Raw genomic sequence first — 56519 nt, 5'->3', positions numbered from 1 at the left:
GACGATGCAAGCGGACCTCGACGAGCAGACTGCGTGGCGTCAGCAACTTCGTGCTGCAGTCACTACGACCGACTCAGACGGAGAGGTGTCTTCCGAACAGTGACGCCGCTTGAACAGACGCAAACAACCGCGTAGTTCTCTGCCTGTACGGATCGATGTATGCCTTACAAGACAGTTGGTGTCCTCGCTTCCGAGTCAGAAAGCGCGTCTTCGGCGACGACTCAACTGCGATCGGTCGCCGTTATCCGTCTTCGTCAGGTAGATAGTGTTCCCTATGGACCACTTCTTCAGTCCCGTTTTGGACCGCAGTCACGACGATTTGATCGCCGTCCGGGTTCAGCTCCACGGCCCCCCAGTTGCCCGCCCATGACGTAGACAGTTCTCCCTCACTATCGTTGTAGAATTCGAGTTCGGTGTCGGCGATCGTCGACTCGATGCGGACCGTTTCCGCGTCGATTCCTGGTGAGTCGGTGAGGTCCACCCGCGCCCACTCCGCGTCGCTCGGCGTGCCGTCGCCGCCTTCCTGCTCATAATCCCAATCGATCTCTTTCACTACATCATTGTCCTCGTCTTCGATCGGTTCCTCGAACGCTTCGTTGGGATCGTCAGGTGTATCATCGACGACACCCCGGAAGAACAACCGCCACTCGTCGTCTTCCGTAACGAGAACCCATCTTTCAGGACCGTCCGTCTCTAACCCGTCTACCTCCACATCGACCAAAGCGATATCTTCGGAGCCGATCTCTTCTTCCAGATCCGTCTCCTGGAACCAGAATTGGGCTGCTTCCAGTTTACGGATATCGTCGACGGAGCCGTCCGCCGTCACCATTTCGGTGTCGTAATCCTCGATATCCTCGTACCGGTCTCCTTGAAACTCCCAGCCGTCCTCCTCCCATCCGTCCGGGTGGAGCGGACTCGAGGTGTGGACGGTCTCGGCCAACGCTTCAGTATCCTCAGCCGCCGCAGCCTCGAAGTAAGAGTCGATCACTTCGGAGACGGGAACTTCGTCATCGCTGTTCGACTCCGCGTTGGTATCGGATCCATCGTCGTCGTTGGTTCCGTTGCCGTCGTCCGAGTTCCTGCTGTCGTCGCTGAGACAGCCTGCAAGACCTGTCGTTCCGAGCACTCCCAGTACCGTGAGGTACCGTCTTCGTTCCATACCCACCTATCGTTGGGTAAGGGGTATTAATCGGGACTCCGAGTTTCTGGGTGAGAAACTAGTCGTGTGAACCGTGCCACTCAGTACGTTCTCCCGGCCTAAGCCCTGAAGCTCACAAGCCGAGTATTCATAATATCCTATATAGTATTACGTGCCGAGGAAGTCGGGAACGCTAACGGGAGAAATGCAAGACTGAGACGGGGTAGCTGTCGAAGTCGGTGTTGTATCTGTGTCGTTCTGCGTCGAATTGAACCCTGTTTGATGGGTGAACTCACACGGATTGTGATAGAACTCCTCCAAGCTCATAGCCCGGGTTCAAATCCTGGTCCGCGCGTTACTGTCGCAAGCAAACCCGCGAGCGACAGCATTCGAGGCGGTGGCGGGCCGAACTGACCGTCGTCGGTTGCGGTGTGGCTCGAGCGGCCGCGGATCGAACGATACGAAAGTGACGATGCGGCGGAAGTAACCAGTTGTTCCGACGGTGCAGTCGCTTATTCGAACACAAATACGAACGGTAGACGAAAGTATCCGTATCCTGACCGTGTCTAAACATTCGTCTACGTGGTTCGGTGTTTAGAAAACAGATGCAGAACACTTATCCGTGTATCGGGCTTTCGTTCAATCGCAATGGCAAACGGAACGGTTGATTTCTTCAACGACACGGGCGGTTACGGTTTCATCGAGACTGACGACGCGGACGAGGACGTTTTCTTCCACATGGAGGACGTTGGCGGTCCGGACCTCGAAGAAGGCACAGACATCGAGTTCGACATCGAACAGGCCCCCAAGGGCCCGCGAGCGACGAACGTCGTTCGTAACTAACACGGGTTCGCACCGTCGTCTCACGGCGACGTAGCGTGACTTCGTTTCTTCGACATCCCTTCCCTCGAGAGCCATCCGTCGGTACCGGACGGTGACTCCGGGTTCGGATCGAGAGCGACGGTGCCGCCGAGAACGGCCGGAGGCTGTAACCCGCGCCCTCACAACGGTTATATACATCTCCGTGTCGTCGGGGGTTTACCGCACCGGTGATCCCTGCGTGGACGACGTGACCGTACGACGTGAGTTCGATTGGTCGGAGACACCGCCGAGCATCGCTATCGTAGTTACGATCGCGGAGATCGAGAACGTCGATCCGATCGATCTCCCGACGACCGTCGGGACGACGCTGTACTCGTACGTCGACCCCGGTGCGCTGGACGCGCTCGTCGACGGCGAGCGGGTCGCCGTGTCGTTTTCCATGGCGGGGTATCGTGTCCGGATCGACGGCACCGAGCTGACAGTGGCCGCCGAGTAGTCGTCGCTCGCTCGCGGTTACGGATTCGGATCCTCGACGGCGGTCAGTCCGGACGAGATCAACCGCCGGAGCAACACGACGATCCCGTTCTCGAGGCCGCTGGCGAAGATCGCCTGCTCGGTCGGGTCCTCGCTGTCGGGATAGTACGACCCGATCAGCAGCGTCTCCCGATCGACGAGCAAGATGCGACTGATCGCGACCTCGTGGTCGGTCATCGAACCGATGAGGAAGTCGAGGTTCGTCTCGAACACGCGGGCGGCCGGCAGTTCCGTCCCCAGTCGCGAGGTGATCTCCTCGGTCCGGCCGCCGAGGATGACCGAGACGTCCCGGTCGATCGCGGCGTGTAACGTTTCGTAGACCTCGTCCGAGAGGAAGGTTTCGTCGGCGACGACCAGCGCGATCTCGCTGTCGGCCTCCGCGAGCAGGTCGAACGTTCGCGATTCGATCGCGTCGCGTCCGGTCAGCGACCACACCTCCTGCATCCGGTCGTCGTCGGGTTCGCTCTCCCGGTGTTCGACGGTCTCGAGGTACGACTCGAGGGTGTCGATCCGGTTGTCGTACTTCTGTCGGAGAGTCCGCGTGGCTTCGTCGATACCGACCGCCCGGAACTGCTGGGGGCTCGAGTGTTGTACCTCGACCAGCCCCTGTGATTCGAGTACCCGAATGGCGTCGTAGACCCGCGTTCGGGGGACCTCCGAGATCTCGTGTATTTCTTTGGCCGTACCGCTGGGTAGCCGCGTCAATGCCAGAAAACACCGCGCTTCGTACTCCTGAAGCCCGAGATTCTGGAGTAGACTGACCGCCTCGTTCGTAAGATTGTCCTGTGTCATGGCCCAACCACGTGTCCGGCGTTCCGAACAGGTACAATAGGAACTGACGGCGGGAAAAGGATTCGTGTCTGGCTTGCAATCACTGATACGAGCCGCCGAAAACGGTGGTTTCAGACGGAATCTCCTATTCACCCAGATTATCACACAAGCTACTTGAGTCTACGACCGGTAGAGTTCGACGGCGCGCCCCGTTACGGCCCAACCACGGCGGGGCGTGTCCTTTCGTTCGTTCGAGCGACCCGTTCGAACACACTATTGACAGAATATATACTCGTCTCTCCTCGGATAGGTACGGCCCGCCAGGGGTGTCAATGTCGTGAGGCCGGGAAAACGGAAACCGCTTTCGTCGCTCTCAGGGCCATCCGTCGGGGAGTTCGTCCCGATGGTCGTCCAGTAACTCGAGCAGCGGGCGTATCTCGTCGAATTGCGGCCCCTTAACGACGGTCCCAGCGTCGCGGTGCCACTCGATGTAGCCGTAGTCGACCAGTTTCGGGAGATGGACGTGGTATTTCCGCGTCAGTTCCTCGTCGATCTCGGCGACCTTCCAGGGAATGCCGTCGACCGTCGAGACGTCTTGCGGGTTGTGATCCAGGAGACTGAGCAACAACCGTCGTCGGTGACCGTCTGCCAGCGCATCGAACGCGTCGTCGACCATGGGGAGTTCCTCTGTTAGCCGTTAGCATTCCCACTCACTTGATGTAGTGTGGTTTTCACGTGGGCGTTCTTTTTGAGTAAGCGAGTGAACGGTTCGTTCGAGGAGACTGGCCGGTGCCGGTCGATCGGAACGGGTCCAAAACCCGTCGCACCTGTCGGAATCGGAGAGACTCGTCCCCAGGAATTCATCCGATTCCGTGGATTGTTGTGTGATCCCTGCGAAGCGAAACTGTGGAATACGACCTGCTCGGTTGGCCGGCCGACGGCCCGAAACTCCGACTCGACCACGAGCGGTTCAGCTACGCCGGCAAGTTCGTCATGACGAACACGGGCAAGGCCGTCGCCCGCACCGACGACGGCCGACTCGTCGCCGCCGTCGCGTTCAACGAGGACCGGACCGACGCCGACACGCTGTGGCTGCGCTACGTCACCGTCGACCGGGACCGGCGTGGCGAGGGGATCGGCCCCGCGCTCTGTCGGTATGTCCGCGATCGTACCCTCGAGCGGGGCTACGAGCGGCTCCGGATCGCCGTCAACAACCCCTTCGCCTACGAGGCGCTCTACCGGACCGGCTTCGCCTACACCGGGGAGACGACCGGGATCGCCGAACTGATCCTCGAGTACCCGACGCCGGGCGACCCCGAGACCGCCGCGTGGACCGACCGCGAGCGGTACCAGGCCGGCCTCGAGGAATACCGCAATCGGGACCTCGCCGACGCGGAGGAACGGTTCCTCGAGTCGCGAACGGGGAGTGACCCACCGGCACTCGAGTCGCGTGACACGTGATCCGGACGCGGACTCGCCAGCCAGTATATTCTATATCGGACAAGATCGAACTCGAAAAACGAGTCGACTGACTGTCAGTCGGAGACCGGTCGTCCACGATAGGTGACCGAAATCGACTTACGAGTGCCGTGAAAAGCAGGTATCGTGCCGAGTGCTACAGAAGAATCCGGCGACGACTTCCGAAAGAAAACGTTCACGGCTCGATCACTGGTTGCTGGTATTGCTCGGTTTGTACAGAATATTCCACGACTCGTACGGGCCAAGCGTGCCGACCGAGTCAGTGACCGGTTCGCGGAGAAGATCATGCTCGCGGTCACGGCGGTCAACGACTGCCAGTACTGTACCCGGTATCACACCGATCTCGCACGGGAAACCGGCGTCGACCGGGAGACGATCACCCTGATCCTCGAGCGCGACGTCGACGCGGCCGTCGACGACACCGAACTGCCCGCGCTCCTGTTCGCCCAGCAGTACGCGGAAACGGACGAGAAGCCGGGTCGGGAGGCACTGGAAGCGTTAGAAGCGGCCTACGGCCGCGAGACGGCGGGCGACATCGTCGCGTTCGCTCGTGCGATCTACTTCGGGAACCTGCTGGGTAACACGTACGACGGAGTCCGCTTCGCGCTCGCCCGGCGCGCGCAAGCGGGACGACGAGGACTGCGGGACGCGCGGTCGCGTGTCGGCCGTGCCGTCGAACGGCTACGCGAGCGGTGTCCGGTCTGAAGTCGTCGACCGATTCCAGTACAAGTATTGTCTGTGGTGTCCGTTTCTTTTCTCGCGTCCGAAACGGTGTGTCTTCCAACGGTTGCCGGCGTTCAGTCGGCGACCGATGGCGACGCGTCCGTTCCATCGCGAAGCACGGCGATACCGCTGTAGACGACGGCTCCGCTGACGAGCAGCGCCGCACCGAGGATGATCGCCAGGCTCACCGTATCGAGGACCGGCATCTCGAGGACGCCACCGATCTCGCGGACGGCGACCGCGATCGAGCCGAGCAACAGCATGATCCCGAAGTAGACCTTGATGTCGTCCTCGTCGACGAGGTTCGTCGCGGCCGCGCCGATGCGCGCGCCGAGTGCGCTCCCGGCCAGCAGCGGCACGACGATGCTCAGGTCGACGGCGCCCGACTGGGCGTAGAGGAAGCTCCCGATCCCGCCCGAGAAGACGATCTCGAACAGGTCGGTGCCGACCGCGACCGGGACGGGGACGCCGATCAGGTAGAACAGCGCGGGCATGCGGATGAAGCCGCCGCCGACGCCCAGGAAGCCCGACAGCACCCCCGTCGCGAACGCCACCAGCAGGACCATCCACAGCGAGACCGTGAACCCGCCCCGAATGGAGATCATCGGCGGGACGCTGTAGGACTGGATCTTCTGTGCGATCTCGGGAATCTCCTCGTCCTCGAGGTCGGCGTCCTCGTCGACGTCGTGTTCGAGGCCGTCACCGCCACCTTTCATCGCCTCGTAGGTGACGAAGACGCCGATCCCGCCGAGCAGGAAGACGTACGCGACGCTGACCACCGAGCCGGCCAGGCCGAGTTCCTGCAGGTACTCGAGGCCGACTTTCCCGACCTCGATACCGGCGGTAGTGCCGGCGATCATCAGGATGCCGAGTTTGTAGTCGACCTGGCCGAGGTCGCGGTGTTTGAGCGTCGCGATGACGGAGGTCCCGAAGACGAACGCGAGTCCGGACCCGACCGCGACGTTGGCGTCGTAGCCCATCACCAGCAGTGCGGGCGTGACCAGGAACGACCCGCCCATCCCGAAGAATCCGAACAGGATTCCGATGAGCAGGCCGAACCCGACGAACGTCCCGACGAGGAGAACGCTCATTCCGAACAGTTCCATCGCTACTCACCCCGCAATAGATCGACGACGTACTCGCCGAGGGCCTGCTCGAGTCCGCCGTACCCGACGTAGAGGACGATCGCCTCGAGCAACACGATACCGACGAGGACGACGGCTTGCGCGTTTCCGGAGAGGGAATCGAGTCCGAACATGATGGCACGAAGCCTCGATCAGTCGTCGGCGACGGCGCTGTCCGACGTGGCGGCACAGCGGTTCGGGCCGAGTTCGAGTTCTGTCTCTTCGTCCTCGTCCGCCGGTTCGTACTCGCCGGCGTTGGTCGCGATGACCTGCTCGTAGTTCGGCGGTTTCGACGGCAGGTTCTCGAACATGTGTTCGACGAAGTCGTCCTCGTCCAGCCGGAGGATTTCGTTGTTCTCCCAGAGGTAGCCGACGGTCGAGAACATCGGCTGGCCGGGCGTCACGTCGATGTACTCGCCGTCGTCGGTGACCGAGAAGTGTCCCGGCAGGATCTTCACGTCGTTGGACTCGGTCATGATGACCCTGTGGAGTGTCTCGTACTGGACGCGGGCCCCGTCGCGGGCGTCCTTGTCCGCAAACTGGAGTTCGGTTCGGCCGATGGACTCGACGAACAGCGTGTCGCCGGTAAGCAGCGCTTCGCCGTCGACCAGGTAGGACGTCATTCCCGTGGTGTGGCCCGGCGTGTGGACGGCCTTGATCTCCACGTCGCCGAGTTCGACGGTGTCGTTCGGCTCGATGGGATCGAACTCGAACTGCGGGTCCCGCGTCTCGGCGGGCGCGCCGAGGTGGTAGGGGACGCCGAGCCTGTCGGCGAGCCGTCGACCGCGCGAGATGTGATCCGCGTGGATGTGCGTATCCAGCACGTTCGTCACTTTCAATCCGCGCTCGCGTGCGGCGTCGAGGAACACGTCGGTGGCGCGGGTGACGTCTACGAGCGCCGCTTCGCCGGCCCGCTTGGAGCCGACGACGTACCCCAGACAGCCCTTCGATCGCCGTTGGAGCTGCAACACGACGAGATCGTCGTTTTGCGTGGCGATCGGCACGACGTCGTAGACCATACTCCAGGCCTCCATACCGCCCTCGACGGTCTTGACCTCGTCGACGACCCCCTCGCTCTCGAGGTACGTCGCGAAACTGCTCGCGGAGTTGCCCGTCGCGCAGATCGTGACGACGGTATCGTCCGCCTCGAGGTCGTCCGCGTCGAACTCGCCGATCAGCTCGTCGTCGTCGCCGGAGTACTCGACGTTCTCGGCGCCGGCGATGTGCCAGTCCTCGAAACTATCGGGCGATCTGGTATCGATGAGGACGAACTGCTCGTCGGCATCGATCATGTCCCGCAACGTTTCAGCCGTGATTGTCTCGACCATCGTCACTGTATCGTACCGAGAGGCCACGTAAAACGCCTCGAGCAGGGAGAATAATTTCGCACAAATCTCGGGCAAGAGCGTCAACTGCGGAGGTAGCCAACATTATTTCTGCTATCCGGTATTCGGGGTGTAGAAATTTAGTTTACCGTTTCGAAAATAGTGGTTCAGAGAACCGTACCAATAGTGTCTTTATATACAAACGCCTAGAGGGTATTGTCCAAAACATGCACACCCCCGACGTAGAGGAGGCCCTGAAGGACCTCCCGCCGAGTTCGAAGTTCATCTACAAGACGCTGTCTCGGGAAGGATCGATGACGCTAAAGCAGATCACGGAAGAGACGCTTCTCTGTTCGCGGACGGCACGATACGGCCTCTCCCAGTTAGAGGAGGAACGCCTGATCGAGACCGCGCCCGCGCTCCACGATGGCCGCCAGACCTGTTACAGTATCAGTACCCGATCGATCGGCGTCGATCGAACCGGGTATCCGAATCAGGTACTCGTCAAGCCGGACAGCGCGTATAAACAGCTCGAGACGTTCGAAGCGGACGATCCGGACCTCCGACTCGTCGAGATCTCGACCGAATACGACGAGGGACACGTTCCCGGCGCCGTCGAACTGGACCCGCGCGCCGACTTTTTCGATGCGGGGACGCGAACGATTCCGAGTGCCGACCGACTCGAGACGATCCTGGGCGAGCGTGGTATCGGGCCGGACAGCACGATCGTCCTCTACAGCGATGGGTTCAACGAGTTCGCGGCGTTCGTCTACTGGACGCTCAAGTATTACCGCCATCGGGACGTGCGACTGCTCAACGGTGGGAAACACTACTGGACCGAGAACGGCTTTCCGCTGACGGAGACGGCCCCGGACGTGACGCCGGTCGAGTACGAGACCCAGCCTCCGAACGATCACATCCGTGCGTACCGACAGGACGTCCAGAACGCGCTCTCGGAGGACGTCGCCATCATCGATGTCCGGTCGCCCGAGGAGTACTGCGGCGATGTGGACGCGCCGGCACGCGCGAACGGCCACATTCCCCGGACGGTAAACATCGAATGGGAGAGCGTCGTTCGGGAGTGTGGGCGATTCGAGCATCGACGGGCGCTCGAGCGTCCGTTCGCCGAGGCCGATATCGACGAGGAAGACGAGATCCTCGTCTACTGTAACGTCGGCGAACGCTCGGCGCTGGTCTGGTTTGCCCTCTCGGAACTGCTCGGGTATCCGGACGTCGCGAACTACGACGGCTCCTGGACCGAATGGGGGAACCTCGTCGACGTTCCCATCGAAACGTGCGAGTCGAGAGACCCGTAAGCCACGGGTCGTCATCGATCGAGGGTCGTCTTCGAATCGGCCGACCGGTTCGCCGGTGAGTCGAGAGCGTCGGGTTGGACGACCTCACTGGAAACACCACTGCTTGTAGCGATCTATTGCCGACGTTTCGTCGCGTGGCGGCGAGGCCGAGACTCCGTGCGGTCGATGCGTTCTTCGCGACTGGTCGCTCGAGTCCATCGATCGTGGAGCGGCTTCGATCCGGTAGTCGGGAGTCGATCGGCCGGCAACGGACGGGGGTGCCGGGCAATAGCAGAAATTATTTGCGGAAGATCGCCGGATCGCGAGACTCGCCGACAATGTCTCGGCTACCTCAGCTCTCAGGTAGGTGACCGGCAAATATCGACTGTCTATGGACCACATAGTCGTGCTCGGTGCTGGCGTCGGCGGCACGATGACCGCCAACATGCTCCGCCGTCGACTCGACCGATCCGACGCGGAGATCAGCATCGTGGACAAGAGTACGGACCACGCGTATCAACCCTCGTTTTACCTGCTGCCGTTCGGCTACATGGAGCCGGACGATCAGTTCCGCGATATCCGCGAACTCGTCCGGGACGGCGTCGAGTTCGTTCAGGCCGAGGTAACAGGTGTCGACCCGGACACAAAGACCGTGGTACTCGGGGACGACGAACTGTCCTACGACTACCTCGTCGTCGCGCTGGGCCACCGGCTCGCGCCCGAGACGACGCCCGGCATGCTCGAGGGCTGGGAGGAGACCGACTCGGTCTACCCGTTCTATCACTTCGATGCTGCGATGGGGCTGCGGGACGCGCTCGAGGATTTCGACGGCGGCACGTTCGTCGTCTCGGTCCCCGATACGTCGATCAAGTGCGGCGGCGCACCGCTGAAGATGACGATGCTCGCGGAAGATTACTTCCGACGACAGGGTATCCGCGACGACGTCGACGTCGTCATGACGAAGGGCAGCGACGCCGTCTTCGGTGTCTCGCCCTACCGCGAGAAACTCGAGGAGATCTGGGCCGACCGCGACATCGAGGCCAACCTGAACTTCACGGTCGACGAGATCGATCCCGAAGCACAGGTCATCCGCTCCGAAGGCGGTGACACACAGGAGTACGACCTCTACGCGCCCGTCCCGCCACAGTACGGACAGGAAGCGCTCACCGAAAACTCGCCGCTGACTGACGCTGATACGGAAAACGACGGCGAGTACGTCGCCGTCGACGAACACACCCTCCAGCATACCGAGTACGAGGACGTCTTCGCACTCGGCGACGGTTGTAACACGCCCAACGCCAAGACGGCTGCCGCGGCTCGCAAGCAGTCTCACGTCGTCCTCGAGAACCTCACCGCCCACATGGAGGGGCGACGACAGACCGCGGCGTACGAGGGGTACGCCGCCTGTCCGCTACTGACGAAGAAGGGCAAGGCGATGGTCGCCGAGTTCGACTACGAGGAGAGCATCTCCGCGCCCGTCGAGAGTCGGTTGAACTGGATCATGGACGTCAACGTTCTGCCCAGTTTCTACTGGGATTCCTGGCTGCGCGGCTACGACCCACTCCCGTAACGATGGCGAGCAACGACTATCCCCTCGACGCCGACGGCTCGATCACCGACGAGACGGAACTGGCGCGAGCGATCGAGGAAAACGAAGCCGAACTGGCGGAGCTGCTCCGCTTGCTCGCGACCACGGAGGAACTGGCCGAGGATCTGGCCCCGGAACTCCGGGAGTCCGTCCGGGAAAACCGCGACGCCGTCCGTGAGTTGCGCCTGGCCTTCGAGCGCGAGGAGACGCTCGTCCTCCTGCAGAAGGTCGGCGAGGAATCGGACACGCTCGTCGAACTGCTGGACGTTCTGGCGGCGTCGAAAGACCTCACCGACGACCTCGTGCCGGAACTGCGCGTCGCGATCCGCGAGAACCGCGAGATCATCGAACGGAGTCGACTCGCCCTCGAGCGCGAAGAGACGCTCGTTCTCCTCGAAACGCTGGGCGACAACGCCGACACGCTCGCGGAGTTACTCGACCTGGTCGACGCGACCCACGAGCTGGCGACCGATCTCACGCCTGAACTGCGTGACGTGGCCCGGGACAATCGGAACGTCATTCGGGACCTCCGGATGGCCGCGACGGGCTTTGCGGACGCCCACGCCGAAAACGACGTCGACATGTACGAACTCGGTCGGAACGCGGGCAACATGATCGCACTCGTACAGACGATGGGCGACCCGACGTTCACCGAGGCTCTCGACGCCACGATCGACGGATTCTCGCAGGACGATCCGGAACCGGTCGGCCTGATCGGTCTCTTCATGGCACTGTTCGACGCCGACGTCCGGCGTGCGCTCGGACGCGTCCTCGCGGCTGCCCGCGCACTCGGAAGCGCCTCGCTCGAGGAGTCCGACTGACGAATCGATCGGTCGACGGATCGATTTCCCGTGGACGCCGCGGGAGCTCGACCGACCGAACTACCGGAAATAATGTTCTGTAGTCCGAAACTCGATCTTCTGAAGTAGAAAAATTCGTTGGTTGTCTTCCCGTTTAATAGGTAGATACCCAACGGAGAGATGTACGATGACGCAACCAACAGCCGCCGCGGACGAACCGACGATCGAGACACCCGGAATCGGCGATTCGTTCCCCGACCTGACGGTCGAGACGAGCATGGGCGAGCGATCGCTCCCCGACGACTACGAGGGATCGTGGCTCGTCCTGTTCAGCCACCCCGGGGACTTCACGCCCGTGTGTACCTCGGAGTTCGTGGCGTTCGAGCAGCGTCGCGAGGAGTTCGAGGACCTGCAAGCCGAACTCCTCGGCCTCTCCGTCGACCGCGTACACTCCCACATCAAGTGGACCGAGTGGATTCGCGACAACTTAGACGTCGATATCCAGTTCCCGATCGTCGCCGACGATCAGGGACGCGTCGCCGAGAAGCTCGGGATGCTCCATCCGGGCGCGGGGACGGCGACCGTCCGGAGCGTCTTCATCGTCGACCCGGATGGAATCGTCCGGCTGATCCTGACCTATCCCATGGAGATCGGACGCAACATCGACGAGATCCTCCGGTCGCTGCGTGCGCTCCAGAAGAGCGACGCTCACGGCGTCGCCGCCCCCGCCGACTGGCCGGACAACGACGTGTTCGGTGACCGGGTCCTCCTGTCACCGCCTGCGACCGAAGCGGACGCCAGCGCTCGCAAAGCAGCGGCCGACGACGACGACGAACTCGACTACTACGACTGGTGGTTCGTCACGCGCGAGCAGTAACGGATCGACGGCTCCACTGACCGGCACTCCTCCGGCGGCTCCCCCGGAGGGGAACTGCCACCGAAACAGAGACCATCCAACTGTACTATGATCGACCCAGTCATCGCCAGCAGACTTCAGTTTGCGGTGACGACGATAGTCCACATCATCTTTCCAGTCATGAGTATGGGGCTCGCCCCCTTTCTCATCTACTTCACGTGGAAAGAGATACGGACCGGCGAACAGGTATACGAACAGCTCCGAACGTTCTGGACGAAGATATTCGCTATCTCGTTCGTCGTCGGAACCGTCACGGGAATCGTCCTCGAGTTCGAGTTCGGGACGAACTTCGCGGCGTTCTCGACGACCGCCGGCGAACTGTTCGGTGGCCCGCTCGCTATCGAGGGAATGATGGCGTTCATGCTCGAGGCGACGTTCCTCGGCATCTTCGTCTTCGGTCGCGACCGCGTCGGCGACGTCCTGTACATGATTTCTGCCGTGGCCGTCGGCCTCGGAACCTGGCTGTCGGCGGTCTGGATCCTGATCGCCAACTCGTGGATGCAAACGCCGCGTGGCTACGAGCTGGCGACGGAGAACGGACAGCCGATCGTCACGCTCGTGGATCCGATCGCGGCCTACGCCAATCCGCGCTTCCCGTGGATGTTCGTCCACATGCAGAACGCGGCGGTTCTGTCGGTCGCGCTGTTTCTGACCGGGACGGCCGCCTATTTCGTCTGGACGAACCGCGACACCGAGTTCTGGCGCAAGACGATGAAAATCGGACTCGCGGTCCTGCTCGTCACCGCGCCGTTCCAGGCGATCCACGGCGACGCGTACGGACGACACGTCGCGGACACGCAGCCCCAGAAGTTCGCCGCGATGGAAGCACAGTACGAGACCGACTCGACGGTCGCGCTGAAGTTGCTGGCGGTTCCGACGAGCCTCGAGGACATCACCGATCCCCACGCCGATGACCTCTTCGTGGTCGAAATCCCGTTCGTCGCATCGCTGCTTGCGAGCGGCGGTGATCCCGGTGCGACGATTACCGGCCTGAACGACATGGACGCCGAGCGTCCGCCGGTCGCCATCGTCTTCTGGGCGTTCCGGGCGATGGTCGGTCTCGGAACGTGGTTCATCGTGCTTGCCTTCTGGGGCGGCTATCGGTGGCTTCAGGGGACCCTGTTCGAGGACGATCGGCTGGCGATTGCGTTCGTGGGATCGTCGGTCCTCGGTATATTCACCGTCGAACTGGGCTGGATCGTGACCGAGGTCGGCCGCCAGCCGTGGGTCATCCAGGACGTGATGAAGACGCACGCGGGCGTCTCGCCCGGGCTGAGCGGACCGGAAGCCCTCACCACCCTGGCTGGCTTCGTCGGGGTGTATACGGCGTTGTTGGTCCTCTACTGGTACGTCGTGGTGCGGCTCATCCGGGAGGACGCGCCGACGGCACCGCCGTCATCGAACCGCGAGCCGACTGTCCCCGAGGAGGTCGTCCCGAGCGATGACTAACGGTTCGCTCGCGACTGTCCCGCTGGCTCTCGCCGAGGGGCCACTGCTTGGCTTGCCGCTCGATCGACTCTGGTTCGGACTGGTGTTTGCCGTCTTCGGAACCTTCCTGTTTCTCGACGGGTTCGACTTCGGCGTCGGCGCGCTGTTTGCCACGCGGAGGACGGACGCCGAGCGAGAGCAGTTGCTGGCAGCGATCGGTCCGTTCTGGGACGGTAACGAAGTGTGGCTGGTCGTCTTCGGAGGCATGCTGTTCGCCGTCTTTCCGGAGGCGTACGCAGTGCTTTTCAGTCGCCACTACCTGTTGATGTTCGCGATTCTCGGCGCGCTCATCGTGCGTGGTCTCGCCCCGGAGATGTACGAACAACGCCACGACGAGACGTGGCAGCGGTGGTGGGGCCGGGCCTTCGTCGCCGGGAGCGTCGCCTCGCCGTTTTTCCTCGGCGTCTTCGCCGGTAACTGGCTGTTCGGCGTCGAGAGCGCGGCGTCGGCCGCGAGCCTGCTCGTCGGACTGGCCGTCGTCGCGCTCACCGTCGCGGACGGTGCGGCCTACCTCGGGCTGAAAACGCGGGGTGACGTCCGACTCGAGACGCGACCGCTCGGCCACCTCGCGCAGATCGCCTACCTCCTGCTGGCGGTCGCCGCGTTGCTCGTCGGCAGTCGATCGTCGCCGTACGTCGCGATCGGTTCGGCTCCGACGCTCGGACTGCTCGGGCTGACGGTGCTACTGGCCGTCGTTCACGTGATCGCGGGCCGGGCCGGTCGCCACTATCTGGCTTTCGTGGCCGTCGCGGGGCAGGTGTACGCGCTCGTCGCGCTCGTCGCGACGCTGCTGTTTCCCCTGATCGATCCGGCGTCCGGGCTCAGGATCGAGGCTGCGGTCGTCTCGACGCTGGCGCTGAATCTGACGACGATCGGTGCGACCGTCCTCTTGCCGCTGGTCGTGACGTACTTCGTCGTCCTCTATTCCGCGTTCAGTGGTCCCGTCGATGAGGGAGACAACTACGCGTAGGTCCGTCACCTACGCTCGATGCCACTTGCGATAGAAGCCGACGCTAAACAGCAACAGGAACAGCCCGACCCCCAGATTCCGGAAGAACGAGCCGAGATCGCCGGTCATCGACAGTTGCAACAGACCGACGCCGACGAGAAACGTCACCACGACGAGCGACAACACGAGCATCCACGTCGCCTCGTCGACGGTGCCAGTACTATTCATACGGTTTGCTGTCCCGATGCCCCGGTGGAACCGCAGGACGGTCGCGGTCCGACCGGCGGTGACGTACAGTAGCCCGTCTCATAGCTGCTTACACCTGATCGGGGAACGACAGGCACTAGCAGTCGGCCGAGAGACGCCGCTTCGAGTCGCCTCGAGGGGGAGGCCTGCGTATCACGCATGGGAGGGAAGTAACACGTGCTGGTCAGTGGGCGGTCGCCTCGGGCGAGAGCCCGATTCCTGCCAGTAACAGTCCGGCGACGACGAGGAGTCCGAGCCCCAGTGCGGTGACGATGTCACCGACTCTGAACATCCAGACGGCCGTGGCGAGGCTTGCGAGGACCAGCGCAACGCCGGTCACGAACATGGAACTGTTGAACGGCTCGCGGTCGTGTCGCTTGATCATTGGTGACTCACAGTCGAAGAAACGCGCCCGACGAGATAAAGCGGTGCGCTGCTGGACAGTATTATCCGATTCGGCCGGCAAACCGCAAATTGCGGAAATAATTGCGAACCCGGGGCGTCGGTCGCGGAAGCCAACGATTCAAATCCCAGCCCCGACAATTTCCGGTAATGGGTAACGCTGCACTCCGGGACATCGCGGTCATCGAGGAGATTCCCTTCGCCGAAATCGAGGGCGTCGTCGCCGTCGACGCACACAACTGGCTCTATCGCTATCTGACGACGACGGTCAAGTGGACCAACAGCGACATCTACACGACCGCCGACGGGACCGAGGTCGCGAACCTCGTCGGCATTGTCCAGGGACTGCCGAAGTTCTTCGAACACGACATCACGCCGGTGATGGTCTTCGACGGCGGCCCCTCCGAACTCAAAGACGACGAGATCGAGTCCCGGCGCGAACAGCGCCGCAGCTACGAGGACCAACTCGAGACCGCCCGCGAGGAGGGCGACGCGATCGCCATCGCACAACTCGAGTCCCGAACCCAGCGGCTGACGCCGACGATTCAGGAGACCAGCCGAGAACTCCTCCGACTGCTCGACGTGCCGATCGTCGAAGCGCCGGCCGAGGGCGAGGCCCAGGCCGCCCACATGGTCACACGCGGCGACGCCGACTACGTCGGCTCCGAGGACTACGACGCCCTGCTCTTCGGCGCGCCGCTGACGCTGCGCCAACTGACCAGCAAGGGCGACCCCGAGCTGATGGACCTCGAGGCGACCCTCGAGCGCCACGACCTGACCCGCGAACAGCTGATCGACGCGGCGATCCTCATCGGGACCGACTTCAACGAGGGGGTGTCGGGGATCGGCCCGAAGACGGCGCTGTCGGCGATCGCCGAACACGGCGACCTCTGGAGCGTCCTCGAGGCGCGGGGCGACCACGTCGAGCACGCCGATCGCGTCAGACAGCTATTCCGCGATCCCAACGTGACCGACGACTACGAGTTCGAGACGACGCTCGAGCCGGACCTCGAGGCGGCCCGCGAGTACGTCACCGACGAGTGGGGCGTCGACGAAGACGAGGTCGCACGCGGCTTCGAGCGAATCGAGGACAGCGTCACCCAGACCGGGCTGGACCGCTGGACGTGAGTTCCTAACCTGCTCTTGTCGAATTGTTGCCGAGGGTGCGCCAAACAAAACGTCGTCTCAGAACAGGTGTTTGTCCTCGTCCAGGAGTTTCGCGGGGCCGCCGACGTCCCAGACGGTGGTCGAGACGCCGCAGTCGGCGACGGCCTCCTCGACTTCGTCGGCGTGTTCCTCGGTGGTGTTGACGTAGACGCTGGCCCCCGTGTCCGTCGAGAAGTAGACGGGGATGTCCTCTTCCTCGCGGAGTTCGCGGACCGTGTTGAAGACCGCGAGCGTGGCCGGCTGCCAGTAGACCCATCCCGAGGGACCGGTCATGGTCGTCGCGGCCAGCGACAGCGAGTCGTGTTCGGCGCGTTCGAACACGCCCTCGAAGTCGTCGTTGCGCAGGGAGTCGCGCATCTTCGCGATCTGTTCGTGGATGTGAGCGTTGCGGGCCTGGAACATGTGACTGTCGGCGGCCTCGCGGTGGGCGTCCTCGGTCTCCTTGTGGTAGGGGACGAGGCCGACGACGATCTTGAGGTCCTCGTGGAGGTTCGAGGGGACCCGCTCGGAGCGACAGTCCTCGTCGTTCATCCCGGTGCGGAGATGCGAGAAGGCACCGGTGACCGCCCGCGCGGCCGAAGCCGACCCGACGCGGGCGATCGTCGAAATCTCCCCTCTGGAGGCGTCGAGTTCGGCCGCCTCGGCCAGGGCCATCGCCGCGGCCGCGAAGCCCGAGGAGGACGATCCCAGCCCGACGTTGGTCGGGAAACTGTTCTCGCTCTCGAGGCGGACCGGGTAGACGGTGTGGGCGGCGTCGGATTTCGAGCGGGCCTTCTCGACGACGGCCTCGACCCGTTCGTAGGCCCGGCCCTCGAGTTCCTCGCCGTCGACGACGAAGGTGTCCTCGTCGTAGTCCATCGAGAACTCGACGGTCGTGCGAGTGTGGCTCGGGGCCGTACAGACGCTGATGCTGTCGTGGTAGGGAAGTCGCTCGATCTCGTCGCGCATCCCGTGATACTTGACCAGTCCCTGAATGGGGTGGGCCATGGCCGTGGCTTTCATACCCGGATAGGTGGCTGAAGGCCGCTTAAAGCTCACGGCATCCGCCGGCCCCGAATCCGAACGCTGAAAGGAGCCGGCGCTAACCCCGTCCTATGGGAACGCCACGGGACTCGACGAAGGCGCAGACAGAGGCAGTGGTCGACCGCCTCGAGGACGAATACCCCGACTCGACGATCTCGCTGCGGTACTCGAACCGCCTCGAGTTGCTGATCGCGGTGATCCTCTCGGCTCAGTGTACGGACGAGCGGGTCAACGAGGAGACGAAACACCTCTTCGAGAAGTACGACGGCCCCGAGGAGTACGCGACCGTCGATCAGGACGAACTCGCCGAGGACCTGAACTCGATCACCTACTACAACAGCAAGGCCGGGTACATCCGCGACTCCTGTGCGACGATCCTCGAGGAACACGACGGCGAGGTGCCCGACACGATGGACGAGCTGACCGAACTGTCGGGCGTGGGTCGGAAGACGGCGAACGTCGTCCTTCAGCACGGCCACGACATCGTCGAGGGGATCGTCGTCGACACGCACGTCCAGCGGCTCTCGCGGCGGCTGGGCCTGACCGAGGAGGAGTACCCCGAACGGATCGAGGAGGATCTGATGGGGATCGTCCCCGAGGACGATTGGCAGCAGTTCACGCACCTCTGTATCGACCACGGGCGGGCGGTCTGTACGGCACAAAACCCCGACTGCGGCGACTGCGTACTGGCGGACATCTGTCCCTCTGAGAAAGGCGACGGTGAGATCGATCTCGCCTCCGGCGAGCCCTGGTAACCGTCCCATAGCGGGCCGCCGTGGCGCACCGACGGACGCCGACCCTCGCAAGCCCAACGTCTTTTCGGGGACCCCGGGTATCCCCGGACGGGATCACTATGTCCGACACATCCGACGAGCGCGACGACACCGAGACGGACGAACACGGACGCGACGTCCAACTCGAACACGAGGCGACCGATCCCGAGGAGGCCCGCGACGAGGAGGGGCTCACCGAGGAGGAGCAGGAGGCCCGCGAGCGCGAGGCCGAACGAGAGCGCGAGCGGGACATCGAGGAGGGTTCGGTCGACCGAGAGGACGACGCCCTCGAGAACCAGAACCCGAACGACCACCGCGACGAGGAGCCGTACAACGGGTAGCGGTCTCGCGCCGGTCGGTCGCTCTCTGACCGACGCCGTTTTTCGCGCTCGCTCTCAGTCGGCCTCGAGACGCGTCGCCGGGACCGAAAGCGTCGGCAACCCTCCGGCGACGGCGACGGTGACCTGCCGATCGAGGGTGACGGCGCCGACGGCGTCCCCGTCGGCGACGAGCGTCACGTCGCTTTCCTCGCGTTCGACCGTGACGCCCAGCCCGTCGTTCGGCAGGACCCACCGTCGGGTCTGGGTCACGAACGGGCCGATGGGCGCGACCGCGACGGCGTCGACGGCCGCCGACAGCTGCGGCGCGTCCACGGCGCTCGCGTAGCCGTGGGTGCCGGCCGGCGTGGCCGCGACGACCCCGTCGGCCCGAAACGTCGCGACGGACGACCCGCGGCTGTGAACGCCGTACTCCGAGATGCGGGCCGGCTCGTCGGTGATCAGGGTGACGTCGAACAGCGCGCGCTCGCGATCGATCGGCTCGCTCGCCGCGTCGGAACGCGACTCGAGTGAGACCTCGAGAACCGGTCGCTCGCGTCGGGTCGCCGTCCCCCGAAGTGCCTGCCGGACCGCGTCGGGCAGCCGATCGCGGTCGACCGACTCGATCCCGCTGACCGGACCGACCGGGAGGACCGGCGTGTCGACGCCGGCACGGGCGAGCGTCGACAGGCCCGCTTCGCCGGGAGTCACGAGCAGCGACGGGTTGGCCGCGAGAACCTCCTCGAGTCCGCCGTCGACGACCGTCCCACCGGCGTCGGCGACCGCCCCCTCGAGGCGGCCGGCCTCGACGTCCTCGGTTCCGTCGGCCTCCGGGTCGACGACGCCGACGACGGGGGAGTCGCTCGCGCTCCACGCGGCATCCATGGGCGACAGTTCACACGGCCCGGTCAAAAGCGTACGGTTGTCGGTCCGGGCGGTCCGATCCGACTGCGGGGGCAGCTACCCGTCGTAGGGCCAGTCGCCGGTGACCTTCATCCCCTCGGCCAGCCCCTGTGACTCGAGATCGGCGGCGAGGGCGTCCGCGTCCCGGGGCTCGACCGACAGGTCCTCGCGGGCGAGTTCGACGACGTAGGCGGTCAGCAGGATCGCCTGTTCGCGCAGGGTTCGGGGCTCGAGTTTCTCGATGGTGTCGGCGAAGGTGTGCCCCCAGCCCCGACCGGGGCCGTCTGACTTCGCCTTCACGTGGCAGCCGGGGATGCCCTGCTTGACGAACGGCCAGTGGTCGCTGTGGGGACCGAGCGTCGGGACCGTCTCGATCGGGTGGTCGTACCGGTCCGCGACCTCGTTGGCGGCCGCCTGGAGCCCGTCGAACCCGTGGGTGACGATCGACAGCGTCCGATCGCGGACGACGCCGTCGTTGTTGACGACCGCTTTGATGTCGTTGCGATCGGCCGCCGCGGCGAGCCGTCCGGAGCCGATCAGTCCGACCTCTTCCGCGCCGAACGCGACGAACTCGACGCGGGTCTCGAGGTCGTCTTCCCGGGCCGCGAGGGCGTTCGCGAGTTCGACCACCATCGCCGTCCCGGCCCCGTTGTCCATCGCTCCTTCCGCGATGTCGTGGGCGTCGACGTGGCTGGTCACGAGGACGCGCTCGTCGGTGTCCGGCCCGAGTTCGGCGCGGACGTTCCGACTCTCGGCGGCGTGGATATCGGCGTCGACCGACAGCGCGATCTCGTCGCCGTCGAACCGGCGGGCCAGACGCGCGCCGACCTCGCTCGAGACGCCGACGGCCGGAATCGGCCCGATCGGCTGGTCCGTCCAGCCGACGCTGCCGGTCGGCGGCAGACAGCCCTCGACGTGGTTGCGGTAGACGAACCCGACCGCGCCGTTCTCGATCGCGTGGAAGTACTTCTCCCGGCGGTGGAGATATCGGTCGTAGTAGTCCGGCACGTCGCTGCGGACCATGACGATCGTTCCCTCGAGGTCGGCCGCCTCGAAGTCGGCGGGCAGCCCGTAGCCGAGATCGACCAGCGGCGCGTCGACCCGGTCCGCGGGGCTGCGCGGCAGGGCGATACAGTCCTGGCTCGTCTCGCCCGCTTCGATCGCACTGCTTTCCCGCTCCCAGCCCTGAATCTCGAACGGTTCGAGGCGGGCGTTTCGCGCGCCGGCGTCGGCCAGCGCGCCCCGGGTCAGTTCGGCGGCCTCGCGTTCGCCCTCGCTGCCTGCCATGCGATTCCCCACGTCGACGAGGGCCTCGAGGTGGTCCCAGCCGACATCGCTCTCGAAGACGTTGCCGATCCACTCGGACATGCCCGACACGTCACGGTACGGCCGGGTAACGGTTCCGCTCGCGGAGCCGGGCCGCGGTTGGAACCGTTCCGTCGTTGATGACAGTTCAGTCACACGGAACTACGAATCTTTTTTAGGCCGCTCCCTCTCGGACCGCGTATGCGGGAAACGCTTGCCGACTGGCGACCGGCGATCGACGAGGCCATCGCCGAGTTGGTCCCACGGGAGATCGACGCCGACCACCTCGAATCGTACTTCGGACCGCCGACCTACGAGTACGATCCCGAGGGTATCCAGCGAGCGCTCTCGACGCCGCTGTGGGACCTGCTCGACCGCGGCGGCAAACGCTGGCGGGCGGTCCTCTTTCTCGTCTTCATGGAGGGGTTCGGTGAGGATCCCGCCGAGTATCTTCCCTACGCCTGTATTCCGGAGATCCTGCACAACGGGACGATCATCGTCGACGACGTCGAGGACGGGGCGACGATCCGCCGGGGGGAGCCGGCGCTCCACCGCGTCTACGGCCGCGACATCGCGCTCAACGCCGGCAACGCGATGTACTTCCTGCCGCTGAAGATCATCACGAACGACCCGGCCGATCTCCCCGCGGACCGGCAACTTGCCGCCTACGAGATGCTCATGGAAGAACTCAACCGCACGCATCTCGGGCAGGGCATGGACATCTGCTGGCACAACGAGCGCGAGGTCCGGATCGGCACCGAGGAGTACCTCGAGATGTGCGCGTGCAAAACCGGCTGTCTCGGGCGGATCGTCGCGCGACTGGCCGCGATCCTCGCCGACCAGCCCCCCGAGGTCGAGGCGGCGATCGCGCGGTACGCGGAACTGACCGCGGTCGCCTTCCAGATCGGCGACGACATCTTGGACGTCGAACACTCGCTGGGCCGGGCCGGCGACTTCGGCAAGGAGTTCGGCAACGACATCCGCGAGGGCAAGAAGACGCTCATGGTCATTCACGCGATCGAAGCGAGCGACCCCGAGCGCGCCGACCGACTGCAGGCGATCCTCGCGGCCGACGACAGCACCGACGACGACGTCAGTGAAGCCCTCGAGATCCTCGCCGACGCCGGCAGCATCGAGTACGCCCGCGAGCGCGCCCTCGATCTGGCGGCTCAGGCCCGCGCCGAGATCGACGGTCTCGGCTTCGACGACGAGACGGCCCGAAAGCTCGAGGAGTTCACCGAGTTCGTCATCGAACGCGACGAGTAGGCGGACTGCTGTACCGATTTATCCGCCCAATCGCCACGTCCTGCGGTTGCGACGGAAACGACAACGGCACTCCGACGAGCGCCGGACGAAACGGGCGACTGCTTCGGACGAGACGCTGAGATACCGTCCCCGGCCCGTCGCTGCACTCCCCTCGTGGGTCCCGACGGTGGCCGTCGAGAGGCGCTGCCGGCGCTCGAGGGTGTGATAAACCGGTGGACAGAAACTGCGAGTACCCCTACCCGCTGTCCACCGTCCTGCTCGACGGGTTGGCGTTGGGGGAAATATGCTTTGTGGTCCCGCTTGCCCCTCGAGCGGGACCGTACTGAGCGAGCCGCTCGTCGGTCCGTAAATCGAACCCAGTAGAAAGCGGTACCGACCTCCCGACGCTGTCTCAGACGGGCTCCCGTCTATCACTGTCGGTGGGACCACGACCGCCCTCGGTTCACCGAAAATCGGACAGCAACCCGTATCAGGCGAAGGTCTTCGAGACGTCTTCGGTCTCGTCGGACTCGGCTTGCACCTTCTCCCAGGCGTTGCGGAAGTCCTCCATCCGGATCTCGGTGCGATCGTCGCGGATGGCGAACATGCCGGCCTCGGTACAGACGGCCTTGATGTCGGCACCGGAGGCGTCCTCGGCGTCGGCCGCTAGCTCGGCGAACTCGACGTCGTCGGAGACGTTCATCCCGCGGGTGTGGATCTCGAAGATGATCTCGCGGCCCTCGGTGTTCGGTTTCGGGACCTCGATCAGGCGGTCGAACCGGCCGGGCCGGAGGATGGCGCGGTCGAGCATGTCGAAGCGGTTGGTCGCGGCGATGATCCGGATCTCGCCCCGCTCCTCGAAGCCGTCCATCTCCGAGAGTAGTTGCATCATCGTCCGCTGGACCTCGGCGTCGCCGGAGGTCTTCGACTCCGTTCGCTTGGCGGCGATGGCGTCGATCTCGTCGATGAAGATAACTGCGGGCTCGTGTTCGCGGGCGACGTCGAAGAGATCACGGACCAGCTTCGCGCCTTCGCCGATGAACTTGTGGACCAGCTCCGAGCCGGCCATCTTGATGAAGGTGGCGTCGGTCTGGTTGGCGACGGCCTTCGCGAGCATCGTCTTGCCCGTTCCCGGCGGCCCGTAGAGGAGAACGCCGCTGGGTGGGTCGATGCCCACGTCGTCGAACATCTCGGGCTTCTCGAGGGGCATCTCGACGGTCTCCCGGACCTCCTGCATCTGCTCCTCGAGGCCGCCGATGTCCTCGTAGCTGACCTCCGGGCTCTCGGTGACTTCCATCACGCGGGCGCGGACGTCGGTCTCGTTCGAGAGCGGCTTGACGATAGACAGCGAGTTGTTGACCGCGACCCGGGCGTCGGGTTCGAGGTCGTCGCGCATCTCGTCGGTGACCTCGGTCAGGGCCTCCTGGTTGTTCCCGTGCTGTTTGATGATGACGCCCTCGTCCGTGACTTCCTGGACGGTAGCGACGAACAGCGGGGACTGCTTGAGCTTCTTGTTCTCGTGTGTGAGCCGCTCGAGTTTCTGCTGGTACTTGTTGTTCTCGGCGTTGGCATCGAGGAGCTTGTCCCGCATCTCCTCGTTTTGTGTCTCGAGGATCTCCAGCCGTTCCTCGAGCGCCTGGATTTTCTCCTGTTGGGACGCCTCGTCCTCGTCGTATGGGAGGTCGACGTCGTCCACGGTGTCGCTCATCACCCGTCTTTTGGGTGCTGGTTCTTAAGAGACTTCGGGTAGGTGTACTCAACTCGTGCCATAACTGATAGGCATTAAATGCGATAGAAAATATTATTATCCCGTATCCGAAATGGAGGGGTAAGATGAGTGCTTCAGAGCCGCTTCGACAGGAGACCAGCGAGCGCGGAACGTGGGACGACGTCCGGGATCTGCCCCCGAGCGCGAAACTCGTCGCGAAGGTCCTCGAGTACAACGACACGATGACCCAGCAACAGCTCGCCGACGAGACGCTGTTGCCCTCGCGGACGGTTCGGTACGCCCTGAACCGGCTCGACGAGGCGAACGTCATCGACTCGCGATTCTCGTTTTCCGACGCTCGCAAGCGCCTGTACAGCCTCGACATTCAGTCGTAACGGTCCGACCCTTCCTCGAGCGATTCTACTCGGCTCCGTTTTTCGGATCGGTCGCGATCCTCGTGCAGTGAGCAGTGGGGCGTTCGTCGTCCCGCGTGACCTGTCGACCTCACTTTCACTTCGGTTACAGAACCCATTTAGGGTCGGCTCGCCAACGACTGGCCAATGACGCGGGTTATCCATACGGGCGATACCCACATCGGGTACCAGCAGTACAACTCGCCCGAGCGACGACGGGACTTCCTCGAGGCCTTCCGCTCGGTCGTCGAGGACGCCGTCGCCGACGACGTCGACGCGGTGATCCACGCCGGCGACCTCTTTCACGACCGCCGGCCGAGCCTCGTCGATCTGCAGGGCACCGTCGATATCCTCCGGACGCTCTCGGACGCCGGGATTCCCTTTCTGGCCGTCGTCGGCAACCACGAGTCGAAACGCGACGCCCAGTGGCTCGATCTCTTCGCCGACCTCGGCCTCGCGACGCGGCTCGGTGCCGAGCCGGTCGTCGTCGACGACGTCGCCGTCTACGGGCTGGACTTCGTCCCCCGGTCCCGGCGCGAGGACCTCGAGTACCAGTTCGACCCCGTCCCCGCGGGGGCCGACCACGCCGCCCTCGTGAGCCACGGCCTCTTCGAACCCTTCGCGCACGCGGACTGGGACACCGAGACCGTCCTCGACGAGTCGACGGTCGACTTCGACGCCGTCCTGCTGGGTGACAACCACACGCCCGACACCGCCGAGGTCCGTGACACCTGGGTCACCTACTGCGGGTCGACCGAGCGGGCGAGCGCCAGCGAGCGCGCGGACCGGGGCTACAACCTCGTGGACTTCGACGACGCGGTCGCGATCAGCCGCCGCGGCCTGCCCGACACCCGCGAGTTCGTCTTCGTCGACGTAGACCTCGCCGAGGGCGAGGGCGTCGACCGCGTCCAGGAGCGGGTCCGTCAGCACGATCTCGCGGACGCGGTCGTCATCGTTACCGTCGAGGGCGAGGGCCGGCCGATCACGCCCGCCGCGATCGAGGAGCTCGCGATCGACCGCGGGGCCCTGGTCGCCCGGGTCAACGACCGCCGGGAACTACCCGACGAGGACGAGGACGTTTCGGTGAGTTTCGCCGACCCCGACGCCGCCGTCCGCGAACGGGTGCGCGAACTGGGGCTGAGCGACGCCGCCCGCGAGATCGACGAGACCGTTCGGACCGACGACCTCGCCGACGCGAACGTCCGCGAGCGCGTCGAACGCCGGGTCCGGGACCTGCTCGAGGAGGATGCGTCGGCGCTCGAGCCCGCGCCCGACCGGGAACCCGCGGACGACGACGTGACGACGGTCGCCGACGAACTCGGGGCCGAGGGGGGCGACTCGAGCGAGGCCGAACCGGACGGTGACGGCGGGACGACCACCGACGAATCCGAGGGCGACGCCGAGGACGCAGTCGACGCTGACGCCGACGCCGCCTCGCTGGGTGATTTCGCGTGAAGGCCGATCGCGTCCGCCTGCTGAACTTCAAGTGCTACGGCGACGCCGACCTGACACTCGAGCGCGGCGTCACCGTCGTCCACGGCGTCAACGGCAGCGGGAAATCGACGTTGCTCGAGGCCGTCTTCTTCGCGCTCTACGGCTCGAAGGCCCTGGACGATCGCACCTTAGACGACGTGATCACGACCGGCGAGGAGGAGGCCGAAGTCGAACTCTGGTTCACCCACGACGGTCGCGAATACCGCGTCGAACGCCGACTCAAACTGCGCGGCGACCGCGCGACCACGACGAAGTGCGTCCTCGAGACGCCGACGGAGACGATCGAGGGGGCCCGCGACGTGCGCCGCGAGGTCACGGAACTCCTGCGGATGGACGCCGAGGCGTTCGTCAACTGCGCGTACGTCCGCCAGGGCGAGGTCAACAAGCTCATCCACGCCTCGCCGAGCGATCGCCAGGACATGATCGACGACCTCCTCCAACTGGGCGCGCTCGAGGACTACCGCGAACGGGCCAGCGAGGCCCGACTCGGCGTCAAGACGGTGCTTGACGGTCAGCGGGAGGTCCTCGAGGACCTCGAAACGCAGGTCGCGGAGAAGGAATCACGGGACCTCCACGACCGGTTGAACGACCTCGAATCGCGCCGGGCCGAACTCACCGAGGAGATCGACAACTACGAGACCCAGCGCGAGCAGGCCGCGGAAACCCTAGAGACCGCCAGGGAGGTCCTCGAGCGCCACGAGGAGACCCGCGAGGAGATCGCGGCCCTCGAGAGCGAACTCGAGGAGCTACGGGCGAAGATCGAAGAGACCGAGCGCGACCGCGAGGACGCCAGCGACGAGATCGGCGAGCGTCGGGAGCGCCGCGATGCGCTGGCCGACGAGCGCGCGGCCCTGCTCGCGGACGTCGACCTCGAGGCGGCCGACCCGGACGAGGCCGATGTCCGGGACCGCATCGCGGACCTCGAGGCACGAGACGAGGTCCTCGGGGACGAACTGCAGGAGGTGACGGTGGCGATCGAGACCGGGACCGAAGAAGTCGAACGCCTCCGCGAGGCGGCCGACGACCTCGAGGCCGAGGCCGAGTCGGCCCGGGATGAGGCGGCCGAACTCGCCGAGCGGATCGAGGCCGACGAGGAGGCGATCGCGGACCGCGAGGCGAAACTCGACGCTCTCGCCGACGATCTAGAGGCCGCCCGCGACCGGTTCGACGACGCCCCGATCGCGTTCGGCGAGGCCGAGGCCCACCTCGCCGACCTCGAGGCCGACCGCGAGGAACTGACCGCGGCAATCAACGACGTCACCGCCGATATCCGGGCCGCGGAAAACGCAATCGAGGAGAGCGAACGGCTGCTCGAAGAGGGCAAGTGCCCCGAGTGCGGCCAGCCCGTCGAGGACTCGCCCCACGTCGACGTCCTCGAGGACAAACGGACGGAACTCGCCGACCTCGAGGACAGGCGCGAGGAACTCACGGCCGAACGCGACGCCCTCGACGAGCGACTCGAGCGCGCGGAAACGCTGTGCGAGGCCGAACGGGAGGTCGAGCGACTCGAGGACAACCGCGAGAACGTCTCGCAGTTGCTCGCGGAGAAACGCGAGGCGCTTGCGGACCGACGCGACCAGCGCGACGCGCTGTGTGAGGAGGCCGACGACCTCGCGGCCGAGGCCGAGGAAAAGCGGGCCGCCGCCGAGGAGCGCGAGGCCGAGGTCGCCGACGCGCGGAGCGCACTCGGCGAGCTAAACGCCGAACGCGGCGAGATCACGGCGGAGATCGAGACGCTCGAGCGCGCCGCCGAAATCGCGGACGAGCGGGCCGCCCTCGCCGACGAGATCGAACGGCTGCGCGAGCGTCGGCAGGACTGGGCCGAGATGAACGAGGAGCGCCGTGAGACCCTCTCGGAAAAGCGCGAGCGAAAGCGCGAACTGGAGTCCGAGTTCGACGAGGACCGCGTCGAAACGGCCCGGGAAGACGAGGAGAATGCCGCGGCCTACATCGAACGGGTCGACGAGAAACTCACGGACCTCGAGGCCGACCGCGACGCGGTTCAGGGACAGATCGGCGGCGTCGAAGAAAAACTCGAGGAACTCGACCGGCTGCGCGGGCGCCTCGAGACCGTCGAGGAACGGTGCGAGCACCTCGAATCGCTGTACGACGAGGCCGAGACGCTCCAGACCACCTACGGCGAGTTACGCGCGGAGTTGCGCCAGCGCAACGTCGAGACCTTAGAGCGGTTGCTCAACGAGACCTTCGAGCTGGTCTACCAGAACGACTCCTACGCCGCGATCGATCTGGACGGCGACTACCGACTGACCGTCTATCAGAAGGACGGCGAGGCCTTAGAGCCCGAACAGCTCTCGGGCGGCGAACGGGCGCTGTTCAACCTCAGCCTGCGGTGTGCGATCTACCGGCTACTCGCTGAGGGCGTCGAGGGGGCGGCACCGATGCCGCCACTGATCCTCGACGAGCCGACGGTCTTTCTCGACTCGGGCCACGTGACGCAACTGGTCTCGCTGATCGAGTCGATGCGCAACGACTTCGGCGTCGAACAGATCGTCGTCGTCAGCCACGACGAGGAACTGGTCGGCGCGGCCGACTCGCTGGTCCGCGTCGAGAAAGACGCCACGTCGAACCGCTCGCGACTCCAGCGCGGCGAGCCGCCCGAGTCGGAACTGCTCGCATCGGACTGACGACGCCTCGGGACGTCGCTCAGTCCGCGTCGGTCGTCGAGTCGACGGTCGGTCTGATCGCCTCGAGTGCCGTCTCGCAGTCTTCGGTCACTCGATACCCGCGCTCTCCTGCGATCTCGGCCTCCTCGAGCAGGCCGGCAGCCGAGAGGACCGTCAGGCGGCCGTGCAGATCGCTCTCACAGAAGTCGTAGGCGTCGAGCAGGGTCCGGACCCCGAGCGGCCCCCGCTCGGCGAGTTCGACGAGGAGGCCGAGCGTCTCCGCGTCGTGAACGCTCGTCAGGAGGGTCAGAACGGGGTCCGGGACGCTCCGAGCCGCCGTCTCGAGGGCCGTTTGGTCGACGGCCTCGAGGCGGTCGTTTCGGATGTAACACTCGTTGCCGGTTTCTGGATCGCGGACCAGACTCGCGTCCTCGGAGCGTTTGCGAAGCAGGTACCGCTTTCCGGTGTCGTCCTCGACTGTGTTCATGAAGGCTCGTCTCGGTTCGGTGACTGCTCTTGGGCCACCGATCCTGAAGTAGTTTCGGCCCCGTCGTCGGATTCCGGTCGCGGTTCGGCGTCGGGATCGTCCGCTTGGAACCGTCTGTACCGTCGCACGGCGAACCCGAACAACACGACGCCGGCGACTACCAGCGCGGGCACGCGGGTCGAGTACCCTTCGAACAGGAGAATCAACAGACCCAGTGAGACGGCCAAGACGGCGGCGTTGAGAACCAATACGAGTGCCCAGAAGGTCTGGAGGAGGTCGGCCGGCACGTCCGCGTCGTTCACCTCGACTTCCGGCGATTCGATCGCGCTCGAGAGGTCGTCGAGATCGCCCGGACCGTCGTCTCCCGACACCTGTGGGATGGTCAACCCGTCGCTGTCGGGGTCGTAGTACTCCTCTTCGGGGTCCCACTCGTCGGGCTCGTTCTCGGTCCGGTCAAAGACCACAGGCGGATCGTCGGGCACTGGAAGGAAAAACGTTCTCTTCGCGGCCGGTTCATACGGTCCGTCGTAAGTCAGTTCCGGTGCAACCGCAAGGGGGTCGCGGTTACGCCGGGGAACTCGTTACAACAGACCGTATCAGGCCAGTTCCTCGAGGGTGAGCGTCCGGGAGGTTTCCACCCAGGCGAGCGGGTTCTCGGCGTCATAGAAGACGACGCCGTCCTCGGTCTCGTAGGACTCGATGGTCGCGGTCCCCGCCGGCTGGCTACTCGGTTCGCGCCGGTCCGTCGCGTCGTCGTTTAGGTAGGTGGACACATCGATCACCTGAACATATGCTAAGTGTTACCACGTTATATGTCTTGTTGCCTCCGCAAGTGTTCTCCCGAACGTCGTCTCGCTGTCCGGGCAGGACTGCGCCCTGCGTGTGACTACTTACTGCGGCCGACCGCTTCCGAACGACCCGCCCGCGAGCCCCTCGCGGGCGGGGATTGCAGGGGTTTTTATCCGGCGACTGCCAACCGGGGTACCATGACTGAGGCGGGCCAGACCGGACTCGCGGAGTTCGGCGGTGACTCCGAGGCAGCCGACGACCGGCCGGAGGAAGAGGCCGTCGCCGTCGCCGGCAACGGCGGACGCGACGCCGCGGAGGTGATCGACGTCGTCGAGGAAACCCTCCCCGAACCCGAGGGCGAACTCGAACTCGCCGTGATGCAGGTCGACTACACCATCGTCGGCTACGGCGACGAGGAACGACCCATCATGCACGTGTTCGGGCGCACGCCCGACGGCGAGCTCGAACACGTCCAGATCGTCGGGTTCAAACCCTACTTCTACGCGCCGACGGAGAGCCTCGAGCGACCGCCGGAAGAGGAGTACGACCGACTGACCGGCAGCCGCGAGGACGACCACGACGGCGAGCCCTACGAGAGCATCCGGGGGGAGAGACTCACCAAAATTTTCGGCCAGACCCCCCGCGACGTCGGGCAGGTCCGCGACGACTTCGAACACTACGAAGCCGACATCCTGTTCCCGAACCGCTTTCTGATCGACAAGGACCTCCGCAGCGGAATGCGGGTGCCCGAGCGACGGGCCGAGGACGACTCGCTGGTCGTCCCCCACGACGAGGTCGAACCGGTCGACGTCGACGCCGACCCCCGCGTCAACACCTTCGACATCGAGGTCGACGATCGGTCGGGCTTTCCCGAGGACGGCGAGGAGCCGATCGTCTGTCTCACCAGCCACGACTCCTATCGCGACGAGTACGTCATGTGGCTCTACGAGGCCCCGATCGGCGACGGCGAGATTCCGACCGAGATCGACGACTACGATCCGATCGAGGGAGAGATCGACCACGAAGTACGGAGCTTCGAGGAAGAGGAGGCCATGCTCGAGGCCTTTATCGAGTACGTCGACGAGACCGATCCCGACGTCCTCACGGGGTGGAACTTCGAGGACTTTGACGCTCCCTATTTGCTCGATCGCCTCGAGGAACTCGACGGTCCCCACCACGAGTACGACCTCTCGATCGACCGCCTCTCGCGGGTCGACGAGGTCTGGCGCAGCAACTGGGGCGGCCCGGACATCAAGGGTCGCGTCGTCTTCGACCTGCTCTATGGCTACCAGCGGATGGTCTTCTCCGAACTGGACTCGTACCGGCTCGACGCCGTCGGGGAGGAAGAACTCGGCGTCGGCAAGGAACGGTACGCCGGCGACATCGGCGACCTCTGGGAGGGCGACCCCACGCAGCTACTCGAGTACAACCTCCGGGACGTCGAACTCTGTGTGGAACTCGACCGCCAGCAGGAGATCATCCCCTTCTGGGACGAGGTGCGCTCGTTCGTCGGCTGCAAACTCGAGGACGCTCCGACGCCGGGCGACGCGGTCGACATGTACGTCCTCCACGAGGCCCACGGCCGTTTCGCCCTGCCCTCGAAGGGCCAGCAGGAGGCCGGCGAGGAGTACGAGGGCGGCGCGGTGTTCGAGCCGATCACGGGCGTCAAGGAAAACGTCACCGTGCTGGACCTGAAGTCGCTGTACCCGATGTGTATGACGACGATCAACGCCTCCCCCGAGACGAAAGTCGACCCCGACGAGTACGACGGGGAGACCTACGAGGCGCCGACGGGGACCCACTTCCGGAAGGAACCCGACGGCGTCAACCGCGAGATGATCACGGAACTGCTCGCCGAGCGCGAGGAGAAAAAGGAACTACGAGACCAGCACGAACCCGGCTCGCCGGAATACGAGCAGTACGACCGCCAGCAGGGCGCGGTGAAGGTCATCATGAACTCGCTTTACGGAGTGTCGGGATGGGAACAGTTTCGCCTCTACGACAAAGAAGCGGCATCCGCGATCACGGCTACTGGCCGCGAAGTCATCGAGTTCACGGACACGGCCGCAAACGAACTCGATTATCAAGTTACGTATGGGGATACCGACTCAGTCATGCTCGAGCTGGGTCCCGACGTTCCGAAAGCGGACGCGCTCGAGGACTCCTTCCGCATCGAGGAGTACATCAACGGTCGCTACGACGACTTCGCGAAAGACGACCTGAACGCCGAGGAACACCGGTTCCAGATCGAGTTCGAGAAGCTCTACCGGCGGTTCTTCCAGGCGGGCAAGAAGAAACGCTACGCGGGCCACATCACCTGGAAGGAGGGCAAAGACGTCGACGACGTCGACATCGTCGGCTTCGAGTACCAGCGGTCCGATATCGCGCCGATCACCAAGGAGGTCCAGCACCGCGTCATCGAGATGATCGTCCGCGAGGGCGACATCGAGGGCGCCAAGGAGTACGTCAACGGCGTCATCGAGGACGTGCTGGCGGGCGAGATCTCCCTCGAGGAGATCGCCATCCCCGGCGGGATCGGGAAGCGACTCGACAACTACGACACCGACACGGCCCAGGTGCGGGGCGCGAAGTACGCCAACCTCCTGCTCGGCACCAACTTCCAGCGGGGCAGCAAGCCCAAGCGACTCTACCTCGAGCGGGTCGATCCCTCGTTCTTCGAGCGACTCGAGGAGAAAGAAGGGTTCGACGCCCGCACCGACCCGCTCTACGGCGCGTTCAAGCGCGACCCCGACGTGATCTGTTTCGAGTACGAGGACCAGATCCCCGACGAGTTCGAGGTCGACTACGAGAAGATGCTCGAGAAGACCCTGCAGGGGCCGATCGAGCGCATCCTCGAGGCGCTCGACGTCTCCTGGGACGAAGTCAAAAGCGGGCAGGAGCAGAAAGGCCTGGACTCCTTTATGTAGCGCGCGGATCGTCTCGAGCCCGTTCGTCGCTTCCGTTCGCTACTGTTCCGACGAGTTACACCGCCGTCTTCGGGGTCGAAACGGCCCCTCGAGCCGGTCTCGTGGCCCACCGATCCCACCGGCGATCGGGGGTCGTCCGGCGGTATTTCTCCACCTACCCAAAGGCTGGTTTTGGAATGGGGAACATATTTTGCTAATGACGGACCGTATCCAATTGGATACGAAACCGTTATCAGTCATACGACCCACCGTTCGAGTGACAGAGTACTATGGCACGTCTCGAACTATCCAACCTGCACGCGGAAGTAGCGGAGGGCGACGAGCAGATTCTCGAGGGGGTCGACCTCGAGGTCCAGTCGGGCGAGATCCACGCCCTGATGGGCCCGAACGGCTCCGGGAAGTCGACGACCGCGAAGGTCATCGCCGGACACCCCGCCTACGAGGTCACCGAGGGCGAGGTTCTCCTCCACCTCGAGGACGACGAGTTCGGCGAGGACATCGAGATCGACGAGGACCAGCGCACCTGGAACCTGCTCGACCTCGAGCCCAACGAGCGTGCCGCGCTCGGTATCTTCCTCGGCTTCCAGTATCCGGCCGAGATCGAGGGCGTCACGATGACGAACTTCCTCCGAACGGCGCTGAACGCCAAGATCGAGGAGCGCGAGGAACTCTTCGAGGACGAGGAAGACGAAGCCGAGGAGGAAGACGACGGCTTCGAATCGTCGCCGATGGAAGGTCCCGCGGACGAGGGCGAGGTCGGCGTCGCCGAGTTTCAGGGGATCCTCCAGGAGAAGATGGAGCAGTTGGATATGGACGAGAAGTTCGCCCAGCGCTATCTCAACGCCGGCTTCTCCGGCGGCGAGAAGAAGCAAAACGAAGTGCTACAGGCCGCCATCCTCGAGCCCTCGGTCGCCGTCCTCGACGAGATCGACTCCGGGCTCGACATCGACCGCCTGCAGGACGTCTCCAGCGGGATCAACGCCCTGCGGGACGAGCAGGGCACCGGCATCCTGCAGATCACCCACTACCAGCGCATCCTCGACTACGTCGAGCCGGATCACGTCCACGTGATGCTCGACGGCCAGATCGCCAAGAGCGGCGGTCCCGAACTCGCCGAGAAACTCGAGGACAAGGGGTACGACTGGGTCCGAGAGGACGTCTACGGCACTGCGTAACCGGATTCGACTAGAACAACCGTAATAACGCTACAGCCGTAAACACAACTACAAACCAATGAGTTCCGATCAAGACCACCTACAAGAGACAGACACCGAGGCCCGGTTCGAGTTCAAGAAAGAGGAGAACGCCGCGGTCAAATCCGACAAGGGCCTGACCGAGGAGATCATCCGGATGATCTCCGAGGACAAAGACGAGCCCGACTGGATGCTCGAGCGCCGCCTGCGCGCCCTCGAGCAGTACCAGAACATGCCGATGCCCTCGGGCTGGCCCGGCATGCCCGACCTCTCCGAACTGGACGTCGAAGAGATCATTCCCTACATCCGCCCTGACGTCGACAAGCGCGAAGGCGTCGACGACTGGACGGAACTGCCCGACGAGATCAAAGACACCTTCGACAAGCTGGGCATTCCGGAAGCCGAGAAGAACGCCCTCTCGGGCGTCGGTGCCCAGTACGAGTCCGAGGTCGTCTACCAGAACATGCAAGAACAGTGGGAGGAAAAGGGTGTGATCTTCTGTAACATGGACAAGGCCGTCCAGGAACACCCCGAACTCGTCAAGGAACACTTCATGACGACCTGCGTGCCGCCGAGCGACAACAAGTTCGCGGCGCTTCACGGGGCCGTCTGGTCCGGCGGGTCGTTCGTCTACGTTCCCGAGGGCGTCACCGTCGAGATGCCCGTCCAGGCCTACTTCCGGATGAACTCGGAAGGGATGGGCCAGTTCGAGCACACCCTCATCATCGCCGAGGAGGGCTCGGAGGTCCACTACATCGAGGGCTGTTCCGCGCCGAAGTACGGCACCCACAACCTCCACAGCGGGGGAGTGGAAGTCTTCGTCGGCGAGGACGCCCACGTCCAGTACTCGACGGTCCAGAACTGGTCGAAGAACACGTTCAACCTCAACACCAAGCGCGCCATCTGCGAGGCAAACGGCACGATGGAGTGGGTCTCGGGCAGCATGGGATCGAAAGCGACCATGCTCTACCCGTGTACGATCCTCAAGGGTCGCGGCTCGACGGACACCCACATCACCATCGCCTTCGCGGGCGAGGGTCAGGACATCGACACCGGCGCGAAGGTCTACCACAACGCGCCCGACACGAGTTCGACCATCGAGTCCAAGTCGATCTCCAAGGACGGCGGCCGCACCAACTACCGCGGTCTCGTCCACATCGCCGACGGCGCCGAGAACTCCTCGACCGCCGTCGAGTGTGACGCCCTGATGTTCGACAACGAGTCCACCTCGGACACCATGCCCTACATGGAGATCGAGGAGTCGAAGGTCGACGTCGCCCACGAGGCGACCGTCGGCAAGATCGGTGACGAGGACATCTTCTACCTCCAGTCCCGCGGACTGGACGACGACGACGCCAAGAAGATGATCGTCGCCGGCTTCATCGAGCCGATCACGGAGGAACTGCCGATCGAGTACGCGGTCGAACTCAACCGCCTCATCGAACTCGAGATGGAGGGAAGCCTCGGATAATATGAGCGCAGGAACACAGGTACACGCCAATCTGACGGAAGAACAGGTACGCGAGATCAGCGACGGACTCGACGAGCCCGACTGGCTCCTCGAGACTCGACTCGAGGCTCTCGCGGCCCTCGAAGACCTCGAGATGCCCGACGTCATCCGGACGCCGGGACGGGACTGGACGAACCTCCACGAACTGGACTTCGAGTCCCTGGTGGACCCGCTGAACGCGGCCGAGAACAAAGACCAGGTCGGTCCCGAGGACGCCGAGGTCCTGCCCTGGAGCGAGGCCGTCGCCGACCACGAGGACCTCCTACAGGAGCACTTCGGCAGTATCGTCGATCCCCAGGAGAACTACCTGACGGCGCTCTCGACGGCGCTTTTCAGCACCGGAACCGTCATCTACGTCCCCGAGGGCGTCGACGCCGAGGACGTCACCGTCCGGACCGAGCAGAACTCCCGCTCGCTGTTCAACTACACGCTCGTCATCACCGAGGAGTCCTCGTCGGTCACGATCCTCGAGCGCCAGTCGACCGGCGAAGAGGCTGCAGAGCAGTACTACAGCGGGGTCGTCGAAGTCGCCGCCGGCGAGAACAGCTACGTCCAGTACGGCAGCCTCCAGAACCTCTCGGAGGACGCCTACAACTTCACCGTCAAGCGCGGCGTCGCCGACACCTACGCTACCATCGACTGGATCGAGGGCAACCTCGGGACCCAGTTGACGAAGACGGAGGTCTCGACGACGCTCAGCGGCGACAGCTCCGAGACCCAGATCGTCGGTGCCTTCTACGGCCACAACGACCAGCACTTCGACCTCGACGCGAAGGTCTGGCACCGCGCCGAACACACGACGGCCGACCTCGTGACCCGGGGCATCACCGACGACGTCGCCCGCTCGGTCTACGAGGGCGTCCAGGACGTCGGCGCGGACGCGTGGGACACCAGCTCCTACCAGCGTGAAAACACGCTGATGCTGTCCGACGAGAGCGAGGCCGACGCCTCCCCGAAGCTGATCATCAACAACCACGACACCGAGGCCAGCCACTCGGCGACGGTCGGCCAGATCGACGCGGAGGACCTGTTCTACATGACCTCCCGCGGTGTCGACCCCCGATCGGCCCGGAACATGCTCGTCGAGGGCTTCTTCGTGCCCGTCTTGGAGGAAATCGACGTCGACGAACTCCGCGATGACCTCGAAGAACTGATCGGCACTCGTCTTCGCGAGCGAGAGTAGCGAGGTTCTCGGTAGAGAACCTCGAACGAACGGTGCGCCACGCGCTCCGTGAGTAAGCGAGCGAGTGAACGGCTCGTGGGATCTCTGATCCCACGGTGGCTCCGCCAGCGGAACTGATCGTCCTCGCCGCCGATCGACCGTCGCTTTTTCGCGGTTTCGACGCCCGCGCTCCGAGACGACTAAGTAACCGCGGCTCCCTTGTCGTGATATGAGTCTGGGACAGCGTGTCTCGAGCGACCACCAGCTGACCCGATTGTTACAGATCGGGGTCGTGCTGGAGGAACTCGTCGAGTCACGCGCCGCCCACCACATCGAGTCGCTCCCGCCCGACGAGCGGGCGACGGTCGACGAGGCGGTGGAAGAGTTGCTCGCGGAGGCCGCCACGGAGTCGGCCGAACACCGCGAGCGGCTCGAGGCGCTGATCGACGATCTCGAGGCCGAGACGGTCGGATACGAGGAGATAAACGCCTTGGTCGACGCCCAGTACGGACCGCCGGAGGACACGGACGGCGTCCTCTACGACCAGCTCGCGAACGAGGAGACGGCTTACAAGTTCTACGACGACCTGATCGAGGCGATCGAGGCCTCCGAGTCGGAGTTCGCCGTCGACCGCGAGCGGCTCCTCGAGACGCTGTACAGCATTCGCGAGGAGGAGAGGGAGGGTGTCGAGGAAGTGACCGCGATCATGGAGCAACGAGCATGATCGGGGCGATCGTCACCGCAACCGCGGCGTCAGGAGCCGCCGCGGAGACGGAGTCGTCGCCCGCGACGCGTATCGATGCCCGGCCGCAGTCGTGCCGGCGAGGAACCGACGTGTCACGCACCGACGGAGGGACGGCATGAACACTGCAGATCAATACCTCAAGGCGATCTATCTGGCCCAGCGACTCGAGGACGGCCCCGCATCGACCGGCACGCTCGCGGACCTGCTCGAGGTGAGCCCGGCCAGCGTCAACGAGATGATCGGCAAGCTCGAGGACCGCGAACTGGTCGACCACGAGAAGTACAAGGGCGCGAGTCTGACCGACGAGGGGCTCGAACGCGCCCACGACGCCCTCCAGACCTACTGTATCATCGAGCGATTCCTCGCGAACGTCCTCGAGGTCGAGGAGTTCAGGGACGAGGCTCGTGCTCTCGAGAGCGTCATCGACGACACCGTCGCCGAGCGGCTCGATACGATCATCGATCGGCCCGACCAGTGTCCCGACTGTTTCGACGCCGAGGCGGACTGCTGTGAGTTGCTCGAACTCGAGGCCGGCGGCCACGCCGACTGATCCGCTCAGTTCTCGTCGTTCCAGTCCGGCGTGACCGGGTCCACGGATGTCTCGTCTCCGAACCGGACGTATCGCCGACCGACGACCGCGGCGATCGCGAGCGCGACGGCGACCGCAATAGCGGCACCGATCGGGAACGACAGCGAGTCGCCCGTCCAGTCCGACTCGAAGACGGTCGCGTAGTAGTCGGCGATCGCCTCGCCGTGGAGCGCCACCAGCACCTCCCGGTTGTTCTCGAGCGAGTTCGGATTCCAGTTCGCACTGCCGACGACCGCCGTCTCGCGGTCGATCACGATCCCCTTCGCGTGTATCTTCTCGAAGCGGTCCGTGTCACCGACGAGTCGGACCTCGAGCGGCAGGTTCTCTCGGTCGGCGATCCGCTCGAGATCCGCCGCCAGCGCCTCGTTCTCCTCGGCGTTGTACTCCGCCGACCCGAGCAGGACCCGGACCTCGACCCCGCGGCGGGCGGCCTCGAGCGTGGACTCGAGCAGCGAGACGTCGTCGGCGATCGACGGCTGGAGGACGAGGATTTCCTCGTTGGCGTTCTCGAGCATCGCCGTCAGCCGACCCTCGGCGTTGTCCGGCGCGAGCAGGAGTTCGGCCGACTCGACGGGGACCGTCGCCGGTTCGTGATTCGGGGGGTACTCGGGGGCGGGCGAGGAGTAGACCGGCCCGTCGTCGGTGAACGAGGCGTTCCGGCGATAGGCCGCGCCCGTCGTCGTGTCCCGACCCGCGAAGTCCGCGCGGAAGACGGTCTCGAGGTCGGCCGCGAGGGACGCCGACTCGAGGCGGACGCCCCAGCCACGGCTGCTCTCGCCGCCGACGCCGGCCGGCTTCCAGTTCTCGGTGGTGACCATGACGCGGTCGTCGGCGACGGCGTACTTGGGGTGGTGGTACCGGTATCGCGAATCCTCACCGCCGATGACGCGCACTTCGACGCCGCCGTCCGCCAGCGTCTCGAGGACGCCCTCGGTCGCCGCGGGCGTTCCCCCGACCGGGCTCGCCTCGAGGAGGACCGCGACCTCGACGCCGCGATCGGCCGCCGCCACGAGGTCGGCCGCGATCGCCTCGGAGGTGACGGTGTAGCCGGCCAGCAGGAGTCGATCCTCGGCGTTCCGGATCGTCTCTCGCGGGACCTCGGGACCGTCGGGGAGGACGAACGCCGTGGCGTCGTCGACGGCGGCCGTCGAGACGGGGAGACAGGTGGCGTCGCGGGGCCACCATCGGCCGTCGCCCCCGGGCGCTGTCTCGCCGTTGCCCGGTACCGTCCGATACCACTGCTCGGCGGTCGGTGCCCGGTCGTAGGCGATCGAGTCGACGGTCGCCGTCGCGTTTCGGAGCCGGAGCCGGTCGCCGTCGGCCGCGAGTCGGAGTCGGCCCTCGAGTTCTCGGACGGGGACGTCGGTCAGCGTCGCCGTCGCGTTCGGGGCCATCGAGAGGGCGATCCGTCCGGACGCCGTCCCGTTCGGGAGCCGGGCCGTCGTGTGGCCGTCGGTCAGCGTCAGGTTCCGGAGGGGGGTTTCGGGTGGCGTCTCGAGGACGACGAACTCGCCGACGTTCTCGTCGGTGGTCGGGTCCGGATAGAGGCCCGCGATTCGCGGTTCGTCCGCCGTGTCGGGGCTGGAGCCGTTTGCTTCGCCCGCTCGAGGCGGGCAGGCGAGGTCGGTCGCGTTCGTCGCCGGGAGCGTGGTCGCTCGAGCGGCGGCACGCTCGGCTATTGCCGGTTCGTTGGCGACGGCAAAGCCCGCCAGTAGCGCCGTGCTGACGACGAGCCCACAGACGACCGCGGCCGCGAGGGCGGCCCGCCGGGGATCCATCGCTCCGTCTGGCCGGCCGTTCGTACTTAAACTGTCGGGGCCGACTCGAGCGGACCGGATACCGACCGGACGAGCGGCCCGTATGAGATGAGGAAACCCACGGCTGCCGACGGACTGACCGGCCGACGTGCGGTGGCGCGCGCTGTCGGCCGACTGAACGAACGTGAAGGCGGCCGATGACACTGTGCGAGGGATGAGCGAACGAACGGAGCGCGGCGCGAAGCGCCGCGCGAGTACGTGAGTGAATCGGCTGGGGAGGGCGTGGCTACTCCCCGTCGCCACGATAGCAGGACGCCCGTCCGGTTTCGGGAAGACGGGTATCGATCGATACTCGTCCTGCTATCGTGGCAACTAGGGGATCCACATCCTCCCCAGCCGATTTCTCCTCACGGGTGCGACGCACCCGTTCGGATGGTTCGCGAAACCTGCGGTCCCGCGCTAACGCTCGGTCGCCTTGCTCCCTCGCTCATCCACTGGAAGATGCGAAGCGTCTTCCAAGCAGTCGCTCGTTTCACTCGCGACGACCTCGCGCAGTTTCGAACCGCGGCTCACCCGCGGGTTGAGCCGCGATCCAGCGCGCGCCACCGCAGCAGCGGCTGTTGGGCGGGAACGAACGACGTGAAAAATCACCGTCGACACCGCGTCAGGCCGCGGGCTCGAGGTCGGCGTTCTCGGCCTCGGCCTGAACGAGGTAGGCGCGGTCGTCGTCGTAGTCGGCGACGATCTCGAGGGCCTCCTGCGTGCCGATGCGATTGAGCGCCCACGCGGCGCTGGCTCGGACGCGGTCGGCCTCGTCGTTCGCGAGGACGTCCGCGAGCGGCTCGATGGCGCGGGTGTCGCCGATCAGGCCGAGCGCGCGGGCGGCCCAGCTGCGGACGTCGACCTCGTCGGCGACGAGTTGCTGGGCGATGGGCTCGACCGCGTCTTCGGCCCCGATCTCGCCGAGCGCGCGGAACGCGGGCTGCTGGAGGGTCGGGTTGGAGTCGACGTAGTCGACGAGCGTATCGACGATCTCCTCGTTCTCGACGCCGATCTTCCCGAGGACACGCATGGCGGCCTGATCGCGGCGGTTGGCCTTCTGAAGCATCGCGTCGATGGCCGACTCCGCACGCGATCCCATGCGCTCGAGCGACTCCATGCAGTGTTCCTCCATGAAGTCGGAGTCGAAGGTCTCGAGCGCGAGCAGAATCATATCGACGTTGCCCCGCTTTTCGTGGACCTTCAGGGCGTGCCACTCCGGCGGGAAGTCCTTGACGTGATCGAGGACGTCGTAGTAGCCCTCGCGGCGCAGCTGTTCGCGGATCTCGAGGTCGGTCCACTCCGTCGCGTCGTCGACGTCGCCCTCGAGGTCGTCGGTGGCCTCGAGCAGGCCGGCGATCGTCTCGGCGTCGTCGTCGGCGTCGAGGGCGGCGTCCGTGACGGCCGCCGCCGCGTCGTCGAGGGTCGCGTCGAGCTGTTCGGACACGTCCTCGCCCTCGTTGACCAGCGTGACCGAACTCCCGAGCAGGTCGTTTAGCTCGTCGAGGAAGCTATCGACGGCCTCGATCAGCTCGGCGTTGCCCTCCTCGGTCCAGCGGGTACCCGTGATCGTCCCGCTGACGCCCTCGATCTCGCTCACCACGTCCTCGCCGTAGGGACCGCGCTGGTCCTCGAGATCGGATTCCAGATCCGAGCAGTCGCTCTCGATCCCGTCGTATTGCTCCTGCAGCTCTTCTTCCGGCGCGGGCTCCGCGTCTTCGTCCTCCTCGTCCTCGTCGGTTTCCGGCGGCTCCGGAACCTCGACGCTCTCGAGTTCCGCCCGGAACGACTCGAGGTCGGCCTCGACGACGTCCAAGTCGTCCTCGGTCTCGGCCGCCTCGAGGCTCGATTCGAGTCCCTCGAGGTCGGCGGCGAGTCCCTCGAGGCGCTCCCGGATCGCCTCGAGATCGACTGCGTCCGTCTCGTCCGCCCCCTGTTCGGCCGCGTCGTCAGTTGCCTCGTCCTCGCTCATGGTTCCACCTCGGGACGACGCCGACGCGTGACGGTGTACATATCCTACGGTCGTGTCAGGACGGCCCTAAGCGTTTCCATGCACGTCGACCTCGCCGGTCCGTTCGGCCTCTCCCCAGTAGAACCAGGGACTGAGGGTCATGTAGGCCAGTCCGAGCGTCAGGAGGGCGTAGGGGAAGGTCCGGCCGGCGAGATCGGGGACGAGGATCGCGAGCGCGTGGACGATCCCCATGATCCCGGCGTCGCGGGCCAGCAGGTCGGGGTACTGGATCCGCGAGACCATCAGGTAACAGAACGCGCCGGTGACCCCGAGGACGAGCCACGGCTGGGTCTCGCCGGCGATGATCGCCGCCCCCAGCACGGTCGCGGCCAGCGTCGTCTGGACGCCTTCGGTGTAACTCCCGGAGATGTCGTAGGCGGTGTACATGCCGAGTCGAGTGACGGCCATGGCGACGAACAGCGCACAGATGCCGGCCACCGCGAGCAGTTCGGGGGTGGCCGCGTCGAAACCCACCGCGAGGCCGTCGGTGACGACGGTAAAGGAGAGGACCGCGGGGGCGACGGCAAAGGAGGCGACGTCGGCGAGCGAGTCGAGGTAGGGGCCGGCCTCGGTGCCGCCGTAGCGGCGCGCGAGGATGCCGTCGAGGCCGTCGGCGATCGCCGCCAGGAGGATCAGCCGGGCGGCCAGCTCGATGTCGACGGCCGCGACGACGACGGCGACGAATCCCAGGGCGGCGTTCGCGATCGTCACCGCGTCGGCGACGCCGAGCCGACCGACGAACCGGGGGAGCATATCGCCGAGTCGGCGGGGCGTTCCCTTACGTGTTTTCGTTTCCACGGGTCGTCCGCCCTCGAGCCGGGGACGATGCCCGCTCCTACGGATCGGGAATCGAACCGGGGTGGTTATACCGGGAGTCCCCTAAGCGCCTCTATGAACCGGCGCGCCTATCTCGCGACCGTCGGCACTGCCTCCGCCGTCGGGCTGGCCGGCTGTTCGTCCGCGCTCAGCGTGTTCGACGACGACGCCTGCACCGGCGAGGACTGTCATATCGGTATGACTCGAACCGAGTTCCGGCCCGACTCCTACGAGGTCTCCGTCGGCGAGACGGTCGTCTGGAAGAACACGAGCGAGGCCGACCACACCGTGACCGCAATCGAGTCGAGTATCCCCGACGGGGCTGACTACTTCGCGACCGGCGGCTTCGAGGACCAGGGGACGGCGTACGAGGCCTGGCACAACGACCGCGGCGGTCGGCTCTCGTCTCGCGAGACCTTCGAACACACCTTCGAGGTCCCCGGGACCTACGACTACGTCTGTATCCCCCACGAGCGAGCGGAGATGGTCGGCGAAATCGTCGTCACCGAGTGAGACGCGGGCCGAAAACGGGTCCCGTCTTGCCCGTGTGCCTACCTTTATCGTGCCGCCACCATATCGTGTGTCCGGCATGATCGTCATCCACGCGAGTTTCCCGATCGATCCGGACCGCCGCGAGGAGGCCCTCGAACTAATCGAAGACCTCGTCGACGAATCGCAGACCGAAGACGGCATGATCGACTACCGAGCCACGACCGACGTCGCCGAGCCGAACGTCGTCCGCTTTTTCGAGCGCTACGAGGACGAAGCGGCCCTCGGCGCACATACCCAGACCGGCCACTTCCAGGAGTTCGAGGCCGCGCTGCCGGACCTGCTCGCTGGTGACCCCGAGGTCACGCGGTTCGACGTCGAGTCGGCCGAGGAACTCGAACTGTAACGTGCGGCCAGTTCCGCTCGAGCAGCGGCCGTCGCGGCCGCTCACAGCGTGGCGACAGCGACTGCTCACGGCACGGGTCGTCGTCTCAAAATCCGGGTATTCGATCGAGCGAGAACCGACCGTCGTCGATCGCGGTCAGTCCTCGACGTCGACCGCGGTCGCTTCCTCTTCTGCGACTTCCTCGGGGTGGGCCTCGAGGGTGGTCTTCTGGATCTCGACGCGTCGCAGCGGGTAGATCGTCTTGGCCTCGCCGTAGATGGCAGAGGAGAGGCGACCCTCGACGACGCTGTCGACGAGTTCCTCGAAGGAGCGCTCCTCGGCGGCTTCCTCGATCATCTCGACCATCTGCTCGCGGATGGCCTTCTCCTGGCTCGCGTCGGCCTTCTTGGTCGTGAAGGCGACGGGCTGGATCTGGACGCGGTAGTCGTCCGTCGTGAGGACGGTGACGTAGGCCTCGATCTTGGAGGCACCGCGTCGGACGAGCGAGCGCAGGTAGTCACGGGTCAGCGAGTGTTCGACGAACTCGGTGTAGGCCGAGTCGCTGCCGACGTCGGTGATCTTGAAGGTCAGCTTTGTGTTGTTCTCGCTGGCGTTGTTATTGAGGTCGCCGAGCGTCGTTTCGATGGTTCGGTCGTAGACTTTCTCCGGTTCGTCAGCGGGGGTTTCGCCGAGTTCCTGGCGGTCGAACTGTTCGGGTGCCAGGACGGTGTACCACCGCTTCTCCTGTTTCGCGCGTGAAACTGATCGTTCACTCATTGTGTGTTGTATCGGTGTCGTAGTCGGACACAGGTCCCGTGTCCGTCGGTCGGTCGTCCTGTTCGGCTCGTGCCGTCGAGGCGACGTCGATCGCGACCGCGAGGTTGACGACGTAGTCGTCGACCGTCGACTGCAGGCCGCTGGTCGTCTCGCGGTCGATCCGCGTGACGATCGCGCCGTCGTCGACGGTCGTCGCCATCTCGTCGGTGTTGTCCGGCTCGAGTGCCCGTGCGATCAGCGCCGCGTCGTCGTGGGCCGTCCGGATCGTCGCTCGCCGGCTCATAGCAGGTCCCTCACGGTCGTGACGACCGTCTCGTCGTCGAGTCCGGGGTCGTATCGCAGGTAGCCGCGCCGGTGACCGACATCGTAGGCGACGCCGCCGTCGGCGTCGGTCTCCGGACCGGCGTCCGCGAGTTCCCGCGCGATCCCCTCGAGCGCCGCGCCGAGTGAGTCGTCCTCGCGGGTCGCGATCGCGGCCTCGTCGTCGCCGTCATCGGACTGCGTCCGATTGCTCGAGGGACCGTGTCCCTCGTTGATCGCGAGAACGGTCGGCTCCGGCGACCGGTAGTCGACCGCGAGCCGCGCGATCGTCTCGACGGGGGCGTCGTCGACGCCGACGACGACCAGCCCGTCGTAGCGCTCGAGCGAGGCGGCCGCGAGCGCCGCGTGGGCGCGGCGACCGTGTTCGCGCCAGCCCTCGAGCGCCCGGTCGCGGACGTCGTGGCCGAGCGCGAGCGCCGTTGCGGTACCCGGTTCGGTCCGGGCCAGCGCCGTGAGGACGTCGGCGAAGCCGCCCAGCGTCGCGACGGGTGCTTCGGGCGTGGCGTAGGGCCGGAGCGCCCGGCCGATCGTCGCGGCCGCGGCGTCGCTTGCCGCGTCGGCGCCGACGGTATCGAGCGCGACCAGCGACCCGATCGCGCGGCGATCGTCCGCCTCGAGCGCGTCGGGATCGGCGGCGACGTCGGCGAGCGCCTCGCGCGTCGCCTCGGGATTCCCGGACCACGGCGCGCGCAGTCGCGTCGAGTGGGCGAGTCCGTCGATCGGGTCGGCGGTCGGCACCGCGACGCCGGGCCGTCGGTCGACGAGGCCGCGCTCGAGCGCGCGCTCGACGAGCCACTCGCTTTCGCCCGCGCCGGGGTCGCCGCCGGCGGCGACGACGCCGGCCAGCGCGAGGACCGGATCCGGCGTCGCGCCGAGGTCGCGGACGAGATCGACGGCTTCGAGCACCGCGGGTCGATCGGTCGCCGATAGCCGGATCGGCTCGTCGTCGGCGGTCGCGTCGACGGTGCCGACGACGACCGTGGCGTCGCCGTCGGCGGTCGGCGCGTGCACCCGCGTCGTCCGCTCGGCGATCGTCCGGCCGACGGTGATCTGGTACGGCGTGTCCCGGTCGGCGAGTGCCCTCGCGAGGAGGGCGCTGGCGGCGATCGCGTCGCCGTCGGCCCGCGCGATCAGCCGGACGAAGCCGGCGCTCTCGAGCGCGGTCGTGGCGGACGACGACGGTGCGGATCGACCCTCGGTTGCCATGGGGCGTTACTCGGCGTCTTCGACGAGTTCCTTCGCGAGCTCGGGCGTGTACGTGAAGTCCGGCTCGAGTTCGTCGCCGCGGTAGTAGTCGGCCAGGCGACGGACCTTCGCTTCGGTGTTCTGCAGGGCGCGCTTGTTCTGGTGGTCCTGCTGGTTCTGTTGCATGTGCTCGCGCAGGCGCACCGCGCGCTCCATCAGGTTCCAGAGGTCCTCGGGGATGTCTCGGCGCGCGTCGTTTTCCTCGAGGATCTCGGTGATCTTCTTCCCGGTCGCCAGTTTGACGTCCGGGACCGGGGTGCCGGTGACGCCTTCGTCACGCAGCTTCATCCCGATCTGGCTGGGGTCGTGACCCTGCTCTGCCAGTTCGACGACCCGCGATTCGATCTCTTCGGGGTCGACGTCGCTCCACTCCGGTGGTTCGTCTGCCGAGGGCTTGTCCGAACCGGACGAGCCGCGTCGGCGGGTGTGCATTCGTGCCATTGTTGAGGATAGGAATCGCACTGACCGCTGTCGTACTGCCCGATGGCAGTACTGCTCTCGTCTGCACTTCCGCAATCCCAAGCCACCCCAAAGAGCGGGCGGCGGAGTCGGATTTGCGGCCGTGCGCTTCCCACTGTCGCTTCCGCCGTCGGGGACTAAAGGGTTTCTCATCGACGGCCAGCGCTTCACAGCACGACCGTGAAGAGCCCGATAGCGAGCGCGAGCATGACGGCGGCGTGTTTCGCGCCGGCGCTGATGTCACCGGTACTCAACTGGCCGGCGATCAGTCCCGACAGTAGTCCCTGCACCAGCGTCGCGTGGTAAAACAGCATCGCGTAGGCGTCGGCGTCGCCTGCCGAGAGGCCGCCCAGTTCGGTCGTGCCGGTCCCCGAGGCGAGTTCCGCCCCCTCGGTCGGGAGGTTCGGCAGGAGATAGCCCGACAGCACGCCGATGATGAACAGAAAGACCAGAAAGGAGACGTAGACGACGACCACGTACTCGAGCATCGCTTGCCGGCGCTCGCGCTCGAGTCGACGGTCGGCGGCGGCGCCGCGAGCGGCGATGCGAAGCGTAGTCCCGAGGTTGCCGCTTGCCGCCATCGATTCGGTCAGCAGCGTCACGACCCGGGAGACCGAGCGGGTACCGACGCGGTCCTCGAACCGGCAAAGCGCGGTCTCGAGGTCCGCACCCCACTCGACGTCGGCCCAGACGCGGTCGAGTTCGTCGCCGAGGGGCCCGAGTTCGGAGTCCCGGACTCGATCGATCGCAGAGACGATCGAGGTCCCAGCCTCGTTGACGCTGGCGAGTCGGTCGAGCAGGTCCGGTACCGCGGCCTCGATCGCCGAGAGCCGACGACGCCGGACTTCCTCGGCGACCGCGAAGACGGCGATCGCGAACAGGGCCCCGACCGCGACGGTGTCGTCGACCGCGGTCACCGAGACCTCGCCGGCGGGGAGCGAGTGGCGGGCGACGAAGACCGTCAGGACGAGGGGGACGGTGATCGCGAACGTCAGCGACGGTCGTCCGACGAGCGTTCGGAGCGGCTGCCCGAACCGCTCGCGGAGCCCGCGGAACCGCCGGTAGTATCGAACGCGCTCGACGTTGGGATGCGGTCGAGCCCCCTGCAGATCGGCGGCGCGGTCGGTCGGGACGGCGTCGACCGACGGGGACTCGAGGGCCCGCCCTCCTTCGCTGGTGTCACGGCCCGGCGTGAGGTCCTCGGTCACCGTACTCAGGTAGACGACGAACCCGAGGTTCGCAAGCGGTAGGAACAGGTAGACGAGGAGCTGCAACTGGCCGAACGTCTCGCCCGCGGCGATCCCGATGACCACGAGGATGGTGATCAGGAAGAGCGGACCCGCGACCAGCACCGTGACGTAGGCCTCGGCCAGCGTCGCGAGCAGCCCGAGCGCGCTCTCTTGCTGGGACTCGGCCTCCTCTCGGTAGTCCTGATACTGGCGCTCGAGGAACGTCGAGAGGGACTGCCCGCTCCGGAGGACGCCGACGAGGTTCTCGGTGAACTCCCGGAACTGCGGACTCGGCGAGCGCCGCCCCATCGTCTCGAGGGCGGTGATCACGTCGGTGCCGAACGTGTCCATCTCCCTGACTGCGACCGAGAACTCGGCGGCGACCTCGCCGTAGGTGTCCTCCTGTTCGGCGAAGACCCGGATCGCGTCGGGGACGGACATCCCGCTCTTCGAGAGGGCATAGAGGAAGGCGACGGCCGCTGGCAGACTGGCCTCGATCCGGCGGGCACGCCCGTCGGCGATGTGGCTCGGATACCACCACCGGAACCAGTAGGTCCCCGCGCCGGCGACGGCCCCGACGGTCACCGCCGAGCCGAGCAGGAGTGCGGCGAGTTCGACCGCGGACAGCGACGGGACGCCGGCCAGCCCCGCGAGGAACTCGAGGGGGGTCGGTACCGCCGCCCGTATGGTCTCGGGATCGATCGCGAGCAGCGACAGGAGTCCCCAGCCGGCGTAGATCCCGAGGACGGCACCGACGACGGTTGCGACCGCGGCATACAGCAGCGTCGTCGCTCCGTACTCGCGATCGGTCGTCGGGAGCTGTGCGGCCCGCAGGGCCGTCCGTCGGTCCGGTCGCTCGCCGCGAAACCGGTCGACGTGGGACCCGAAACACCGGTTCGCGACCCGGGCGAGAACGCGATCGATCCGGTCGACGTATCTCGCCGCCGCCACCGGGACGAGACACGCCAGCGCGACCGCCAACGGGAGGAGCGGAACCAGCCTCATCGATCTCGGGGCAAGCCCGTTTCCCCGCTCGAGTCTACGGGGTCGGAGCCGGCAGCCGGATCGCCCTCGTCCTCGGTCCGGTCCTCGTCTCCGTACCCCTCGTCGGCCTCGGGCCCGCCCTCGACCCCGATCCGCTCGAGGACGGTCGTTCGGTCGCTGTAGTACTCGTTGACCAGCGCGGTGAACCGCCGGTAGTCGTTGATCCCGTTCTCGCGGAGATACTCGAGGAATCGCCCGCGGTTCTCGAGTTCGGTGAGTAACTCCGTCTGGCTCCAGCCGCGCTCGTCGCGGATCTCCGAGAGGACCCGGCTGTTGGCGCTCCGGAAGGTGTCGCTCTTCCCGTCCCACTCGTAGGCCGTCGAGTAGTCGAGTTCGCCGGTGCGCTGGTCGACGCCCTCGATCTCGGCGAGGACCTTGTTACGGCGCACGCGGCCGTCGTCGGTCCGGGTCAGGATCTGGACCGAGAGGATATCGAGGCTCTGGACCATCGACCGGGGGACGTTGATCGGCTCGCTCTCGAGGCGGTTGATCGCCGTCTGGACCGAGTCGGCGTGCATCGTCGAGTAGGTCGTGTGGCCCGTGTTCATGGCCTGAAAGAGGGTCATCGCCTCCTCGCCGCGGACCTCGCCGACGATGATGTACTCCGGGCGGTGACGCAGCGCCGACCGCAGCAGGTCGTACATCTGCACGTCGGTTCCCTCGTGGACCCGCTCGCGGGTGATCGCGGAGAGCCAGTTGTCGTGGGAGAGTTGCAGTTCGCGGGTGTCCTCGATCGTCACCACCTTCGAGCGGGGCGGGACGAACATCGAGACGGCGTTCATGCTCGTCGTCTTCCCCGAGGCGGTCCCGCCGGCGAAGATGAGGCTCTTGTTGTGTTCGATCGCCAGCCAGAGGTACGTGAGTTGTTCGACGCCGAAGGTGCCGTACTCGAGCAGGTCGATCGGGGTGAACGGCTCGTCGGCGTACTTGCGGATGGTAAAGGCGGAGCCGCGGGGTGTCACCTCCTCGCCGAGCGCGAGTTCGGCCCGCGAGCCGTCCGGCAGGGTCGTCTCGACCATCGGGTCGCCGATCGAGATGTGTCGCCCCGAGTGCTGGGCGAGTCCGACGACGAACCGATCGAGCGCGTCCGCCTCGAACGAGACGCTGGTCTCGACGTCGGTGTACTCGTCGTGGTAGACGAAGATCGGCAGCTCGTAGCCGTCACAGGAGACGTCCTCGACGTGGGGGTCGTGCATGATCGGCGCGAGCCGCCCGTAGCCCCGGAAATCCCGGTAGAGGTAGTAAAATAGGCGGTAGAACGTCGCGGTGTCGACCGCGACACCGTAGCGCTCGAGGTACTCGCGGACCGTCTCCCGGAGCAGGGACTCGATGTCGTCGCCGTCCTCGGCGCGGTACAGGAGCGGATCGCGGACGTCTTGGAACAGCGTCTCGATCAGGACCGCCTCGTCCTCGCGCAGCCGCGGTTCGACGGGTCGGTAGCGGTGTTCGTTGGCCTCGTGATCGTAGCCGATCGCGACGTACGAGAAGGGCGCGTCGACCCAGTAGCGTTCGACGATCTCGAGGTCGCCGGGGTCGTCGAGGGCAACGAGCGGCCCGTGCGTACTCGGTTCGTAGTCGCCGACGTCGACGGTCGATCCCGTGAGCGTCTCGACGACCCGCCGGACGACCCGCCGCGCGGTCTCGATCGTCGAGTCCCCGGCGTCGCCACCCGCGGCCGGCTCCGGAATCTCCTCGACGGCCCCGTGGCCCGCGCTGTCGACTGCTGTCGGCTCGTCGTCGGCTCGGGGAGTCGTGTCCCGCTGGTCCATGATGGCGTTTCGTGACACGTCCGGACGCGACCGGCATAAATGAGACGGCCGTTCGCGTCACCGATCGTCGACCGATGCGACGTGACGCGTGTCGACGACGACGCGTGCCGACCCCGTCGTACGAGCGGGGTGCCGTGCGTTACGTTCATACCGCGGGAGTCCGAACTACTAGGTACGGAATGAGGCGCGAGCACTTCACGTTAGACGTCACGCACATCGACTGGGTCGAGACCGACGGCGAACCCCGAAAGCCATCGGTATCGATCGACTTCACCGGCCCGGCGACGATGCTTCGCGAGCGCCTGACTGGTCCCGACGGCGATGTCCTCGAGGCGAGCGAGACCGATGTCGCGCTCCGACTCCAGGAACCGCTCGGGGACGACACGACTGGCGTCGTGAGCGTGACCAACCGGATCACCGGCGAGTTTATTCTCGAACTCAACGAGGACGCCGACGACGTCCTGCAGTTCATCCGCGCAGCCCGGGGATACGGCGAGGCGGCCACCGAGGACGAGGGCCGCTACGAGGTCACGATCACGCTCGACGGCGACTCGTTCGTCAGCTACGACAAGGGGACGTTCCTCGTTTACGACGACGACGGCAGCCTGCTTCGCCAGCACAGCCTGATCCCGAGCGGCGTCGAACTCTAGGCTCCCAGCGACTGGGGGCCGACCGGCAGCTATAAGTGTTTTAGGGCCGCCTAAAGGGAATGTACGCCGGCTGACGCCGGAGTGGACTCCATGGCGAACGGACACCTACTTACTACGGCCGCCGAGGACGGAACGCGGGAACCCACCGGAGCGCCGACGGCCGACGAGGCGGTCCTCGAGCTCGACGGCATCGCCAAACGATACGGCAGCGAGGACGTCATCGGCGACCTGTCGCTGTCGGTTCGCGACGGCGAGATCCTGACCCTGCTCGGCCCCTCCGGCTGTGGCAAGACCACGACGCTTCGGTTGATCGCCGGACTCGAGCGCCCCAACGACGGCCGGGTTCGCTTGGAAGACGACACGGTTGCCGGTGAGGGCCGGTTCGTGCCGCCGGAGCAACGCGACGTCGGAGTCGTCTTTCAGGATTTCGCCCTCTTCCCACATCTGAGCGCACGCGAAAACGTCGCCTTCGGGCTGAAAGAGTGGGACGAGAGCGAACGCGACGCTCGCGTCGACGAACTGCTCGAACTCGTCGGGCTCGCGGACCACTGCGACGACTACCCGGACGAACTCTCGGGCGGCCAGCAACAGCGGATCGCGCTCGCCCGATCGCTCGCGCCCGAGCCGGAGATGCTGTTGCTCGACGAGCCCTTCTCGAACTTGGACGTGGACCTCCGCGTCGAGATGCGCGAGGAGGTCCGCCGGATCATCAAGGAAACGGGCGTGACCGCCGTCTCGGTCACCCACGACCAAGAGGAGGCGCTGTCGATCTCCGACCGGGTCGCCGTGATGAACGACGGCGACATCGAACAGATCGACACCCCACAGCGGGTCTTCCAACAGCCCGAGTCGCGGTTCGTCGCGGGCTTTCTCGGCCACGCCAGCTTCCTCTCGGGCGAGGTCCACGGCGATCACGTCGACACCGCGCTCGGGCGCGTCCTCCGCGACGATGTCAACGGACTCGCCCACCAGTACGACGGCAGCGTCGTCGACCTGCTGGTGCGGCCCGACGACGTGACGGCCTACCCGGCGGACGGCTCGGAGGCCGACGGCCGGGTCGTCTACCGCCGCTATCTCGGTCCGACGGTCCTCTACCGGGTCGAACTCGACGGCGGCGAAACCATCGAGTGCATGCACAACCACTCCGACCGGATCGATCTCGACGAACGCGTCGGCGTCCGCGTCACCGCCGATCACGACCTCGCGTGGTTCCCCGCCGACCACCGCGAGGATGAGACCGACGCGGCCGCGGTCGCCGCCGACGACTGATACTGCTGGACGGCAGTCACTCCGACGGCCGAAACCGTCCGTTCTTCGATACCGCGATCGAAGCGTGCTTGTAGCGGTGGTCGCGTCTCGAGGGGCCCGTTACTCGCGTTCCGGACGATCTCACCGTCTATCGTCACCGAACCCCCTCGAAAATATATACGTCTTCGGGCCCCTTTCGCGAACGTGATTTCCGCGAGCGATCGGGAGCCGGCCCGGCGACGGGCCGTCGGAGCCCGCGGTCGCGTCGCGGACGAACCCGCCTCGCCACCCCATGACTGAGACGAAACGGCTCGCGACCTACTGTGGCATCGCCGCCCCGCTCGTCACGCTCGGGGCTATCCTCATCGCGACGCTCGTGGCTCCCCCCGAGACGTTTACCTGGCGCACGCGAGCGCTCTCGGACATGGGCCGGTACGGTGCGCCGACGTTCCCGCTGTTCAACGGCGGGCTGATCGTCGGCGGGCTGATCGGACTGCCCTTCGCGTGGCGGCTGTGGACGGCGAGCCGCAACCGCCTCGAGCGGGCCGGCATCGCATTGCTCGTGGTGACGGTGGTCGGACAGATCGGGGTCGGGATCTTCTTCCTCGAGCATACGGCCGTCTACCTCGAGCGGAGCCTTCACCCCGTCGCGGCGCTTTCGGTCTTCGGCGTCGCCCCGTTCGCGGGCTGGGTCTACGGAACCGGCGCGGCGCGGGCCGGCGACACGCGGCTGGCCGTCGCGTCGATCGCGATCGGGTTCGTCCACCCGCTGACGTGGGCGGGCTGGGTACTGGCGCTAGACGGCGCGGTCGATACCGACACGTGGTTTGCCGTCCCGGAGTTCGTTGCCGCCGTCGCCTTCGGCAGCTGGATCCTCCTGCTCGCGGTCACGATCGCGTACCGGCACGACGATCCCGACTGGTCGGCGCGCTGAACGCCTCGAGCCGGATTTGCGACGTCTCGCCACACAACGCTTAACTTCAAACCGTTCCAAGCGGTGTGTATGCATAAAGACGAACTTCTCGAGCTCCACGAAGAACTCGTCGTTATCATGGAGTACTTCTCGGAGCGCGAGGAGGTCGACGAAACGCTGTTCGATCCCTACCGCCAACTCGACGTCGATCCATCGCACGTCCACAAGTCCAAGAGCGAACACAAACACGCCGTCTTCGTGCTGGGCAACGCCCTGGCGAGCGCGATGAGCGAGGACGAGTTCTCGAGCGCCGGCCGGATCGGCAAGCGGATGAAGGAACTGGCCGAGGACGCCGAATCGAAGATTTAACTCGCGACGTACTCTAGGCGAAACGTATTTGGTGTGGTTCCCGCTTGTTGACGTATGGACCCGCGCACGCAAGAGCGCGTCGAGGAGTGGGACTCCCGCCCGTTCAGCGGCGGTTTCGATGGCCTCTCCGATCTCGCTGCCGCCGATTTCTCGGGTGCCGTCTCGGGACACGGCACGTGGCTCTTTATGCTCAACGGCCGGATCGTCGGCGTCGTCGACGGCGACATCGACGATTTCGAAACCGCCTCGGGGACTCGCTACGAGGCACCACACCCGTCGCTGCCGCTGCTCTGTGCGATGGAGGAACGCGGCGGCGACACGAGGGCGAAATACTACACCAACGAGACGCCGCTCCGGGAGGTCGACAACACCCTCCAGAGCGGCTCGTTTACCGGCTACGTCGAGCTGAGCGAGAACGTTCTCAGCGGCGACTACTACGCCGTCTACTACGGCGGTCGCCGGATGGCCGCCGCCTACATCGGCAACGCCGAACGGCTGCTGACGGGCGAGGAGGCCTTCGAGCGCGCGGCCGACGAGGTCGGCATCTACGAGGTCATCGACGTCGAGATCGACGTGACCGACGTCCCGGTCGACGACGAGCCGGCGTCCGCGAGTGCGACCGATAGCGCGGCCGACTCGAGTCCGGCGGCGGACACCGAACCGGCGTCCGGGACCGGAGCGGCCGGGGGGCACTCCGAGATCGGTGCCGACCCGGCGCCCGAAACGACCGCGTCCGCAGACGACGGCCCGGCGACCGACTCGACGGACTCGTCGATCGAGCCGATCGACGTTTCGGGGTCGGATTCGACCGAGGCCGATCCGATCGAAGACGTGACTGCCGACGACCCCGAGTCGATCGAGGGCGTGGCCGACGACGCGTCGTCGCTGTCGTCCGAGATCGATCTGGCGGAGGATCCGTCGGGGATCACCGCGACCGACGAGGTCGATACCGAGCCCGAACCGACCGGTATTACCGACGCGGAGTCGGCCATCGATACCGACCCGTCGGGCGGTCGAGTGTCTGACACCGACGCCATCGCCGGCACCGGTTCGGTGACGGAATCCGTGACCGAGGAAGTCGACCGGCAAGACCCCGCCGATACCGGATCGACGTCCCAGCCCGATGTCGACCGGCAGACGACGGAGTCGACCGCCCCCACGATCACCGAATCCGAAGACGGGGCCGACGACGACCCGACCGGGACGGAGCCGGCGGTGGCTGCCGGCGCGGCCGAACCCGCCGACGATGCCTCCGACTCGAGCGGGACGACCGGGTCCGAGACGGACCGGCCCGACGACCCGGATCTCGCCGAGGTCGAGGCGGCGGCCGAGGAACTGGAGCGAAACGGCATTTCGTGGGTCGACGAGAGCGACGACGAGGACCCGACGGCCGACGACGCCGAGACGCCCGACGGCGACCTCGAGGAGGAACTCGAGCGCGAGGAGCAGTGGCGGGAGACGCGGCGCATTCCGTCGATCGACCCGGACAACAGCGAGTCGGAGGCGGAGTCCGACGGACGCTCGCGGTCGGGCGACCGGTCCGCGACGGCGGCCGGGTCCCGGTCGAGCGACGGACGGGGCGACTCGAGCGCGGCGCAACCCGCCTCGACGACGGCGAAGGCGACCGCGACGGGAGCGAGTCGAGACGCACGCGACCGGGCCGCCGGTGGCGGGGACGCCGACGCGAGCGGGCGGTCGGCCGAGACCGACGCCGCGAGCGAGCGAGTCGCCGCGCTGACCGAGAAGCTCGAGACGCTCCAGGAGCGATACGAGGCTCTCGAGACGACGGCCGAGGAACTCGAGGCCGAACGCGACCGACTGCGCTCGGAGAACGACGAACTCTCGTCGACGGTCGAGCGGCTCCAGTCCCGGATCGAGAGCCTCGAGGCGGAACTCGAGCGGGCGCGAGAAGCCGACAGTGAAACGGCCGACGCCGGTGCCAGCACCCAGCTCTCGGTCCAGCGAGCGCTCGCGGGGACGAACCTCTTCGTCCGGTACGCCTCGAAGAGTCAGCCGACCCTCGAGACGGCCCACGACGGCGACGCCGACCGCAGCGAGGTCGCGTCGAACCTGCAACTCGAACACCACACGCAGTTCGAGTCGGCGGACGCGGCCGTCGACGGCCGTCCCTACGACGAGTTCCTCGCCGCCTCGATGGAGTACCGGTTCGTCGACTGGCTCACCGCGACCTTGCTGTACGAGATCCGCGACACCGGTAACGCCGACGGGCTGGGCGATCTCTACGACGCGATTCCCCGCATCGACCGGGCCGAACTCGGCGCGACGATTTCGCTCGCGGACGACGACACCGAGGACGTCCCCGACGAGGTCACCTTCGACATCGTCGCGTTCGACAAGATGGGGAATCCGTTAGTGCTGGTCGCGCTCAACGACTCGCGAGAGCCCGCGACTCAGGACACCCTCGAGGAACTCGAGGCGGCCGCCTCGGCAGTCAAGGCCAACTATCCGGACCTGGCCGCGGCGATCGCCGTCACCTCGAGTTACTTCGAACCCGGCGCGCTCGAGGTGGCCGAGCAGGCCACCAGCGGCGGGCTACTCAGCCGCGGCTCGAAGCTCAGTTACGTCAACCTCTCGCGCAAGACGGGATATCACCTCTGTCTGGTCGAGTCCCGCTCCGAAGGGTTCCACATGAACGTGCCAGAACTGTAGGCCCGCGGTTCCACAGCTCGTTTTCGACGGCGACCGTTCGACGGCCGGCCAGTGATGAACCACGGTTCCGTCCGGCCGCTAGCGCGGGGGAAAACGGCGATGAAAAGTCGGCGCGCGTCGGCCCCGGTTGCGGGGACGGGCGGCGGCGTCCGACCGAGATCTAGCCTTCGATCTCCGCGACGTCTTCGATCTTCATGCCTTCGAGCTTGTCGACGATGTCGTCGATCTTGCCGTCGAGTTCGTCGACGAACTCGGCGGTGCGCTCGGTCTTGATCGCTCCCTGGCTCGAGGGCTCGATCAGGTTCTCCTCCTCGAGGACCCGGAGGGAGTAGCGGACTTTGTGGTGGGGGTAGC

The 56519-nt window shown here is 65.8% G+C and carries 56 protein-coding genes (2 of these 56 cut by a window edge); 31 read left to right on the top strand and 25 right to left on the bottom strand.

The genetic code is table 11. From position 1 onward, the window contains the following. Positions 1-103, top strand: the end of a protein-coding gene (locus A6E15_RS11290) for a hypothetical protein (RefSeq protein WP_076146274.1). 1043 nt of this gene lie to the left of the window's left edge; 103 of the gene's 1146 nt are visible here — the last part of the coding sequence; its start codon lies off the left edge, out of view; it ends in the stop codon at positions 101-103. A 138-nt stretch (positions 104-241) separates the two neighbouring features. Here A6E15_RS11290 and A6E15_RS11285 read toward each other — a convergent pair whose 3' ends face one another. Next, positions 242-1159, bottom strand: a complete 918-nt coding sequence (locus A6E15_RS11285; RefSeq protein WP_076146272.1) for a hypothetical protein — start codon at positions 1157-1159, stop codon at positions 242-244. A 627-nt stretch (positions 1160-1786) separates the two neighbouring features. Here A6E15_RS11285 and A6E15_RS11280 point away from each other — a divergent pair. Both A6E15_RS11280 and A6E15_RS11275 read left to right on the top strand, forming a co-directional pair. Beyond that, on the top strand, positions 1787-1981 hold the full coding sequence (locus A6E15_RS11280; RefSeq protein WP_006181985.1) for a cold-shock protein: 195 nt from the start codon (positions 1787-1789) through the stop codon (positions 1979-1981). A 91-nt stretch (positions 1982-2072) separates the two neighbouring features. Beyond that, a complete protein-coding gene (locus A6E15_RS11275; RefSeq protein WP_245800562.1) occupies positions 2073-2456 on the top strand; it encodes a HalOD1 output domain-containing protein in 384 nt (127 codons plus the stop codon). A 17-nt stretch (positions 2457-2473) separates the two neighbouring features. Here the strand turns inward: A6E15_RS11275 and A6E15_RS11270 are convergent, their stop codons facing one another. Beyond that, complete coding sequence (locus A6E15_RS11270; protein WP_076146268.1) at positions 2474-3286, bottom strand: TrmB family transcriptional regulator; 813 nt, start codon at positions 3284-3286, stop codon at positions 2474-2476. A 352-nt stretch (positions 3287-3638) separates the two neighbouring features. Further along, positions 3639-3941 (bottom strand): transcriptional regulator, encoded by a 303-nt coding sequence (locus A6E15_RS11265; RefSeq protein ID WP_076146266.1) that lies wholly within the window; start codon positions 3939-3941, stop codon positions 3639-3641. 230 nt (positions 3942-4171) lie between these two features. Between A6E15_RS11265 and A6E15_RS11260 the strand changes: the two genes are divergently transcribed. Both A6E15_RS11260 and A6E15_RS11255 read left to right on the top strand, forming a co-directional pair. Then, positions 4172-4726 (top strand): GNAT family N-acetyltransferase, encoded by a 555-nt coding sequence (locus A6E15_RS11260; RefSeq protein ID WP_076146264.1) that lies wholly within the window; start codon positions 4172-4174, stop codon positions 4724-4726. A 144-nt stretch (positions 4727-4870) separates the two neighbouring features. Further along, on the top strand, positions 4871-5449 hold the full coding sequence (locus A6E15_RS11255; RefSeq protein ID WP_175607247.1) for a carboxymuconolactone decarboxylase family protein: 579 nt from the start codon (positions 4871-4873) through the stop codon (positions 5447-5449). A gap of 92 nt (positions 5450-5541) precedes the next feature. Here A6E15_RS11255 and A6E15_RS11250 read toward each other — a convergent pair whose 3' ends face one another. The 3 genes from A6E15_RS11250 to A6E15_RS11245 are packed head-to-tail and all read right to left on the bottom strand — an operon-like array spanning position 5542 to position 7919. After that, positions 5542-6573 carry a sulfite exporter TauE/SafE family protein gene (locus tag A6E15_RS11250; protein ID WP_076146262.1) on the bottom strand — a complete coding sequence of 344 codons (1032 nt, stop codon included), beginning with the start codon at positions 6571-6573 and terminating at the stop codon, positions 5542-5544. 2 nt (positions 6574-6575) lie between these two features. Beyond that, positions 6576-6725: a DUF7512 family protein gene (locus A6E15_RS20970; protein ID WP_175607246.1), complete on the bottom strand. Its 150-nt coding sequence runs from the start codon at positions 6723-6725 to the stop codon at positions 6576-6578. A gap of 18 nt (positions 6726-6743) precedes the next feature. Then, positions 6744-7919: an MBL fold metallo-hydrolase gene (locus A6E15_RS11245; RefSeq protein WP_076146261.1), complete on the bottom strand. Its 1176-nt coding sequence runs from the start codon at positions 7917-7919 to the stop codon at positions 6744-6746. Positions 7920-8143: 224 nt separating this feature from the next. Between A6E15_RS11245 and A6E15_RS11240 the strand changes: the two genes are divergently transcribed. The 6 genes from A6E15_RS11240 to cydB all read left to right on the top strand — a co-directional run bounded on the left by A6E15_RS11240 (position 8144) and on the right by cydB (position 14973). Continuing rightward, entirely contained in the window at positions 8144-9232 is a 1089-nt protein-coding gene (locus A6E15_RS11240) for a rhodanese-like domain-containing protein (protein ID WP_076146259.1), read from the top strand. A gap of 370 nt (positions 9233-9602) precedes the next feature. After that, positions 9603-10781 carry an NAD(P)/FAD-dependent oxidoreductase gene (locus A6E15_RS11235; RefSeq protein WP_076146257.1) on the top strand — a complete coding sequence of 393 codons (1179 nt, stop codon included), beginning with the start codon at positions 9603-9605 and terminating at the stop codon, positions 10779-10781. 2 nt (positions 10782-10783) lie between these two features. Beyond that, positions 10784-11620 (top strand): DUF1641 domain-containing protein, encoded by an 837-nt coding sequence (locus A6E15_RS11230; RefSeq protein WP_076146255.1) that lies wholly within the window; start codon positions 10784-10786, stop codon positions 11618-11620. A gap of 166 nt (positions 11621-11786) precedes the next feature. Next, positions 11787-12476 (top strand): peroxiredoxin, encoded by a 690-nt coding sequence (locus tag A6E15_RS11225; RefSeq protein ID WP_076146253.1) that lies wholly within the window; start codon positions 11787-11789, stop codon positions 12474-12476. A gap of 87 nt (positions 12477-12563) precedes the next feature. Further along, positions 12564-13964, top strand: coding sequence for a cytochrome ubiquinol oxidase subunit I (locus A6E15_RS11220; RefSeq protein WP_076146251.1), 1401 nt, complete (start codon positions 12564-12566; stop codon positions 13962-13964). Continuing rightward, positions 13957-14973: a cytochrome d ubiquinol oxidase subunit II gene (cydB, locus tag A6E15_RS11215; protein ID WP_076146249.1), complete on the top strand. Its 1017-nt coding sequence runs from the start codon at positions 13957-13959 to the stop codon at positions 14971-14973. Before A6E15_RS11220 ends, cydB begins: the two co-directional genes overlap by 8 nt. A gap of 9 nt (positions 14974-14982) precedes the next feature. On the opposite strand, the gene A6E15_RS11210 is transcribed toward cydB, so the two are convergent. Next, complete coding sequence (locus A6E15_RS11210) at positions 14983-15180, bottom strand: hypothetical protein (RefSeq protein ID WP_076146247.1); 198 nt, start codon at positions 15178-15180, stop codon at positions 14983-14985. A gap of 202 nt (positions 15181-15382) precedes the next feature. Next, the gene (locus A6E15_RS11205) at positions 15383-15583 is read right to left on the bottom strand and encodes a hypothetical protein (protein WP_076146246.1); all 201 of its coding nucleotides are present in this window, start codon (positions 15581-15583) and stop codon (positions 15383-15385) included. A gap of 167 nt (positions 15584-15750) precedes the next feature. Here A6E15_RS11205 and fen point away from each other — a divergent pair, with 167 nt between their 5' ends. Then, a complete protein-coding gene (gene fen, locus A6E15_RS11200; RefSeq protein ID WP_076146244.1) occupies positions 15751-16728 on the top strand; it encodes a flap endonuclease-1 in 978 nt (325 codons plus the stop codon). Positions 16729-16785: 57 nt separating this feature from the next. On the opposite strand, the gene mvaD is transcribed toward fen, so the two are convergent. Next, a complete protein-coding gene (gene mvaD / locus A6E15_RS11195; protein ID WP_076146243.1) occupies positions 16786-17769 on the bottom strand; it encodes a phosphomevalonate decarboxylase MvaD in 984 nt (327 codons plus the stop codon). A gap of 92 nt (positions 17770-17861) precedes the next feature. Here mvaD and nth point away from each other — a divergent pair, with 92 nt between their 5' ends. Together nth and A6E15_RS11185 are read left to right on the top strand one after the other, a co-directional pair. Further along, a complete protein-coding gene (gene nth / locus A6E15_RS11190; protein ID WP_076146241.1) occupies positions 17862-18545 on the top strand; it encodes an endonuclease III in 684 nt (227 codons plus the stop codon). A 98-nt stretch (positions 18546-18643) separates the two neighbouring features. Continuing rightward, positions 18644-18904, top strand: coding sequence for a hypothetical protein (locus tag A6E15_RS11185; RefSeq protein WP_076146240.1), 261 nt, complete (start codon positions 18644-18646; stop codon positions 18902-18904). Between the two features lie 54 nt (positions 18905-18958). On the opposite strand, the gene A6E15_RS11180 is transcribed toward A6E15_RS11185, so the two are convergent. Then, complete coding sequence (locus A6E15_RS11180) at positions 18959-19765, bottom strand: NAD(+)/NADH kinase (RefSeq protein ID WP_076146238.1); 807 nt, start codon at positions 19763-19765, stop codon at positions 18959-18961. 75 nt (positions 19766-19840) lie between these two features. Beyond that, positions 19841-21151 carry a M28 family peptidase gene (locus tag A6E15_RS11175; RefSeq protein ID WP_076146237.1) on the bottom strand — a complete coding sequence of 437 codons (1311 nt, stop codon included), beginning with the start codon at positions 21149-21151 and terminating at the stop codon, positions 19841-19843. A gap of 138 nt (positions 21152-21289) precedes the next feature. Here A6E15_RS11175 and A6E15_RS11170 point away from each other — a divergent pair, with 138 nt between their 5' ends. Further along, positions 21290-22354, top strand: a complete 1065-nt coding sequence (locus tag A6E15_RS11170; protein ID WP_076146235.1) for a polyprenyl synthetase family protein — start codon at positions 21290-21292, stop codon at positions 22352-22354. A gap of 469 nt (positions 22355-22823) precedes the next feature. On the opposite strand, the gene pan1 is transcribed toward A6E15_RS11170, so the two are convergent. Next, positions 22824-24041 (bottom strand): proteasome-activating nucleotidase Pan1, encoded by a 1218-nt coding sequence (pan1, locus tag A6E15_RS11165; RefSeq protein WP_076146234.1) that lies wholly within the window; start codon positions 24039-24041, stop codon positions 22824-22826. Positions 24042-24166: 125 nt separating this feature from the next. Here pan1 and A6E15_RS11160 point away from each other — a divergent pair, with 125 nt between their 5' ends. From A6E15_RS11160 to rad50, 3 genes are all read left to right on the top strand, one after another. Beyond that, complete coding sequence (locus tag A6E15_RS11160; protein WP_076146232.1) at positions 24167-24436, top strand: MarR family transcriptional regulator; 270 nt, start codon at positions 24167-24169, stop codon at positions 24434-24436. A 165-nt stretch (positions 24437-24601) separates the two neighbouring features. Then, positions 24602-25909, top strand: coding sequence for a DNA double-strand break repair protein Mre11 (gene mre11, locus A6E15_RS11155; protein ID WP_076146230.1), 1308 nt, complete (start codon positions 24602-24604; stop codon positions 25907-25909). Further along, on the top strand, positions 25906-28593 hold the full coding sequence (gene rad50 / locus A6E15_RS11150; RefSeq protein ID WP_076146229.1) for a DNA double-strand break repair ATPase Rad50: 2688 nt from the start codon (positions 25906-25908) through the stop codon (positions 28591-28593). The genes mre11 and rad50 overlap by 4 nt, the downstream gene beginning before the upstream one ends. A gap of 19 nt (positions 28594-28612) precedes the next feature. On the opposite strand, the gene A6E15_RS11145 is transcribed toward rad50, so the two are convergent. The 3 genes from A6E15_RS11145 to A6E15_RS11135 form a co-directional block, all read right to left on the bottom strand. Then, entirely contained in the window at positions 28613-29059 is a 447-nt protein-coding gene (locus A6E15_RS11145; RefSeq protein WP_076146227.1) for a DUF7346 family protein, read from the bottom strand. Continuing rightward, on the bottom strand, positions 29056-29523 hold the full coding sequence (locus tag A6E15_RS11140; RefSeq protein WP_175607245.1) for a DUF7322 domain-containing protein: 468 nt from the start codon (positions 29521-29523) through the stop codon (positions 29056-29058). The genes A6E15_RS11145 and A6E15_RS11140 overlap by 4 nt, the downstream gene beginning before the upstream one ends. Before the next feature lie 132 nt (positions 29524-29655). Further along, the gene (locus tag A6E15_RS11135) at positions 29656-29841 is read right to left on the bottom strand and encodes a DUF7331 family protein (RefSeq protein WP_006649160.1); all 186 of its coding nucleotides are present in this window, start codon (positions 29839-29841) and stop codon (positions 29656-29658) included. 204 nt (positions 29842-30045) lie between these two features. On the opposite strand from A6E15_RS11135, the gene A6E15_RS11130 reads away from it, so the two are divergent. The 6 genes from A6E15_RS11130 (at position 30046) to A6E15_RS11105 (ending at position 37935) form a co-directional block, all read left to right on the top strand. Then, positions 30046-32775, top strand: a complete 2730-nt coding sequence (locus A6E15_RS11130; protein ID WP_076146223.1) for a DNA-directed DNA polymerase — start codon at positions 30046-30048, stop codon at positions 32773-32775. A gap of 269 nt (positions 32776-33044) precedes the next feature. Then, positions 33045-33950 (top strand): ABC transporter ATP-binding protein, encoded by a 906-nt coding sequence (locus tag A6E15_RS11125; protein WP_076146222.1) that lies wholly within the window; start codon positions 33045-33047, stop codon positions 33948-33950. A 58-nt stretch (positions 33951-34008) separates the two neighbouring features. Beyond that, positions 34009-35439 carry a Fe-S cluster assembly protein SufB gene (gene sufB / locus A6E15_RS11120; RefSeq protein ID WP_076146220.1) on the top strand — a complete coding sequence of 477 codons (1431 nt, stop codon included), beginning with the start codon at positions 34009-34011 and terminating at the stop codon, positions 35437-35439. Position 35440: 1 nt separating this feature from the next. Next, a complete protein-coding gene (sufD, locus tag A6E15_RS11115; RefSeq protein ID WP_076146218.1) occupies positions 35441-36661 on the top strand; it encodes a Fe-S cluster assembly protein SufD in 1221 nt (406 codons plus the stop codon). 208 nt (positions 36662-36869) lie between these two features. Beyond that, entirely contained in the window at positions 36870-37364 is a 495-nt protein-coding gene (locus tag A6E15_RS11110) for a rubrerythrin (protein ID WP_076146216.1), read from the top strand. A 136-nt stretch (positions 37365-37500) separates the two neighbouring features. Beyond that, entirely contained in the window at positions 37501-37935 is a 435-nt protein-coding gene (locus A6E15_RS11105) for a metal-dependent transcriptional regulator (RefSeq protein ID WP_066302585.1), read from the top strand. A gap of 5 nt (positions 37936-37940) precedes the next feature. On the opposite strand, the gene A6E15_RS11100 is transcribed toward A6E15_RS11105, so the two are convergent. The 3 genes from A6E15_RS11100 to A6E15_RS11090 form a co-directional block, all read right to left on the bottom strand. After that, positions 37941-39752 carry a phospholipase D-like domain-containing protein gene (locus A6E15_RS11100; RefSeq protein WP_076146215.1) on the bottom strand — a complete coding sequence of 604 codons (1812 nt, stop codon included), beginning with the start codon at positions 39750-39752 and terminating at the stop codon, positions 37941-37943. Between the two features lie 643 nt (positions 39753-40395). Next, entirely contained in the window at positions 40396-41742 is a 1347-nt protein-coding gene (locus A6E15_RS11095) for a HEAT repeat domain-containing protein (RefSeq protein WP_076146213.1), read from the bottom strand. A 66-nt stretch (positions 41743-41808) separates the two neighbouring features. Further along, the gene (locus tag A6E15_RS11090; RefSeq protein ID WP_076146211.1) at positions 41809-42534 is read right to left on the bottom strand and encodes a protein sorting system archaetidylserine synthase; all 726 of its coding nucleotides are present in this window, start codon (positions 42532-42534) and stop codon (positions 41809-41811) included. A gap of 138 nt (positions 42535-42672) precedes the next feature. Between A6E15_RS11090 and A6E15_RS11085 the strand changes: the two genes are divergently transcribed. Together A6E15_RS11085 and A6E15_RS11080 are read left to right on the top strand one after the other, a co-directional pair. Beyond that, positions 42673-43110 carry a cupredoxin domain-containing protein gene (locus A6E15_RS11085; RefSeq protein WP_076146209.1) on the top strand — a complete coding sequence of 146 codons (438 nt, stop codon included), beginning with the start codon at positions 42673-42675 and terminating at the stop codon, positions 43108-43110. A 76-nt stretch (positions 43111-43186) separates the two neighbouring features. Next, on the top strand, positions 43187-43492 hold the full coding sequence (locus tag A6E15_RS11080) for a putative quinol monooxygenase (protein WP_076146207.1): 306 nt from the start codon (positions 43187-43189) through the stop codon (positions 43490-43492). Between the two features lie 135 nt (positions 43493-43627). Here A6E15_RS11080 and A6E15_RS11075 read toward each other — a convergent pair whose 3' ends face one another. The 6 genes from A6E15_RS11075 to A6E15_RS11050 all read right to left on the bottom strand — a co-directional run bounded on the left by A6E15_RS11075 (position 43628) and on the right by A6E15_RS11050 (position 50315). Beyond that, positions 43628-44248 (bottom strand): 30S ribosomal protein S3ae, encoded by a 621-nt coding sequence (locus A6E15_RS11075; RefSeq protein WP_006181949.1) that lies wholly within the window; start codon positions 44246-44248, stop codon positions 43628-43630. Continuing rightward, a complete protein-coding gene (locus A6E15_RS11070; protein WP_076146205.1) occupies positions 44241-44531 on the bottom strand; it encodes a KEOPS complex subunit Pcc1 in 291 nt (96 codons plus the stop codon). The genes A6E15_RS11075 and A6E15_RS11070 overlap by 8 nt, the downstream gene beginning before the upstream one ends. Beyond that, positions 44528-45775 (bottom strand): exonuclease, encoded by a 1248-nt coding sequence (locus A6E15_RS11065; RefSeq protein WP_076146203.1) that lies wholly within the window; start codon positions 45773-45775, stop codon positions 44528-44530. The genes A6E15_RS11070 and A6E15_RS11065 overlap by 4 nt, the downstream gene beginning before the upstream one ends. Before the next feature lie 6 nt (positions 45776-45781). Next, on the bottom strand, positions 45782-46255 hold the full coding sequence (locus A6E15_RS11060) for a 30S ribosomal protein S15 (RefSeq protein WP_076146201.1): 474 nt from the start codon (positions 46253-46255) through the stop codon (positions 45782-45784). Between the two features lie 185 nt (positions 46256-46440). Continuing rightward, positions 46441-48507 (bottom strand): type II secretion system F family protein, encoded by a 2067-nt coding sequence (locus A6E15_RS11055; RefSeq protein ID WP_076146199.1) that lies wholly within the window; start codon positions 48505-48507, stop codon positions 46441-46443. Then, positions 48504-50315 (bottom strand): type II/IV secretion system ATPase subunit, encoded by a 1812-nt coding sequence (locus tag A6E15_RS11050; RefSeq protein WP_076146198.1) that lies wholly within the window; start codon positions 50313-50315, stop codon positions 48504-48506. Before A6E15_RS11050 ends, A6E15_RS11055 begins: the two co-directional genes overlap by 4 nt. Positions 50316-50494: 179 nt before the next feature. On the opposite strand from A6E15_RS11050, the gene A6E15_RS11045 reads away from it, so the two are divergent. The 5 genes from A6E15_RS11045 to A6E15_RS11025 all read left to right on the top strand — a co-directional run bounded on the left by A6E15_RS11045 (position 50495) and on the right by A6E15_RS11025 (position 56165). After that, positions 50495-50965 carry a DUF5793 family protein gene (locus A6E15_RS11045; protein ID WP_076146196.1) on the top strand — a complete coding sequence of 157 codons (471 nt, stop codon included), beginning with the start codon at positions 50495-50497 and terminating at the stop codon, positions 50963-50965. Between the two features lie 90 nt (positions 50966-51055). Next, entirely contained in the window at positions 51056-52234 is a 1179-nt protein-coding gene (locus tag A6E15_RS11040) for an ABC transporter ATP-binding protein (RefSeq protein ID WP_076146195.1), read from the top strand. A gap of 271 nt (positions 52235-52505) precedes the next feature. Next, the gene (locus tag A6E15_RS11035; protein WP_076146193.1) at positions 52506-53147 is read left to right on the top strand and encodes a DUF998 domain-containing protein; all 642 of its coding nucleotides are present in this window, start codon (positions 52506-52508) and stop codon (positions 53145-53147) included. Between the two features lie 69 nt (positions 53148-53216). Continuing rightward, positions 53217-53495, top strand: coding sequence for a UPF0058 family protein (locus tag A6E15_RS11030; RefSeq protein ID WP_006181940.1), 279 nt, complete (start codon positions 53217-53219; stop codon positions 53493-53495). 54 nt (positions 53496-53549) lie between these two features. Continuing rightward, positions 53550-56165 (top strand): DUF7527 domain-containing protein, encoded by a 2616-nt coding sequence (locus A6E15_RS11025; protein ID WP_076146192.1) that lies wholly within the window; start codon positions 53550-53552, stop codon positions 56163-56165. Between the two features lie 160 nt (positions 56166-56325). On the opposite strand, the gene A6E15_RS11020 is transcribed toward A6E15_RS11025, so the two are convergent. Further along, positions 56326-56519: the 3' portion of a hypothetical protein gene (locus A6E15_RS11020; RefSeq protein ID WP_006181938.1), read on the bottom strand. Its footprint extends 112 nt past the window's final position; the window shows 194 of its 306 coding nt (coding positions 113-306); its start codon lies beyond the right edge, outside the window; the stop codon is at positions 56326-56328.

It is taken from the genome of Natrinema saccharevitans (assembly GCF_001953745.1).
In the GTDB taxonomy this organism is placed as follows: domain Archaea; phylum Halobacteriota; class Halobacteria; order Halobacteriales; family Natrialbaceae; genus Natrinema; species Natrinema saccharevitans.
Note: the sequence above shows the minus strand (reverse complement) of the source record. Positions and strands in the feature narration are given on the sequence as shown.

Bases quoted from the DNA above. Each gene is read 5' to 3' on its own strand.
- cydB (WP_076146249.1), top strand. From the start codon at position 13,957: ATGACTAACGGTTCGCTCGCGACTGTCCCGCTGGCTCTCGCCGAGGGG.
- A6E15_RS11145 (WP_076146227.1), bottom strand. From the start codon at position 29,059: ATGAACACAGTCGAGGACGACACCGGAAAGCGGTACCTGCTTCGCAAA.
- A6E15_RS11080 (WP_076146207.1), top strand. From the start codon at position 43,187: ATGATCGTCATCCACGCGAGTTTCCCGATCGATCCGGACCGCCGCGAG.
- A6E15_RS11225 (WP_076146253.1), top strand. From the start codon at position 11,787: ATGACGCAACCAACAGCCGCCGCGGACGAACCGACGATCGAGACACCC.
- A6E15_RS11065 (WP_076146203.1), bottom strand. From the start codon at position 45,775: ATGGCAACCGAGGGTCGATCCGCACCGTCGTCGTCCGCCACGACCGCG.
- A6E15_RS11170 (WP_076146235.1), top strand. From the start codon at position 21,290: ATGCGGGAAACGCTTGCCGACTGGCGACCGGCGATCGACGAGGCCATC.
- A6E15_RS11055 (WP_076146199.1), bottom strand. From the start codon at position 48,507: ATGAGGCTGGTTCCGCTCCTCCCGTTGGCGGTCGCGCTGGCGTGTCTC.
- A6E15_RS11045 (WP_076146196.1), top strand. From the start codon at position 50,495: ATGAGGCGCGAGCACTTCACGTTAGACGTCACGCACATCGACTGGGTC.
- A6E15_RS11035 (WP_076146193.1), top strand. From the start codon at position 52,506: ATGACTGAGACGAAACGGCTCGCGACCTACTGTGGCATCGCCGCCCCG.
- A6E15_RS11085 (WP_076146209.1), top strand. From the start codon at position 42,673: ATGAACCGGCGCGCCTATCTCGCGACCGTCGGCACTGCCTCCGCCGTC.
- nth (WP_076146241.1), top strand. From the start codon at position 17,862: ATGGGAACGCCACGGGACTCGACGAAGGCGCAGACAGAGGCAGTGGTC.
- A6E15_RS11205 (WP_076146246.1), bottom strand. From the start codon at position 15,583: ATGATCAAGCGACACGACCGCGAGCCGTTCAACAGTTCCATGTTCGTG.
- A6E15_RS11230 (WP_076146255.1), top strand. From the start codon at position 10,784: ATGGCGAGCAACGACTATCCCCTCGACGCCGACGGCTCGATCACCGAC.
- A6E15_RS11075 (WP_006181949.1), bottom strand. From the start codon at position 44,248: ATGAGTGAACGATCAGTTTCACGCGCGAAACAGGAGAAGCGGTGGTAC.
- A6E15_RS20970 (WP_175607246.1), bottom strand. From the start codon at position 6,725: ATGTTCGGACTCGATTCCCTCTCCGGAAACGCGCAAGCCGTCGTCCTC.
- A6E15_RS11270 (WP_076146268.1), bottom strand. From the start codon at position 3,286: ATGACACAGGACAATCTTACGAACGAGGCGGTCAGTCTACTCCAGAAT.
- pan1 (WP_076146234.1), bottom strand. From the start codon at position 24,041: ATGAGCGACACCGTGGACGACGTCGACCTCCCATACGACGAGGACGAG.
- A6E15_RS11175 (WP_076146237.1), bottom strand. From the start codon at position 21,151: ATGTCCGAGTGGATCGGCAACGTCTTCGAGAGCGATGTCGGCTGGGAC.
- A6E15_RS11280 (WP_006181985.1), top strand. From the start codon at position 1,787: ATGGCAAACGGAACGGTTGATTTCTTCAACGACACGGGCGGTTACGGT.
- A6E15_RS11220 (WP_076146251.1), top strand. From the start codon at position 12,564: ATGATCGACCCAGTCATCGCCAGCAGACTTCAGTTTGCGGTGACGACG.
- A6E15_RS11160 (WP_076146232.1), top strand. From the start codon at position 24,167: ATGAGTGCTTCAGAGCCGCTTCGACAGGAGACCAGCGAGCGCGGAACG.
- sufD (WP_076146218.1), top strand. From the start codon at position 35,441: ATGAGCGCAGGAACACAGGTACACGCCAATCTGACGGAAGAACAGGTA.
- A6E15_RS11070 (WP_076146205.1), bottom strand. From the start codon at position 44,531: ATGAGCCGGCGAGCGACGATCCGGACGGCCCACGACGACGCGGCGCTG.
- A6E15_RS11105 (WP_066302585.1), top strand. From the start codon at position 37,501: ATGAACACTGCAGATCAATACCTCAAGGCGATCTATCTGGCCCAGCGA.
- A6E15_RS11185 (WP_076146240.1), top strand. From the start codon at position 18,644: ATGTCCGACACATCCGACGAGCGCGACGACACCGAGACGGACGAACAC.
- mvaD (WP_076146243.1), bottom strand. From the start codon at position 17,769: ATGAAAGCCACGGCCATGGCCCACCCCATTCAGGGACTGGTCAAGTAT.
- A6E15_RS11240 (WP_076146259.1), top strand. From the start codon at position 8,144: ATGCACACCCCCGACGTAGAGGAGGCCCTGAAGGACCTCCCGCCGAGT.
- A6E15_RS11210 (WP_076146247.1), bottom strand. From the start codon at position 15,180: ATGAATAGTACTGGCACCGTCGACGAGGCGACGTGGATGCTCGTGTTG.
- A6E15_RS11030 (WP_006181940.1), top strand. From the start codon at position 53,217: ATGCATAAAGACGAACTTCTCGAGCTCCACGAAGAACTCGTCGTTATC.
- A6E15_RS11130 (WP_076146223.1), top strand. From the start codon at position 30,046: ATGACTGAGGCGGGCCAGACCGGACTCGCGGAGTTCGGCGGTGACTCC.
- A6E15_RS11050 (WP_076146198.1), bottom strand. From the start codon at position 50,315: ATGGACCAGCGGGACACGACTCCCCGAGCCGACGACGAGCCGACAGCA.
- A6E15_RS11100 (WP_076146215.1), bottom strand. From the start codon at position 39,752: ATGGATCCCCGGCGGGCCGCCCTCGCGGCCGCGGTCGTCTGTGGGCTC.
- A6E15_RS11110 (WP_076146216.1), top strand. From the start codon at position 36,870: ATGAGTCTGGGACAGCGTGTCTCGAGCGACCACCAGCTGACCCGATTG.
- A6E15_RS11235 (WP_076146257.1), top strand. From the start codon at position 9,603: ATGGACCACATAGTCGTGCTCGGTGCTGGCGTCGGCGGCACGATGACC.
- A6E15_RS11180 (WP_076146238.1), bottom strand. From the start codon at position 19,765: ATGGATGCCGCGTGGAGCGCGAGCGACTCCCCCGTCGTCGGCGTCGTC.
- A6E15_RS11125 (WP_076146222.1), top strand. From the start codon at position 33,045: ATGGCACGTCTCGAACTATCCAACCTGCACGCGGAAGTAGCGGAGGGC.
- A6E15_RS11095 (WP_076146213.1), bottom strand. From the start codon at position 41,742: ATGAGCGAGGACGAGGCAACTGACGACGCGGCCGAACAGGGGGCGGAC.
- A6E15_RS11285 (WP_076146272.1), bottom strand. From the start codon at position 1,159: ATGGAACGAAGACGGTACCTCACGGTACTGGGAGTGCTCGGAACGACA.
- A6E15_RS11040 (WP_076146195.1), top strand. From the start codon at position 51,056: ATGGCGAACGGACACCTACTTACTACGGCCGCCGAGGACGGAACGCGG.
- mre11 (WP_076146230.1), top strand. From the start codon at position 24,602: ATGACGCGGGTTATCCATACGGGCGATACCCACATCGGGTACCAGCAG.
- A6E15_RS11060 (WP_076146201.1), bottom strand. From the start codon at position 46,255: ATGGCACGAATGCACACCCGCCGACGCGGCTCGTCCGGTTCGGACAAG.
- A6E15_RS11245 (WP_076146261.1), bottom strand. From the start codon at position 7,919: ATGGTCGAGACAATCACGGCTGAAACGTTGCGGGACATGATCGATGCC.
- fen (WP_076146244.1), top strand. From the start codon at position 15,751: ATGGGTAACGCTGCACTCCGGGACATCGCGGTCATCGAGGAGATTCCC.
- A6E15_RS11025 (WP_076146192.1), top strand. From the start codon at position 53,550: ATGGACCCGCGCACGCAAGAGCGCGTCGAGGAGTGGGACTCCCGCCCG.
- A6E15_RS11265 (WP_076146266.1), bottom strand. From the start codon at position 3,941: ATGGTCGACGACGCGTTCGATGCGCTGGCAGACGGTCACCGACGACGG.
- A6E15_RS11250 (WP_076146262.1), bottom strand. From the start codon at position 6,573: ATGGAACTGTTCGGAATGAGCGTTCTCCTCGTCGGGACGTTCGTCGGG.
- A6E15_RS11090 (WP_076146211.1), bottom strand. From the start codon at position 42,534: ATGCTCCCCCGGTTCGTCGGTCGGCTCGGCGTCGCCGACGCGGTGACG.
- sufB (WP_076146220.1), top strand. From the start codon at position 34,009: ATGAGTTCCGATCAAGACCACCTACAAGAGACAGACACCGAGGCCCGG.